Genomic DNA, 48,236 nt, shown 5'->3' with positions numbered 1-48,236 from the left:
GCCGGTCTTTGCTGGTCATCGGACATGATGGTTGAGATCCACAATCTTTGTGCGCAAAACCGCCAGACCTGCCCGACCCATCCAAAGGCCATCAATGGTTATGGATCGGATCCGGAGCCAGACAACGATATCCTTCCGCCGTTGCGCTACTTCCACGATCAATAGCTGAAAGCTGCCACCAATCAGCTTATCGGAAATACCCGCCGGGTGTGCGCCCCGTTGCCTTGCGGAACATGGCAATGAAGGCAGACGGCGTTTCATATCCAAGATCAAGGGCGACTTCGGTTACCGGTCGATCATGCGCCAGCTTCTCCAGCGCATACAGCAATCTTAGTTTTTGCCGCCAATCGCGAAATGGCATGCCTGTGTCACGTTGAAACAGGCGTGCCAATGTCCGGCTTGATGCGCCACAAATCTGTGCCCAGTCATCAAGGGTACGATTATCTGCCGGGTCGCTTTGCAGATGTTCGCAAATCTTGGCAAGGCGACTGTCTTTGGGGGCAGGCAGATGCAGGGTGTCGTGATCAGGAGCTTTGAGCTGATCCAGCAACACCCGGATCAAACGTCCTTCTTCGCCATCTTCGTCATATTCAATCGGGATTTCGGTCGCAGCGCGGATCAGTTCGCGCAAAAGCGGACTGACTTCCAGAACCATGCAACGTCCCGGCAAATTCACCTTAACATCACGGCCTATATAAAGATGGCGCGCACGGGTAAAGCCGGTACAGGTCACTGCGTGCTGAGTATGGGGTGGCACCCATACCGCACGCTGTGGCGGGACAACCCACATGCCAGCTTCGGTCACAACGGTCATGGTGCCTTCAAGCGCATAAAGCAGCTGGTTCCAGTCATGACTGTGTGCCGCCACGTGATAGCCTGCGGGCATGTCACTAACCCGGACATAGACCGCACGCGGCAGTTCCTTGGGCCGTGGCTTGTTGTTGTGATGGATCGGGCGCGCATCAAACGTGTTCAAGATATGGGGCATGGGTGGGGCTAATCCGAAACTGTCCTGATTGCGATATATGTTGGCAGATTAACGTAAGACAGACGGTCATTACAGGTTTAACTTGGTCTCATTCCAAACCAAACCACGTTTTGACAATGGATCCGCCACCAATGCGGCCCTGTCTGGGGAGACAAAATGTCCAAGGAAATCATACCAGAAGCCAGTAATCACGCCGCCCCACTTGGCGATGTGGCTGATGGATCTGCCAACGGTGCCGGGCCCGGCCCGGTTTATAAGGGATGGCGCAATCCCGAAGTCCTTTTGATCGTTATGGCCGCAGCCATGCCGCTGTCCTTTTCGACCTGGATGGCGCTTCTAAACAACTTCTCGGTCGAGATGGCCGACTTTACCGGCCGCGAGATCGGGATATTGCAGTCGCTTCGTGAAGTTCCGGGTTTCCTGGCCTTCACAGCGATTTTCGTACTTCTGGTTCTGCGTGAGCAGACCTTTGCCTTGCTGTCACTTTTGGTGCTGGGAATCGGTGTCGCGATATCGGGCTATTTCCCGACCGTGATCGGGCTTTATTGCACGACGGTCCTGATGTCGATCGGCTTCCATTATTTTGAAACCATGCAACAGGCGCTGTCCTTGCAATGGGTGAAAAAGGAACGCACCGCCCTTGTGATGGGCAAGCAGCTTTCGGCCAAGTCGGTTTCGTCACTTGTGATGTTTGGCATCGTTTGGGTGATGCTTGAAGTGTTCAGCGTTGAGTACCGCTATGTCTATCTGTTTGGTGGTGCCTTGACGGTTCTGGCGGCCCTGTTTGTTTGGGGGGCTTTCCCGAAATTTGCCGATGCCCATCCGCAAACCAAAAAGCTGATCTTGCGCAAACGCTATTGGCTTTATTACGCGCTGACCTTCATGAGCGGTGCGCGCCGTCAGATTTTCACAGTCTTCGCCGGCTTCCTGATGGTGGAGAAGTTCGGTTATGACGCGGCAACCATCACGCTTCTTTATCTTCTGAACCACGCGATCAATATGGTGCTGGCACCCAAGATCGGCAAACTGATTGGCAAATGGGGTGAACGCCGTGCGCTGACCTTTGAATATATCGGTCTGTTTATCGTGTTCGTGTCTTACGCCTTTGTCGAAAACCATATTCTGGCCGGTGGTCTTTATGTGGTCGACCATCTGTTCTTTGCCATGGCGATTGCGATCAAAACCTATTTCCAGAAGATCGCCGATCCGGCGGATATCTCCTCGACCGCGGGGGTCAGCTTTACCATCAACCATATTGCGGCTGTCTTTATACCGGCGGCATTTGGATTGCTGTGGCTGGTATCGCCAAGTGCAGTCTTCCTTGCAGGGGCGGCGATGGCGTTCGTGTCACTGGTTCTTGCGCTTAATGTTCCGACCGATCCGGAACCGGGCAACGAGGTCGTACGCGGGTATAAATCACCGGCCCTGAACCCGGCCTGAGCCACCAAAAACCTGACGGAATAGTTCAAGTCTGGAAACGCCTGCAGGGGACTGCGGGCGTTTCTGTTTGTATTTGCCTTATCTTTTTCGCAAAATCTTCAAAACCTGACCATGTGAACAGGATTAAAGTCCTCAGGTTTAATGCGTATACAGGGAAAAGACTCATGGCATTTATTCATAACAAGGGCGCAAGGCTACTTGGGCTGTCATTGACGCTGGCACTTGCCAGCGGTACGGCACTGGCTGACAGCACGGTATCGCTGCGCATCCTCGAGACAACCGATATCCACACCCACCTGGTCAGTTACGACTATTACCGCGATGGCGAGTCTGACACTGTTGGCCTTGCAAAGGTCGCGACCCTTCTGAAAACCGCGCGCGGCGAAGCCAAAAACGTTGTCTTTGTCGATAACGGTGACCTGATCCAGGGCAATCCGCTTGGCGATTACATGGCCAAGGAGCGCGGTCTTAAGGACGGCGAAACCCACCCGGTCTTCAAGGCGATGAACCTTCTTGGCTATGACGCGGCCAATATCGGGAACCATGAGTTTAACTATGGTCTGGAATTCCTTGGCAAGACGCTTGCCGGTGCGAATTTCCCCTATGTCAGTGCCAACGTTTTTATCGATGATGGTGATGGCAACGCTGAAAACGACAAACCGTATTTCGAACCCTATGTCATTCTTGATCGCGAATTTGTCGACACCGATGGTAAATCGCACAAGGCAAAGGTTGGCGTGATCGGGTTCGTTCCCCCGCAGATCATGCAGTGGGACAAGGCCAACCTTGAAGGAAAGGTGATCTCAAAAGACATCGTCGAGATGGCCGAGAAATACGTCCCGGAAATGCGTGAAAAGGGTGCCGATATTGTTATCGCCGTTCCGCATTCGGGTATTTCGACCATGGCGCGCAACGGCATGGAAGAAAACGCGACCTATTACCTGTCCAAGGTTGATGGCATTGACGCGATCCTGTTTGGTCATGCGCATACCGTCTTCCCGTCCGAAGCCTTTTCCGAGCTTGAAGGTGTTGATCTGGCCAAGGGTACCATCAATGGCGTTGCAGCTGTCATGCCGGGCTTCTGGGGCAGTCATCTGGGTGTGATTGACCTGACGCTAAATGTCTCCGATGCCGGTGAATGGAGTGTTGTTGACAGCCTGTCCGAAGCGCGTGCGATTTATCAGCGCGAAGGTCGCACTGTGACCCCGCTGGTCGAAGCCGATCCGGAAATCATCGCAGCGGTTAAGGAAGAACATGAAGGCACCATCGCCTATATGCGCGAAGGTGTCGGTACGACATCTGCGCCAATCAACAGCTTCTTTGCGTTGGTGGCAGATGATCCGTCGATCCAGATCGTGACCAATTCGCAGAAATGGTATCTTGAGAAGATCCTGAACGGATCTGAATATGATGGCATTCCGATCCTCTCGGCTGGTGCACCGTTCAAGGCCGGTGGTCGCGGTGGCCCGGACTATTTCACCGACATCCCGGAAGGCAAGATCGCGCTTAAGAACGTTGCCGATCTTTATATCTATCCGAACACGGTACGTGCGGTGTTGCTCAATGGTGATCAGGTGCGTGAATGGCTTGAAATGTCAGCAGGCCAGTTCAATCAGATTGACCCGAACAGCAACGAAGAACAGGTTCTGATCAATCCGGAATTCCCGACCTATAACTATGACGTGATTGATGGTGTGACCTATCAGATCGATGTCACCAAACCGGCCCGCTATAACAAGGCTGGTGAAGTGGTCAATGCTGATAGCCACCGTATCGTCAATCTGTCGTTCGAGGGCAAACCGGTTTCAGCCGATCAGCAGTTCGTGGTCGCGACCAATAACTATCGCGCCAGTGGCGGTGGCAATTTCCCGGGTCTAGATGGTTCGACCATCATTGTCGAGGCACCTGATGAAAACCGCACGGTTCTGGCGAACTATATCCTGACGGAAAAGGAAATTGATCCGAAGGCCGATGGCAACTGGACCTTTGCCCCGATTGGCGAAGCATCCAAGGTGACCTTTGTGACCAGCCCGAAGGCATCGTCTGCGGCCAATGCGCCAGACAATATCAGCTTTGTCGGTGAAGATCAGGACGGCTTTGCGCAATATGTACTGCAAAGCAAATAAGCCATCCGGGCTTTGACCCATCAAACGAAAAAGCCGCCCGGTAAAAGGGGCGGCTTTTTTAATGTCATCATCTGATCAAGGCCAGTGGCCAAGGGGATGATGGTTATTTCTTTGCTGCGGCCTGCGGACCTTTGCCACCCTGCTGTGCGGGCGGATTGTCTTCACGCGGGTTCTTGCCGTTCAGGTAAGCCTGCGCGCAATGCTCATCACAGTACGGCTTGCTCGGAACGATTTTCTTGCCACAGAAGTGGAAGTCATCATCGCCCGGATCGCCAAACGGCCAACGGCACATGCCCGGACCAAGATCAAAGATCGTGATGCCTTTGGTCTGCTGCTTGGGTGCCGGCGCTTTTTCTGCTCAGCTTCCTCTGCACGACGCTGAATCGGCGAGGGACGCTTGGGCAGGCCGAGGCGGTGTGCCTTGCCAACGACGGCATTTTTGCCAACGCCCAGTTCTTCACCGATGCGTGCCGTGGTCCAGCCCTGATTCCAGAGCGAGGTCAGCAATTCAATCTTTTCCGGCGTCCAGCTCATTTCGAGTATATTCCGTGTTCCGTTGTCTGCCGGACGGATTTTCCGTCGACAGTTGCTTATTGTCCGATGTCAAACAGGGATACAGAGGTATCCGCTAATATCACGTAACGCAAGGGTCTTGGAGATTCGCACCCTGACCGGCTTGCGGGAACAGCGCAATTTGCATGTTGAAGCGGCAATGTAAAGAGGGGATCGCATTTTGGTCTGGTTTTTCATCTCGGTGGCAGTTTTCTTGGGCGGTCACATTGTTCCGGGCTTGTTACGTGGCCCGATTGTCGCGCGGGTTGGATACCGATCCTATGTCATTGGCTTCTCGGTCCTTTCCACAGTGCTGTTTGGCTGGGTGATCCATGAAGTACTGGTTGCGGAGTCGTTTTGGCTTTGGGACTACCATCCATGGCAGGCAAAGCTTCTTGTGATTGTCATGTTGCCAGCATGTATTTTGTGGGCCTGTGCCATTCTTCAACCCTGTCCGGTGTCAATTGGCCGAAGAACCGGCTTCGATCCGGCCAATCCGGGGATCAATCGATTTTGCCGACATCCGTTGCTTTTGGGCATGTTGCTGTGGGGAACTGGCCATGTGATCGCCAACGGGGACGCGGTTGCGGTGATGTTCTTTGGTGGTAGTGCGCTTTTCGCCCTGATCGGGTTCTGGCGGATGGAGAAAATCCGTCTGCGTGATATTCCCGAAACCGAGCAAGCGGCGATTTTGGCCGGGACTCGACGGTTTGCGCCAGCTGCCTTGTTGAAGGGCGCCATTGGCATCCGCGATCTTGTCGTCGGGGTGATCATATATGTCGTGATCTTGGGCGGGCATGGCCATGTGATTGGCGTCAATCCGCTTGAAATGGCGGGTTGGTAGATCCGTTTAATCGCTAAACTTGCCAGTGCAGGTTTTGGCAGGGATACTGTCGGGGTTGGTGTATCGCAACGATATGCATGCCCGATCCACTGTGTTGGACAGTGGCGAGCGAAATCAAGCGAGGTATCATGACTTCACCCCAACTCGCGACCAATCTGGCGAGATTTGCCGAAATGGAAGGCCGCCATCCGCGCCTTTTGCTGGCGACAGCATCAAGCGAAGAAGACGCCCATCATAAACATGTCGCGACCCTGTTTGCCGATGGGGGCTTTGACGTTGATGTCGCTCCCAAGCATTCAGACGCGCAATCGATTGCCCGTCAGGTGGTTGATTGTGATGCGGATATGCTGGTTTTGATCCGAACGTCTTTGACGTCGACAGACCGTGTGAGTGTCGCCGATCTTATTTCCGCCCTTGATGCAATGGATGCGGAATATGTGAAGTTCGGCATTGTTGGTAATGCCGATGACCCGGCACGCAGCAATGTCGATTTCGTCTGCGATCTTGAGCATCTCGAAACAGCGGATTGCGAAGCGCTGATTGCCTATATTCTGGCAGTTGAAGAAAGCAGGGTCGCACAACATATTTAAATCATTGCTAAATCGCGTGCGCCCCAAGGGCAATGATTTAGAAACCCTTTAAGTGCATATTAGTTGTTCCCGATCACGGGGCATTTAATCTAGGGACGAGTAGATGGGATTGCTCAAGGAAACATTGATGCGCGTCTTTGTCGGCAAGAAGGGCCGGGATGCCATTCGTGCCTATAGCGATGCTCAATCCTTGCAAACCCGTGATCGTGCAACTGCCGAACAAACCGCTGCCCAGGCCCGTCAGGCCCGCCGCATCGAAGACCGTGCTCTTGCCCATCAGGACGAAGGCATGTCGCTTGAAGAAGCCCGTGCATTGGCTTTGGCGGAAACCCTGACCGAACAGGCTGACGCACCGCATACTGAAATCATGAAGGCGCTGAATGCTGCCGATGCAAAGCTTGGCAAAAAGAAAAGCAAAGTCGCCACGCCCGAAGATGAACGTCGCCAGGAACTGATCAATGAGGCGGTCAAGGCATTGCGTAACAAGCAAAGCGATCTGGATAAACTTGATCCTGATCTGCGCGCCAAGCTGACGGTGATGGCGGTTGGTGCCTTGATGGGCGGGCCAAATACCCCGCGCCAGTAACCAACGTCTGGGACTGCAATCGCGCTTATGAAGCACCGATCCAATTTGGGCCGGTGCTTTTGTTTTATGGGTTCAACTGCCGATGAAGGCCCGCGACCAGTTCACAATAGCTGGGCTCGTTATCAGCTGTCAGGTGACCATGACGGATCAGGAAGTCGATCACGACAAGCGCGCAGTTGAATTTAAAGGTAAATCCGCTGCGGACGATTTCGGCGACCTCGGCAATCGGCATCAGTTCAAATCGTTCGACTTCGCCATCTGCACAGGTTGGTAAGAACTCAGCAGGCAGTTCGAGATCGAAATTGACCATCACGTCGGGTTTCAGCCCTTCGTCGGTTTCATACAGATATGAAATGGCACCGATTGGCGTGAGGTTTTGCGCGATGTCTTCTGGGATGCCTGCTTCTTCGCCGCATTCCTTGATCATGTTTTCGCGAAAACCAAGTCCGGTCGGTTGGCCACCTGCCACCATGTTATCAAGCATGCCGGGATAGGTCGGTTTGTTCTTTGATCGATGGGCAATCCAAATGTGAATGCCATCTGCCTTGCGCACAAACCCGTTCATATGCACGCCCCAGGATCGGCAACCGAAATAGGGCATGGCAAATCGATCAAGCTGACAAAGCGGTTCATCGGCCAGACGGTTGCGGATATCAAATTTCTCGCCGTGCAATTGGCGGATGACACCCTGATCACGCAAAGCCGTGGTTGCGGCAATCAGGGTGTCATTACGTTGCTCGGACGTCTTGATATGCGCGCCAAATCCATATTCGCCATTTTCGTCACGCACAAAATCCGAACCCAGCCCGATCAGGGCCGTTGCGAATTCCGATCGAAGGGCACCGACAGGCACGTCGTCGATGCGAAACCGGGCATAGCGAGAAAGGTTGGCGTTATTGCAGGCGTGGATATGGTCGAGATAGGCCAATTCAAACTCCGTTTGGACAAAGGTGCGTCGGCTTTGACCGATCACACCGATTTCCCAACAGCCTACGCACTAAGTGCCGAGTTTGAATAGCCTTTTTCCGAGGTCAGAACCGTATTTACATGAACGACCTGACGCAGGCAGCGGGCGATATGTTCGGCCACCTTGGTCTCAAGCTGTTGAACCTGAATGTCGATTTGTAATTCTTCAAAGCCGTGATTGCCGTCTGCCACCGTAGAATGCCAGCTGGCCGGGACAAGGTTGCGCTTGGCAAAAAGCTCAAGCACGCGGGGCATCACATCGGGCTCTGCCGCGGCGTGAACGGAAAAACAATATACGGATTTGGTCGGCTGCGCGTCATGTTGGGACGCAGCAAATGCATGATTGGTCATGACAATGCTCACAGAAATTCAGTGCATCAAATAGGCGAACAGGTACGTCCCGGTGTCCTTAGACAACCGGGCAAATAATTCGCGTAATGATGACCGAAAGAATGCTGTAATGCGTCATGTGTCAGATGAATGAAAAGGCTGTCTCAGAACCGTGTGGTTTGAAAGGGGAATACAGATGTAAGCGAAAGAAGGACTGGATCAGAGAACCAGTAGCGATGCAACCAGGGCCACAATGGTACCGGCAAACAGGATTTCCATCGAACGGGCAATCTGCTGTTCACGAGCAACGGCGATAGCAACGGCTTTGCGCTTATTCATCATGTTTTACTCCGTCTTCTGACAGGTAGTGGCAAAGTGCCCAACCGGGCACCTGTCAAATATATGCAGGCAAAAGGGCGCGATACAAGGCTTCTGATTCAAAAAACGTCAAAAAACTTTCAACCTCGTGGAAAAGGTCGCTTTTTTCTTACCCGTTTCGTCACAAATCAGGATCGGGCTACGTATTCGCCCGGATCACGGATGCACTTTGGGCCAAGACAGCCTTAAACAGTTTCAAATCCACTGTCCCAATTCGCTGGTTTGCGCGGGGTTTCCTGCGGTTTTGTCGCCATGGTCGTCGGGTTGACGATATGGCCATAGTCACTGATCGGGCGCGGATGACCGTATTTGTACCCCTGCACCGACCGGCAATCATGATCGTTTAAGAACGTTGCCTGCTCATCGGTTTCAACGCCTTCGGCAATGACATCAAGTGCGAGGTCGCGGCTCAGATTGATCACCGCGCGGACAATCGCGCTTGCCTGTTCATTACCGATCAGTTTGGCAACAAAGGACTGGTCAATCTTGATGCGATCGACCGGGAAGTTTTGAAGCGTTGCCAGCGATGAATAGCCGGTCCCAAAATCATCCATGGCAATCCGAACACCAAGTTTCTTGATGTCTGACAAGATTTTCATGGATCGTGCCGGATTGTGAATAAGGGCGGTTTCGGTCACTTCCAGCTCAAGCCGGTTCGGATCAAGCCCGGTTTCAGCAAGGATCTCTGCCACGGTTTCTGGCAGTTCATGTTTTTGCAGCTGCACAGCCGACAGGTTCACACCAATGCCCAGCGGATTTTTCCATTTGGCAGCCTCAAAACAGGCGGTGCGCAGAACCCATTCACCAAGTGGCACGATCAGGCCGGTTTCCTCTGCAATCGGGATGAAACGGCCGGGCGGGATGCTGCCCATTTCCGGATCGGTCCAGCGCAGAAGTGCTTCAAAGGAGCGGACTTCGCGATCATCGGTCTGGCATTGCGGCTGGTAATAAAGTTCAAGCTGGCCGTTATCCATCGCATTACGCAGGTTCGAAGACAGCTGGCGTTTAAACCGGTATTCCTCGTCCATTTCTGACGAATAAAACACCATATCATTGCCGCCCGATTGCTTGACGCGATACATGGCAAGATCAGCGTGGAACAGAATGCTTTCGGCGTCACTGCCATCTTCCGGATAATGGGCAATGCCAATACTGGCCGACAGCTTCGCGCGGTTTTCATGATTGATGAAAATCGGGATCGCAACACTATCAAGGATCTGCTGGGCTACTTCCTGCGAACGGGCAATGGCCTGTTTCAAATCGGCCCGGTTTTGATGATGCAGCAGGACAACAAACTCATCGCCGCCAACGCGCGCAATCGTGACTTCGTCTGATGTCAGCTGCCCCAGACGTTCACCAAGTTCACGCAGCGCATGGTCACCGGCGATGTGCCCAAAGCTGTCATTTAGTTCCTTGAAGTGATCGAAATCGATGCACATCACGGTGACCGGAATGCCGGTCTCATCTGATTCTTCTAGGGCCTCGCCCAGACGATCATTAAAAGTCGTGCGGTTCAAAAGCTGGGTAAGGGAATCATGTTCGGCCAGGAAGCGGATATGTTTTTCCGCCGCATAACGTTCACGAAGGTCACGCAAACCATAAATGATCGTGTCGTCGGAAAACTCGTCTGCGGGAATTTCGCGACGAATGACTTCGACGGGAAGCTCGCCCGCGTCTTTGAGGGTAAGTGCCGTCTCAACATAACTGATTTCGCCCGCCTGAAATGCTGGCGGGGTATCGGGCAGCCATTCGGTCAGGAAATCCTGATTGATTAGGTCAGCATGTTCAACGCCAGCAAGCTTCAGGAAGCTTTCATTGGCATCAACGATCCGGCCATTTTCGGTCAATACCAACGCCTCAATCGCGGAATCGCCCAGAATACGCATACGGTTGCTGACATGATCGCGCATCTGGCGATCAACCATGGCGGTGACAAAGCCAATGGCGATCAAAAGGGCGGCGACAACAGCCACACCGACAGCCAAGTATTCTTGCGAAATCAGCTGTGCCGGCACCGGTACAGTCGGATCAGGTGTGATGATCAAGGCACCCATCGCACTGAAATGCATGGTGGCAACGGCAATGGTCAGGGCGACTTTGCCCTTAAGCTTGTCACGTTCGGTGCGAGCAGACCCAGCCAGTCCAAGCGATATCATCCCGAACACTGCGCCCATCAGGATGGCACTGATCACAATGCTCATATCCCAGCTGATGATGCCCGGGACACTCATGGCCGACATGCCAGTGAAATGCATCGCTGAAATGCCAAGCCCGACTATCAGGCCGCCAACCAGACGCGATAGCAAAAGGTTGGGGCCGGCGACCGATGCAATGGCAAAGCCAACCGTGGTAGCCGCAATCGCAATCAAAAGGGAAACAGCGGTCAGGGCTGGCTCATAGCCAACTGGAAGGATCGGGTCATAGGCCAGCATGGCGATGAAATGCGTCGCCCAAATACCACCACCTGTGACAACACCGGTCAGGAACAACCAGGATATGCGTTGGCGCAGTCGGCCGATGCAGGCACGCGCGTATAAATTGAATGCAGTATGAATGCCGCCCAATCCAATCAGGAGGGCAACGATCACCAGCAACAGGTCGTGCTGGTTGGCTAGGCAGTCATAAATTCTGTACATTCTCGTGCCGATTATTTGATTTTTTACAATAGTTACAGTGACTATTGTAATTTTCTAATGTGATTTTAGTTTGTAGATGTCGCTATTGGCAAATCAATTTCAGTTGCAGTGCCAAGACAATTGCGGTCGTCGCAACCCATGGTGAAACGTCTGAAATGGTTATGCAGTTTTACCGCGTCGAACATCCCCAACCGGTTCAGTACGATTTGCGATCGCGCCCGGATCAATCAGGCAAACGGAATTGCTCATGTCTTCTGGCAGGTCGACGAGAAACTGCATGGCGGCAATTGGTGACGGCCGACCAAATTCATACCCCTGTAGTTCATCGCATTTTTCGGCACTCAAAAATTCAATCTGTTGCAGGGTTTCAACCCCCTCGGCGATGACATCAATATCAAGATCGCGGCTTAGCCGAACCAGTGCGCGGACGATCGATGTCGCTTGATCCTGTTTGCCGATGTTGGACGTAAAGCTTTGATCGATCTTCAGCCGGTCAACCGGGAAGGTGCGCAGATTTGAAAGCGATGAATAACCGGTGCCGAAATCATCAAGGGCGATTTTTACACCCAGCTGCTTGATCGCCTGGAGGACATAAAGCGACTGCGTCGGGTTGGTCATCATTGCGGTTTCGGTAATTTCAAGTTCCAGCCTGTCGGCCGGCAACCCGCCATCGCGCAGCGCATCGGAAATCGTTTCAACGATGTTGGACTGTTGCAGCTGCACGGTTGAAATATTCACCGCAATCCGAAGCGGGTTGCGCCAGCTTGCAGCCTGTGCACAGGCGGTGCGCAATATCCATTCACCCAGTTCAACGATTTGGCCGGTTTCCTCGGCAATCGGGATAAAGCGTGATGGCGGGACAAAGCCAAACTTTGACGATTGCCAGCGCACCAAGGCCTCAAAACCCACCACCGTGCCATCAACGGTTTTGCATTGCGGCTGGTAATAAAGTTCGAATTCGCGGTTGCGGATCGCGTCACTCATAGCGCGGATGATCTGACGATGTTCGACATAATCGGCATGAAGATCGGCTGCAAAGAACACGACATCATTGCCGCCATATTGCTTGGCGCGCTGCTGGGCCAGTTCGGCATTACTCAGCAATTCTTCATGGTCCGTCGCATCGGTCGGATACATGGCAATGCCCATGCTGATCGATGGCTGAATGACTTGCTTGTCCTTAAGCAGGATCGGCTGGGTCAGAACGGCATGCAGTTGGCTTGCAAGATGCTCTGACAGGGTGCGGTGATCTTCGCGCGGCTCAAATTGAATGGCGCAGGAAAACTGATTGGATGTCAGACGTCCTGCCGTGATGCGACCGGTTTCAAAGTCCCGCAGCCTTTCGCCCAGAATGCGCAACATATGATCGCCATTCGGATGGCCAAAGGATTGGTTCAAGTCGCGGAACCGGTCAATATCAACTGAGATGATGGTCAGGCGCGTTGACATGAACTTCGCCTTGGTCAGGATCACCTGTATCTGGTTCAGGTAGGTTACCCGGTTCAACACACCAGTCAGCGGATCATGTTCGGCCAGATACTGAATATGGGCTTCGGCATTGTTGCGTTCACGCAAATCACGGATCGCATAGACGGTGGTGAGTTCGTCATCAGTTGTATTGTGCCTTTGACGGCGAATGATCTCGACCGGGATGGTTTCGTGATCATTCAGGTTAAGGATGGTTTCGGCATAGGCGGATTCACGCTTTTCAAATGCGCGGTCATGATCAGGCAGCCAGGTTGTCAGGAAGTCATGGCCAATCACGTCGTCAAAACTTTTGCCGACCAAATCAAGGAAGCTGCCATTTGTGTTGATGATCTTGCCGCCCCGCGTGATCACAAGACCTTCGATGGCCGTATCGCTGATCATGCGCAGTTCATTTTCTGACTCTGCGCGCAGCTGCTTTTCAATCACCCCGGTGATTAATCCGGCCCCCAAAACCAGAAGGGTGACCGAGGTGACCGCAATCGCAAGTGACTTCTGCGAGATCAGCGCACTTGGCACCTCAATTCGCGGATCAGGATCAATTATGACCGAGCCCATAGCGGTAAAGTGAAGGGCGACGATGGCGGCTGCCAAAGTCAGTCCCCCAAGGATTTTCTGTTTGCGCGTTCGACAATCGCCTGCGGCAACCAATGCCACCATCGCAAGTCCGACACCAAGGATAATGGATGCAATCGCAAGGTCTGGCATCCAGCTGACAGTGCCCGCAACCCTGAGGCCAGCCATGCCCGTGTAATGCATCGCGGAAATACCAAGTCCCAGAAATCCGCCGCCCACCGCACGGAAGGCAACAACATGGCTGCGTGAAAGGCCAGCAATGGCAAAGCCAACACCGGATGCGCAAATCGCAACGAACAGGGACAGTACCGTATAGCCTGGCTCATATGCTTCGGGCCCGCCATAATCATAGGCCAGCATGGCAACGAAATGGGTTGCCCAAATGCCAATGCCGGTTGCAAGGCCGCTCAGAAACAGCCAATTGATGCGTTTGGTCAGGCCACCATGAAGGGATCGCTCATACAGCCGAATGGCCGTGAGCAAGGCAAACCCGCAAAGAAAGATCGCCAACGCGACCAGCCAAGGGTCGTGATATGTGGTCAGGCAATAGATCACGCGATCCATTAGACGCTCCGATTGCCTTAACGACACATATGGCGCCACTCCCGAAAGTGCACCAAAAGGTCATGTTTGCATCTGCGCGGGTTGTCACATCCCGCGCGGTCAGATCTGACTGTTGTTCCCCCAGCCAGTCTGATTAGATATGGGAACGTGATCTCGAGATGTCACCTGATGGTCAAATCGGTCTCGCCGATCTTGCGCGGTGCTTCGCCCGGACGGGTAAAAGTGATCTCGCCGTGATAGATGCCAGCCGGCCACCGATCACCGGGGCGATCCATATTGATGAAGAACCATTTTGCCCGCGGGCCTGCATCGTTGGGCAGATCGATGGCGAAATCGCGATGGCCACCTTTGCCGCTTGGTGTCTGAAGGCTCATGCGGATTACATCGCCGTCATTCGCGCCAATCAGATAGGCCCAGAAATAAAGCCCCGGGCTGGTGTTGGGCAGTTCCATGTCCTTGCCATAGCCGCGTTTAAGGTCCGAAGCATTGGGACGTGCCATGGAAAATCCATGCCCATAAAGCGTGATTTCCTTGTAGTTCAACTGCGCACGCGCGTTCTGTGACCAAAGGGCTGCGTTATCCACGCTGCAATCGCCCTGATTGCTGGATCCCATGGCCGTACCGCTAAACGGATCGACCAGTTGTCCATCCTTGCGCAGGTTGAAATGCAGATGCGGGAAAGTTGCCTGCCCCGACATGCCAATGCGGGCAATCACCTGACCACGGCTGACCCGGTCGCCGTTTTTCACCGCAACCCAGCCACGGCGCAGATGGCAATACTGGCTCTGCCAACCATCATCATGATCGATCAGAATGCCGTTGCCGCATTCAATGCCTTCCAGGCTGTCTTTGGAAATGCGGCCTGAATCGATGTCTTCAACCCCTTCGCGCAACGCGACAACCGTGCCATCAGCAATCGATCGAACACTGACACCCTCAAGCATGGTTGCTTCATCCGGGATGGAAAAATCCGTGCCGCGATGGCCGTCATACGTTGTCGTGCCACAGGCAAAATCGCGGATCTGCGGGCCCGGATCATGATCGACATAATGCACGATATCGCAGGTATTGTTGGCGCAATCGATCGGCAGATCAAAGGGCGGGCCATCGGCATGGGCCATACCGCCAAAGGACAGGGTTGCGAACACGGAAAGGGCAAGTGTCCGAAAGCGTCCTGATGGGTGCGGCATGTTTCCTCCGATATCCAATTCACTGCGGTCAATGGGCGTGCGATTTGCGGTTTCACCTCTTATCTAACATAAAGGTGATATACCCGCGAGCCGCAAGATATTGTTTGTACATGTGATTATCCGCTATCAGTTCAAGGTGACTTGAACCGCATTGCCCAACCCGTCAGGCAGGATGAAATGGATCAGAACGGATTGCTTCGATTGATGATCTTTGCCGCCATCTTGGCGGTGATGGCGCTTTGGGAAGCGGTGGCACCCTATCGGCCCAAGGAAGTTGTGCGTCGTCCGATGCGCTGGCTGACCAATTTCGGGTTGCTTCTGGCCAGTGCGGCCTTGGCGCGCTTCACCGTTGGCGCGGTCATGATCGCAACTGCGATCTGGGCCACGGAACAGGGATGGGGGCTTAGCAACCTAGTTGGTTTGCCGCCGATCCTGGCGGGATTGATCACGATTGTGGTGCTGGACTGCGCGATCTATTGGCAGCACCGTCTGGCGCATATGATCCCGATCCTGTGGCGGTTCCATCGGGTGCATCACTGTGATGTTGAATTTGATGTCACGACGGCGGTTCGCTTCCACCCGATCGAGATCGTTGCATCCGCCCTTTATAAATCCTTCTTCGTCCTTTTGATTGGGGCCGATCCGTGGGCGGTGGTGATTTATGAAAGCATGCTAAGCGGCTTTGCGCTTTTCAATCACGGCAATGTTCATCTGCCAAAGGGGCTGGATCGCGCATTGCGCAAACTGATCGTCACGCCCGACATGCACCGGGTGCATCATTCAAGCGTGATGGCGGAAACCAACAGCAACTATGGAAACATCCTGTCGATCTGGGATCGGCTGTTTGTCAGCTATGTCGATCAGACCAAAACCAATGATCATGACATGCAGATCGGTCTTGAAGAGTTTCGCGATAAAAGCAGCCAAAGCCTTTTGGGGGTTCTTTGGTTGCCATTCCGACAACCTTGACCAAGCCCGATCAGACTGGAACAACCCCGCGGACAGCAAGTGCTGATGCCACAAGTGATCGTCTGCCATTTGGCTTGCCACCCAAATAGGCCCGCATGGTGGCTTGTTGTACTTCGTGGGCAAGATCGGCCGGAAGGTTGCCAAAGAAGTGGCGGATCAGGCTGTGCGCGCCCATCAGGGACTGCCAGTAATCATCGAAATCAATGAAGTCCATGCGAACGGCAATGGTGGAAGTGTCGACTTCTTCCAATCCGGCTTCTGATAGCAGATCAAACAGGTCATCTTCATTCTGGTATGGAATGTCAAAGACCTTGGCACGAAGGTCTTCCCCCTCCTGACCTGCGACAATCGCAGCCACATCCAAAAACAGCCGGATAAATGGCAAACCGCCAACGCGGTCCCAAACCGATGCGGCAATACGGCCATTACCACGCGTGACACGCACCATTTCACTAACCGCACCAGCCGGGCCTTCAAGGTCATTTAAAAGCAGCTGTGAAAAGGCGCTGTCAAAGCTGTCGTCTGTAAAGGGAAGGGCGGTGGCGTCCCCGGTTTCAAACCGCACATTGGGCGCAGAGCTTCGCAAAGCATCGGTCAGATAATCAGGCATCAGATCAATGCCCACGATATCGGCGTTCGGATAACGGGTTGCTGCGGCAAGTGTGAGGCTTCCTGTCCCGCAACCAACATCAATCAGCGCCCCGCAAGACTGAGCTGCGACAAAATCAAGGAAACTGCGCGATAAACGGCGGCTCCACCGGCCCATAGCGATTTCATAGGTGTCGGCAATTGTCGCGTTCATCTTGTCTGTTCCCTCAAGCAGTAGCCGGTTTGTCGGCCTTTTTGTCTTTGAATTGGTCAGCTTGATCATTTTGATCAATCCGACAAGTCTTTGATATGTCGCCAATTTCGTTAATTGCAAGACAGGTTGTTGCACCTATTCGACGAAATAAGGATTGCTCATTTCCAAATTTGCGCAATAAAATTACAAATGCTGCGATGCAAAATTAACCATAAGCGCGAAAACGCGTTGGTCCAAATGGATCAAGACAGGCAAGGAAGCCAGAGGAAATGACAGAGAATAACGGACTGCAAGGGCTGTATCTCGAAGATCTCGAGATCGGCATGCTGCAAGCTACGGCAAAACCGTGACCGAAACCGATATCGTCATGTTTGCCGGGCTATCGGGCGATACCAACCCGGTTCACCTTAATCAGGAATATGCCGAAACCACCATGTTCGAGGGCCGCATTGCCCATGGCATGCTGTCGGCCGGTTTCATTTCAACCGTTCTGGGCACGCGCCTGCCGGGCCCGGGTACGATTTATCTGTCTCAAAACCTGCAATTCAAAGCACCGGTGCGCATTGGCGATACCGTAACAGCCAAGGTTGTCGTGCGCGAAATCATTGCCGCGAAAAAACGCGCCATTTTGGAAACCAACTGCTATGTCGGCGATCGTTGTGTGATTTCCGGTGAAGCAACCGTAATGGTTCCAAGCCGCGGCTAAGTTCTGTTGTGGGCGGGGCAAGGTGTATAAAGGTTACCTTGTCCGGTCATGCGCAGAATTGGCGGTGCGACACTTAATTTACTGGCAATCACTGCGCCGGTCAGAATGTCGGTTCGCACAGCAGGCATCAGCCATGCGTGGGCCAAGCGTGCTTTTTTGTCGGAAAAGTCTTTACGCTGCACGGTTGCGCCCTTTATAGCTGCCTGCTGGATTTGCCGATAGAAGGTCGGCGAAGTGGTAAAGCAGCAAAGAGAGACCGGCGCGAATGCGCGTTTTTCGATCTTTTGAAAACCTGACCGATGATGCGCGCGGCGCCGTAGTGGCGATCGGCAATTTTGACGGTCTGCATCTGGGGCATCAGACGCTTCTGGATCAGGCCCGTGAAATTGCGCGCGATCTTGGTGCACCGCTTGCGATACTGACCTTTGAACCGCATCCGCGCATGCTGTTTCGTGCTGATGATCCGCCGTTCCGTCTGTCATCTGCCGAAGACCGTCAAACTGCTGCTGGCAGCATTGATATCGACCTTTTTTATGAGGCCGAGTTTAATCGCGACTTTGCTGCCATGACCGCCGAAGAATTCATCAAACGGGTTCTGGTTGACGGCCTTGGTGCCAAGCATGTCGTTGTTGGCTGGGATTTCTGCTTTGGCAAGGGGCGTGCGGGCGATGTTGATCTGCTGCGTGCGATTGGTGAAAAATCCGGTTTTGGTGTCACTGCCGTCAGTGCCGTGACCCATGATAATGGCGTGATTTATTCATCGACCGCAATCCGTCAGGCATTGCGCGATGGCCGCCCGCAGGATGCATCGCATTTGCTGGGGCGTCCTTGGGAAATTGCCGGGGTCGTTGCCCATGGTGATGCCCGTGGACGGACGATCGGTTTTCCGACGGCCAATGTTGCCTTGGGCGATCATTTGCGTCCCAAATTTGGCGTTTATGCCATCGAACTTGGATTGATTTCGAAGGATGATGGCGAAACCGTCGAACGTTGGGTGCATGGAGTCGCCAATATTGGTGTGCGGCCAAGCTTTGGTGGCGATGATGACGCCGGGCTTGAAGCACACCTGTTTGACTTCGATCAGGACATCTATGATCGCCGCGTTCGTGTGCGTCTGCACGGCTTTATCCGCGGGGAACAGAAGTTCGACGGGCTTGATGCGCTAAAGGCGCAGATTGCCGCCGATGTCATTGCTGCCAAAGAGATTCTCGGCAAGATTTGAATTTGTCGACGAACCCGCTATGATCCGCGCGCTTTTTCGCGAGTTCACCGGGGGTTCGCCCTTTTAATTTGTTCAAGACCACAGGACCGTCACGATGAGTGTCGAATATAAAAAGACCGTTATCCTGCCCAAGACCGATTTCCCGATGCGGGCGGGTTTGCCAAAGATGGAGCCCACCCTGCTTGAGCAGTGGAAGAAAGAGGATCTCTACGGCAAAATTCGCGGTATTTCGGCTGATCGTGAAATGTTTGTCCTGCATGATGGCCCTCCCTATGCGAACGGCCACCTGCATATTGGTCATGCGCTGAACAAGATCCTTAAAGACGTGATCACCCGTTCCCAGCAAATGATGGGCAAGAACGCTGTTTACGTTCCGGGTTGGGATTGCCACGGCCTTCCGATTGAATGGAAGATCGAAGAGCAATACCGTGCGAAGGGCAAGAACAAGGACGATGTTCCGATTGCCGAGTTCCGCAAGGAATGCCGCGAGTTTGCTCAGAAGTGGCTTGATGTTCAGCGCGAAGAGTTTAAACGCCTTGGCGTGATGGGTGACTGGGACAACCCCTATGTCACTATGGATTACAAGGCAGAAGCCTCTATCGCCCGTGAACTTGGCAAATTCCTGATGAACGGTTCGCTCTATATGGGCTCCAAACCGGTCATGTGGTCGGTGGTTGAGAAAACCGCCCTTGCCGAGGCGGAAGTCGAATATCACGACCATACATCCAAAACGATCCATGTGCGTTTCCCGGTCACCGAGACCAAGGTTGATGCGCTTAAAGACGCAACCATCGTGATCTGGACCACTACCCCTTGGACCATCCCGGGCAACCGTGCGATTTCCTATGGGGCGGAGATCGAATATTCCGTCATCGAAGTCACTGAAACGGCTGAAGAAGCCTGGGCGACCGTTGGCGAGAAAATGGCTGTTTGTACCGATCTTGTTGAAGATCTCTGCAAGAACGGTCGTATCACCGGTCATAAAGTTGTTGGTACCTTCAAGGGGGCTGAACTTGAAGGCACGCTTGCGGCTCACCCGTTCCGTGGTCAGGGTTATGACTTTGACGTGCCGCTTCTCGCTGCTGATTACGTCACGACCGATACCGGTACCGGCTTTGTCCATACCGCACCGACCCATGGTCCGGACGATTACCAGACCGGTTTGAAATACGGTCTTGAAGTTCCGGAAATGATCGATGGTGACGGTGCCTATTATCCGACCGTTCCGATGTTCTCGGGCAAGCGCGTTTATGATGAAAACGGCAAGGAAGGTGATGCGAACGAAGCGGTCATTGCCAAGCTGATCGAAACCGGCACCCTCCTGTCGCGCGGTCGTCTGAAGCACTCCTATCCGTGCTCCTGGCGTTCCAAAGCGCCGATCATTTACCGCACCACGCCGCAGTGGTTCATCTCCATGCAGGACAACGACCTGCGTGAAAAGGCGCTTAAGGCGATTGATGAAACCCGCTTTGTGCCGGAAGGTGGTCGCAACCGTCTGCATTCCATGATCGCCAACCGTCCGGACTGGTGCGTATCGCGTCAGCGCGCATGGGGTGTTCCGATCACGGTCTTTATCGATAAAAACACCCGTCAGCCGCTGCGCGATCAGGGCGTTCTGGACCGCGTGTACGAAGCCTTCTGCGCAGAAGGTGCCGATGCATGGTTTACCCGCGATCCGCAGGAATTCCTTGGCGACAAATACGATGCTAATGACTTCGAACAGGTCACCGACGTTCTTGACGTCTGGTTTGATTCTGGTTCGACCCACGCATTCGTGCTTGAAGAGCGCCAGGACCTGAAATGGCCGGCTGACCTGTACCTTGAAGGATCGGATCAGCATCGCGGATGGTTCCACAGCTCGCTGCTTGAATCTTGTGGTACGCGCGGTCGTGCACCGTATGAAGCGGTTCTGACCCACGGCTTCGTGCTTGATGGTGATGGCCGCAAGATGTCCAAATCGCTTGGCAACGTCATTGCGCCGAACGATGTGATCGACAAGCTTGGTGCCGATATCCTGCGTCTTTGGGTGGTGAGCTCGGATTATCATGATGATCTGCGCATCAGCCATGAAATCATCCAACGTCACTCGGACATCTATCGTCGCCTGCGGAACACGCTGCGCTTCCTGTTGGGTAACCTTGATGGCCTCAACGAAGCTGAAAAAGTTGCTGATAACGAGCTTCCGGAACTGGAACGCTGGGTCCTGCATCGTCTGAGTAACCTCGATGATCTGGTGCGCAAGACGACTGCGGAATATGACTTCCACACCATGTTCATCGAACTGCACAACTTCTGTGCGCTCGACATGTCGGCCTTCTATCTTGATATCCGCAAGGACGCGCTTTATTGCGACGCGCCAAGCAGCCTGCGCCGTCGTGCGGCACGTACCGTTATGGATCGCGTGTTTGATTGCCTGGTTCGCTGGTTGGCGCCGGTTCTTTGCTTTACCGCAGATGAAGCATGGCGTGCACGTTATGGTGCGGACAGCTCGGTTCATTACGAAACCTTCAACACGGTTTCGGATGGCTGGAAGGACGAAGCACTGGCTGCGAAATGGGCCAAGATCCGCAAGCTCCGTCGTGTTGTCACTGGTGCGCTTGAACTTGAACGTGCCGAGAAACGCATTGGCGCAAGCCTTGATGCGGCACCTAAGGTTTATGCGGCGGCTGAATATGTCGAAGCGCTTAACGGCCTTAATCTTGCCGAAATCGCCATTACATCTGACATCGAACTGATCACGGGTGATGCACCAGAAGGTGCCTATACCCTTGATGATGTTTCGGGCGTTGGCGTTGTTTCTGCACTGGCAGAAGGTGATAAATGTGAACGTTGCTGGCAGACCCTTCCAGAGGTCGGCAGCCACGCAGAACATAAAACCGTCTGTAACCGTTGTGCAGATGCCGTTGACGAAATGGGAATTGCGGCTGCCGAATAAGGCAGCTTGCGACTGGTAGGGGCCCGTTACTTGCGGGCCCGTTACCGGCAAGCCAGAAAGAGTGTTGATGAAACATCGTGCCTTTGTGCTGGGTCTGATCGTTATTGCGGTCGTGTTTGGCGTGGACCAATGGACCAAAGCACTTGCCATTGATGGCTTGTCCAATCCGTTTCGCGTGATTGAAGTCACGCCTTTCATGAACTTTGTTCTGGCCTGGAACCCGGGTGTGTCGTTTGGCCTGTTTCAGGGACAGGCACCTTGGGTGATGATTGCGGTGACGGCTGCAATCACAATCGGCTTTGGTGTCTGGATGTGGCGCACGCGCGATGCGATGCTGCGTCTGGCATTGGCCTTTATCGTTGGCGGGGCCATCGGTAACCTTGTTGATCGTTTGCGCCACGGCGCTGTGACCGACTTCATTGATCTTCATGTTGCCGGTTATCACTGGCCGGTATTCAATGTGGCGGACAGCGCAATTACAGTTGGTGCTGCGCTACTGTTGATCGATTCCCTTTTTGGCGGTAAAAAATCAGCACGATAATGTTTGATGGGTATTACCTGATACCTGTCCTGATGTGTGTAAGAGGCGGAAATGGCCCGGAAACTGACAACCAATCTGTTTAAAATTGCGCTTTTGGGTGGACTTGCCCTTGGTGTTTCCGGTTGCGAATCAACGCGTGAAACCTTTGGGCTGAACAAACAGTCCCCGGACGAGTTCGCTGTTGTCTCGCGTGCACCGCTCAGCCTGCCGCCTGATTTTACTCTTCGTGTTCCAGAACCCGGTGCGGCCCGTCCGCAGACCGGTTCGACCACTGATCAGGCACGCCGCATTCTGGTTGGCGATGATCCGAATGCTGTAAAACGCGACATCACCGAAGGATCGCGTAGCCGCGGTCAGGTTGCTCTGCTGTCGGCATCGGGGGCGCAATATGCCGATCCGGAAATCCGCAACACGGTGGATCGTGAGACATCGATCTTTATTTCCGAAAGCGAAGGCGTGATTGACGATCTTCTGTTCTGGCAGGACAAGCCGGAATTCGGTTCCGTCGTTGATCCGACCGCAGAAGCAAAACGTATCCGTGACCAGCAGGCCCTTGGCGATAGTGCGGCTGGCGGGGAAGCAACGCCGGTGATCGAACGCAAGCAAAAAGGCTGGCTGGAAGATATCTTCTAAGCCGATATTTGCTGCGCGATAAGACGCACGAAAATTTGATGAATTTCAACAAGGGCGCGGACATTCCGCGCCCTTGTTCTGTCATATTCGGTTCTTAAGAAATTCCTGTTCGATATCTGTCACCTTGCGCATCAAGACCGATATCGCAGCAAGTTCTTTGCACCACCATGCCTGACCTGGAATGGGACGCCACAATGAGAATTCCGAAACTATCGACATCAATGATCCGCGATCATGCGCTGGCCATCTGGCTTGCGGCCGTGACCGTGACGTTGAGCCCCGCTTTGGCAACTGCTGCTGTCTTCAGCCCGCAAACGGCCACCCTTGATAACGGTATGCAGGTCGTGCTGGTGGAAAATCACCGCGCACCGGTCGTGACCCACATGGTCTGGTACAAGGTCGGATCAGCCGACGAGCCACAAGGTGTGTCGGGTATCGCCCATTTTCTTGAACATCTGATGTTTAAGGGCACCAACGATATCGCCCCGGGTGACTTTTCCAAGATCGTTGCGCGCAATGGCGGCAATGACAATGCCTTCACGACTTGGGATACCACGGGTTACTTCCAGAACATTGCCCGTGATCGTCTTGATCTGGTGATGAAGATGGAAGCCGATCGCATGACCAATCTTCAGCTGAGCGACGATGTCGTCCTGCCCGAACGTGATGTGATTATTGAAGAACGCCGTTCGCGGATCGATAACAATCCCGGTGCGCTTCTGGGCGAACAAATCCGTGCATCTCTATACATGGCTCATCCCTATGGCCGCTCGATCATTGGTTGGCTGAACGAGATGGAGCAGCTTTCAACCGAAGACGCCCTTGAATTCTATCGCCATTGGTATGCGCCCAATAACGCGATCCTGGTTGTCGCGGGTGACATTACCATGGACGAGCTGATGCCATTGGCCGAGAAATATTATGGTGTCATCCCGCGCGGCAAGGAAATGACGCGCAACCGGGTAAAGGAGCCGACCCAACATGCTCCGCGCAAAGTCACCATGCATGATCCGCGCGTCGGCCAAGCTTCCATGACGCGCTATTACCTTGCACCATCTTATAACAGCGACAATGCGGCCGATGCCGCCCCGCTCCAGGTGCTTAGCGAAATCATTGGATCGGGCACCACCAGCCGTTTCTTCAAGTCGCTTGTGGTGGATCAGTCCATCGCATCGAGTGTCGGGACGTTCTACGACCCGGTTGCGGTCGATTTGGCGAGTTTTGGGGTTTACGGCGTACCGCGCGATGATGTGGAGCTTGCTGATCTCGAAGCAGCGATTGATGCCCAGATCGAAGACGTGATTGCCAATGGCGTGACCGAGGATGAACTTGCCCTTGCCAAGCAACGGCTTCTCGATAGTGCGGTCTTTGCACGCGCATCGCTTTCGGCTGGTGCGCGTGTTTTGGGTAAATCATTGGCTGTGGGGCTAAGTGTCGATCAAGTCGAAAGCTGGCCGGATCGTATTTCGGCTGTGACGGTTGATCAGGTCAATGACGCTGCCAAGCGCGTCTTTGATGACAAGAAGTCCGTGACCGGCTGGTTGATGCCACCCAAGGACGGACCGGTGACGGGCCGTGGCGCTGCCATCCCACTAGATACCGGCGGGGGAGTACATTGATATGAACCATCTCATGAAAACGGTTGCCGGGATTGCGTTTGCGTCTGTCACGATGCTTGGTTTGGCAAACCCGGCCAAGGCGGTTGAAGTTCAGGAAGTCGTTTCTGATGGCGGCATTCGCGCCTGGCTGATCGAAGATCACCTCAACCCGCTGATCACGATGGATATGACCTTTGTCGGTGCAGGGGCTTCGACCGATCCGGCGGACAAGCTTGGTCTTGCCAATATGGTGTCTGGCCTGATTGACGAAGGGGCTGGCGAGATGGATAGCCAGACCTTCCGCGGTGAAATGGAAAACCGGTCGATCAGCCTGTCCTTTGATGCCGGGCGCGATGATTTTTCCGGTGCGTTGACCATGTTGACGCGTGAAACCGATACCGGCATTGATCTGTTGCGTTTGGCGCTTTCAGAACCGCGTTTTGATAATGAGGCGGTGGAACGTATCCGGTCGCAAATCATTGCCGGGCTAAAGCGTGCAGAAAATGATCCGGGCGATATCGCCAGCAGAACTTTCTTTACGTCAATCTTTGGCGACCATCCCTATGCCCGACCGGTGTCAGGTACCTTTGAAACCGTTGGCAGTTTGAACGCCACTGATTTTCGTGGCTTTGTTAACCGCGCTTTTGCCAAAGACAATCTTATTATCGGTGTGGCGGGCGACATCACGGCCAAGGAACTTGGTCCGCTCCTTGACGAGGCCTTTGGTCATTTGCCGGACAAAAGTGATCTTCCAACCATCCCGGCTGCCAAGCCGAGTTTTGGCAAAGTCGACATTGTCGAACAGGACATGCCACAAAGTCAGGCGATCTGGGGGCAGAAGGGCATTGATCGTCATGATCCCGATTTCTATGCCGCCTATGTGATGAACTACATTCTGGGCGGTGGCGGGTTCTCGTCACGTCTGACCGAAGAAGTCCGTGAGAAGCGCGGCCTTGCTTATGGCGTTTATAGCTATCTTGCCAATCTGGATCATGCCGATCTGATGATGGGTGGGGTCGCGACACGCAATGACGCAATTGGTCAAAGCTTGTCTCTGGTCTCGGATGAATGGACCAAGATGAAAGAACGCGGTGTCAGTCAGGAAGAACTCGATAACGCCAAATCTTATCTGACCGGTGCCTTCCCGCTGCGCTTTACCAGCCTTGGCAATCTTTCAGGCATGTTGGTGGGGATGCAGAAAGAAGACCTTGGCACGGATTTCCTTGATCGCCGCAACAGCCTTGTTGAAGCCGTCACGCTTGAAGACGTCAATCGGGTCGCGGGCGAACTGATGGATCCTGACAATGTCACGCTAACAGTCGTCGGTAAGCCCGAAGGCGAATTGGCGTTCTAGAAATCAAGTGTCGACTAAAAAGTTGCAAAGCGCGGTGAAAGGGATTTCGCCGCGCTTTGTGCTTTGATAGGTTCAACCCAACCAAGATCAACAATCGAATATCGCGAGCTTTGCCTTCATGACCCTGCGCGTCCTGCCACAGAACCTGATCAACCAGATTGCCGCCGGTGAGGTGGTGGAGCGCCCTGCTGCGGCGCTGAAGGAGCTGGTGGAAAACGCGCTGGATGCGGGGGCAAACAAGGTTGATGTCAATCTGCGCGATGGCGGCAGAACGCTTTTGTCGATCACTGATGACGGCAAGGGCATGACACCCGAAGAACTGACCCTCGCGGTTGAACGTCATGCAACGTCCAAGCTGCCTGATGATGATCTGTTCAATATCGGCTTTATGGGGTTTCGCGGCGAGGCACTGCCATCCATCGGCTCGGTTTCACGCATGCGCCTGACCAGCCGTGTGCGCGGTTCGGACAATGCCTGGACCCTGTCGATCGAGGGCGGTGCAAAGGGGGAGCCTGAACCGGCCGCCCATCCGTTTGGCACGCGCGTTGAGGTGCGGGATCTTTTCTATGCGACGCCCGCCCGTCTGAAATTCCTGAAATCCGCCCGGACCGAGCAGATGTATGCGCGCGAGATCATGGACCGTTTGGCCATGGCACGCCCGGATGTCGGCTTTACCCTGACCGGTGATGGCAACAAGACCATCCTGAATTACCCGGCCTGCGAAGGCGATTTCTTTGATGCGCGGCTTAAACGCCTTGGTGCGGTTATGGGGCGCGAGTTTCAGGAAAATGCGCTTCAGATCGAAGCTGAGCGCGAAGGTATTCGTCTGACCGGTTATGCCGGTGTGCCGACATTGAACCGTGGCAATGCGCAGATGCAGTTCATGTTTGTCAATGGTCGTCCGGTAAAGGACCGGCTGTTGCAAGGGGCGGTGCGCGGGGCTTATCAGGATTTCCTTGCGCGTGATCGTCACCCGTTACTCGCCCTGTTCTTTGAGCTTTCCCCGCGCGATGTTGACGTCAACGTCCATCCGGGCAAGACCGAGGTCCGTTTCCGCGATCCCGGAATGGTACGAGGATTGATTGTCGGTGCGCTGAAACACGCGCTGGCCGGGGCTGGTCATCGCGCATCAACGACTGTTGCCGACATGGCGCTGGGCGCTGTGCGCCGCGAAGGTGAGGGACCCTCACTTCCTTATGGCGGGTCTTCGAGAGCTGGTGGCGGCAGCGGATTTAACATCGGACAATATCAACCAAGCATCCCAAACCATGCAGCGGTGGAGCGGAACTACGCGGCCCAGGCCCCCAACAGCCAGTATGGTGGCTTGTTCGACCGCGGGCGCGAGTTTGGTGGTACTCCGGCATCTGGTGCGGGCGAGGGCGGGTTTGCCGCAGCGGCCGCAGCAGCACTTTCTGGCGGCTATGATGCGGCGGCACCGTCGGCCCGGATTGATAACATCGCCGATGAAGGCAAGTTTGTTGATCATCCGCTGGGGGCTGCGCGCGGGCAGGTCCATGCCAATTACATCATTGCACAGACCCGCGATGGTTTGGTGATTGTTGATCAGCATGCCGCACATGAACGCATTGTCTATGAACGGATGAAAGCCGATCTGGCCGAAAGCGGGGTTAAGCGCCAAGGCTTGCTTTTGCCCGAAGTGGTCGAGCTTGATGAAGCTTCTGCTGATCGTATCGCCGAACGTGCCGAAGAATTCGAAGAACTTGGTCTTGTGATCGAGCCGTTTGGGCCGGGCGCAATTGTGGTGCGCGAAGTGCCTGCCATGCTGGGCAAAGTTGATGTTGGCGCGCTGGTGCGTGACATGGCCGATGAGATTGCCGAACTGGGGCAGGGCATGGCCCTTAAGGACCGGTTGATGTATGTCTGCGCGACCATGGCATGTCATGGATCGGTGCGGTCCGGTCGGAAATTGAATGCCGATGAGATGAATGCGCTTTTGCGTCAGATGGAAGCCACACCGCATTCAGGCCAATGCAACCATGGTCGCCCGACCTATGTTGAGCTGAAGCTTCATGACATCGAAAAGATGTTTGGCAGAAGGTAGATCAGATATGAGTGACATCAGGATTGAAATTGCGACACTTTCGGATGCACCTGCTGTCACGACGCTATTTGAACGATCCTATTCACGATTGTTGGTCGGGGAATATGACGCCAAGACACTTGATCGTGCGATGGCGTTTCTCGCCCATGCCAATCCTGATCTTTTGGGTTCCGGGACCTATTATCTGGCCAGGACCGCAGATGGGGCTTTGGCCGGTTCTGGTGGTTGGACCATGAACCGGCCGGGAACAAAGGATGACATATCACCCGGCGTTGCCCATGTCCGGCATTTCGCCGTTGATCCGGATCATACGCGCAAAGGTATTGCGCGCGCACTTTTTGATCGCTGCGTTGCCGATGCGAAACAGATCAACGGGGTTCACCAATTTGAATGCTATTCGACCCTGTCGGCCCAGCGGTTTTACGAGAAACTTGGTTTTGAAGTGATCGGGGAATTTGCTGCCCCGTTTGCGCCGGATTTCAGTTTCCCCAGCCTGCATATGCGCTGCGATCTGACGAGGAACTAGATCGCTGCCCTAGTCACGCAGTTTCAGACCACGGGGCAGTCGGGTATTGGCATTGACGCGTGCGCGCTGGATTTGCTCGGCAAACAGGCCCCGTGCACCACTTAAGTCCGCATCACGGAAATCAGCGCCAGACAGGTTGGTGCCGCTAAGATCACAATTAATCAGCTGCAATCCCCGGAAGCTCGTATTCGACAGATCCGAACCGAGGAACACGGTATTGCGCAGCAGTGCATTCTGGAAGCGCGCACCAGAAAGGCGGCTTGCGGCCAGATTGGCGTTATCAAGATTGCTTTCAACAAAGTCGGCCGCAATCAGATTACAACGGCGCAGCACAGCGTTTTTGCAATTGGCTCGCTGGAAACAGGCAAATGGCAATCCACAGCGGCTAAGGTCAATGCCTTCAAGCTCGGCTTCGCGAAGGTCTGCATGTTCAATCGACATGACCAAACCTTCCTTGCCACCGGTATCGACCCACAGCTTGTGACTGATCAGCGCTTCTTGCAGATCAATCTCGACAAGCTCTTCGTCTTCCGCCACCGGTTCGTCATCAGGTTCAGCTTCGGTCGGCGGGGCTTCATCAGTGGGCATTGCCAGGGCTGCTGGTTGGGGCGCAAGAACGTCACGTGTTGAATTGGCGGCCTTGATGTTAAGCGCACCTTCCTTGTGATCGCGCACCGATGAACCACCAACAAGCTCATCTGAATCAAACTTTTGCCCGGCACCATTCAGCGTCGCGCGCACATCGGCAATTTCAAGGTTGCCGGCAACGCCTGTGGCGGCGGGTTTTGATGCCTGGGGTGCGGCGGGCGCGGTGCTGCCAGCGGGGCGCTTCATGCCGTTGTTTTTTAAAACGACACCGGCGGCGGCCCGGATCTGGTCGCTTTTGCGGCGACCCTGTTCGCTAGCGTCATCCTTGGTCTCGTCTTCGGCGTTATCAGCTTCATCGTCATCAGGCTTGATGCCCAGCTTGGCCAGATCCTGAATACGGGCCGGACCAAAATAATTGTCCTCGAACACAAAGCGGCGCGGCTTTTTGAAAACGGTTTCGATGATCTTACACAGACGTTGCGGATCAACCGGCTGACGGAAAATGCCTTCGATCCCGGCATCAACTGCATCACGCATGCCACGGCGGTCAAGCTTTGGAGCACCCAGCAACACAGGGACGTTGCGGCCATGGGGATTGGTGGTAGTTGCTGCTTCACGGATCGCACGGATGGTCGATATGCCGCGCATCCCGTCAAGATAAAGCCCGATCAGAACCAGATCAGGTTTGAGTTCCTGAACCAGCTCGACAGTGCGTTCGCGGTCATCACATTGAATGAATTTACCAATACCAAGGGGTTTAATGGCAGAGCTTGCAGCGCGGATGTTCCGTTCGCTGTAATCGGCATAGAGGATCGTTTTGTCTTTGTTGTCATCAATCGCCATGATGCGCGACTTCCCCTTCATTCGCCGTCTATCTTCGCCCGAAGCCCCGGGCGCGCGGCCAATCAGGGATCGGTTGGAATGCTAAATGTGCGTCGTCTGTCTTGAGACTCGCCACTATTTTGGCTGCTTGCGCCCGCTTCGTCAGCAGGTAATGCATCCTCATGCGGATTTACCGGTGCACTGTCGTCCAGATTTTCTGTGCTGGAACTGCTACTGCCTTCCGATCGGTTGCTTTCGACCATTTGAATGGTGATCTCGACACGCCGGTTTTCAGCTCGGCCTTCTGGTGTGTCGTTGCTGGCAATCGGGCGGCTTTCGCCATAACCCTGAATGACCATTCGGCGGGGATCGGTGCCGTTCTGATCAATCATGAAATGCAAAACCGACGTCGCGCGTGCAGCCGACAAGTCCCAGTTTGATATATAGGGTGAGGAGGACGAAACCGGAATGTTATCGGTGTGGCCTGCGACCAAAACCTCGCCCTCGGTCTGGTTGATCACCGGGACAACCCGGTTCAGTACGGCGGCAAATTCCTCGGTCATGCCAGATGAACCAGATGGGAAGGCCAATTCGTTGGGGAAGCGCATGACAACGTCACCATCAATACGCTCCAGACCCACCTGATCGTCAAGGTTCATTTTCTCTAGAACAGTGCTGAGCGTTTCTTCTAGCGCCTCGGCTTTTTCTTCTTTGCTGTCACCTTGTTCGGTCTCGACCTTTGGGGTTTCAACCGGTGGAATTTCTGCTACCACGCGCGGGGTATCTGGTGTCGGCGCCTTAAGGGACTTGCCGATGATCGATCCGTCAAGTTCGATCACGCCTGATAGCTGATCTTCCTTGGCAAAGCCGAAGGCCGCCTTGACCGAGCCCGCAATCTGTTTGTAGCGGATGACATCCATTTCTGCGAATGTCAGCAGCAACACGAACAGAACAAGCAGCAACGACATCAGATCGGCGAAGGTCGCCATCCAAGCCGGTGCACCTGCTGCGGGTTTCTTTGCCATGGGATCAGCCCATTACCATAAAAGCAAAAGCCATGATGATTACGCAGCGCCTTCTTCTGGGTCGGCAGGAATACCACCCGGAAGGTATGGACCTAGGATTTCCTTCATCACCATCGGGCTTTGGCTGGCCTGAATTTGAACAACGGATTCAATGATCAGCTGTTTGGTGTTTTTCAGCCGTTCGACCTTAAGGGCCAGTTTATCGGCAACCGGCAGGGCAATAAGGTTGGCCAGCACGGCACCGTAGAACGTGGTCAACATGGCGATCGCCATTGCCGGACCAATTGCATCGGGATCCGAAAGGTTGGCCAGCATCTGCACCAGACCAACGAGTGTTCCGATCATGCCAAAGGCAGGGGCAGTATCGCCGATACCACGGAACATCAATTCGCCCATCTCGTCATTCTGGATGGATTTTTCCACCTCGCTTGAGATGGAGCTTCGGATCACTTCGCCGCTATGTCCATCGACACACATTCGGATGCCGCGTGCCATGATCTCGTTTTCGACTTCAACATTCTCAAGACCCAGAAGGCCGTTCTTGCGCACAAGACCTGCAAGCTCAAGCGCCTTTTCGTAAATCGAAAGCGGGTCTTCCTTGGGGTTTTTAAAAGCGATGCCAACCCCGATCTTGAGCGATTTCAAAACATCGCGCATCGGGAATTTGATCAGTGTTGCTGCGGCCGTTCCGCCGAACACCACCATGATGGAGGGCACATCAACAAAGGAATCAAGGCTGCCACCCATCAAGATGGCGCCAAAAATAACGCCCATCCCGGCGACAATTCCAATTAGTGTAGCAATATCCATGACGGTTTTTTGTATCCGGCCTTAATACGTAATCATCTGTGCGTGTTCGAGCGATCGGTAGCAAACAACACGCGGCGGGTGACAATTTATCGGTTGCCTGACAGCATCTGGTCCCCAAAAACTGTCATCGCGATCAGTAACGAGTGAAAATACGACGCGTACTACACTCCTGAAAATTGGGTTTGCACAACCTGTTTTCCATAAGGTGGATACAACTTCCTGCAGATCACCCCAAAGGGGGGCTACATCAAGACGTACCAAATTGCAAAACTGGGGCATTGGCGTAGGTGACGCTATACCTTTGGCATTACATGTTTGTTGCCAGACTTTTACGCGTTGCTCAACCCCGTCGTAAGAATAATATCAAACTGTTCTGACAGTTGAAGGGTCTCATATGTGCGAAATGCCACTAATCCGAAAGATCAGTGGCAAGCGCGTGTAAGTCGTCTGGAATGTCAGGGAGGGTAATTTGCGGCCGCTTAGCCCAATTCGAAGGACGAAATCCCGAATGTCATATCAAGATTAAGATCAGGGTTCGTGCCCTTATACATGCGTGCGGTCTCAAATTCCGCGACCATCCCTTGCGCTTTGGCCAGATCCACCGCCTTCTGGTTGGGTTCCGGCGTATCAAGGAACACTTTGGCGGTTTGATCATCGCGGCTTTGCAGAAGGGCTGCAAACAGGGTTTGTGCGTCTTCGGCGTTTTCGGCAAATAGCGGGCCGACTTTGTGACCTTCTTTGCACGGGCGGATAACGCCATAACCGCGCACACCCATCGGACCTTTCAGAGCCAGGGCGGTATGGGGTTCACTGCCGATCCAGCCGCGCAGGAATTCGATCCGGCTTTCGGCAAACAGTTTGTTGGTCTGCTCATAGGCATCAACAATTGCGATATCATCAACAGCCAGTTCAAACAGATCAGCCGGGGCAGGGGTATCTGCGATCACCACACCGCCAAAGCGGATGTTGCGATGGACAAACTCAAAGCCCGATTTACGATAGTTGTCCTGCTGATCCACAACGCCATCAAGGCCGATGGTCTTAAGAACGCTGTCATTCAGGACTGTCTGCCAAAGCTTGTAGCCAAGGCCTGATCCACGACGATCTTCGCGGCAGATGTAAAATCCGACAAAGCCAAAGTCCGAACTGTATTGAACAGCAGAAATCACCGCAGCCATGCCCTGTTTGTCAAACGCGGCCCAGAAGCCTTCCGGATCGGTGTTGAAAAACGCATCGGCATCCGCCAGTCCCGGGTTCCATCCCTCCTTGGCGGCCCATTCAACGGCAAGCGGGAATTTAGAAGCTTTGAGGCGGCGGATTTTATCAGTCATGGCTCTTTTCAAACTTTTGCTGTCTGGTCATATGTCTGCCGGACACAACGCGGTGCCGGGATAATTTCCCCACATCTAGCACGGCAGGCAGGATTTAATGATAAATTTTATTGAGAATGCATCTCAGTTTTATTATCAATAGGGGCTATTACAAATGCCCCACGCAGTTCGAGGATTTCATGTCCACTTCCATCCTGACGGCCAAGACGCGTATTGCCCTTCCGCAAAGTGCTGCTCTGATCAAGCAGACTGCTGATTATTACCGAAGCCACGATTGTGATGTGCAGGATGATTTGGGCCTGACCCGTATTTCGGTTTCGATCGGTCATATCCATCTTAGCAGCAGTGCCGATGGGTTGGATGTTGAAGTGGGTGCCACGACCGAGGTCGGCGTGGTTCAGATGAAGGCTGCGATCATCTCGCTTTTGCAGGGGGCAGCACCCGAGGCCGATTTTGATTGTCGCTGGAAGGGGGCAGGCAAAAGCAATGGCAAGCTTCCCAATTTCCGCGAGCTTCGCGTTGGTCAGATTACCGATCTGTCGCCGCATATGCGCCGCGTTCGCCTTCATGGGATCGATCTGGATGCTTATGACAGTGACAGCGTACATATCCGTTTGCTGATCCCGCCGCGTGGTCAGGCGCAACCGAAATGGCCGACATTGGCCGAAAACGGCATGCCGGTCTGGCCAAGTGGCGAGGACATGATTGAACAGCGCGTCTATACGATCCGCAACATGGATGCGAAGGCCGGTTGGATTGATGTCGATTTCGTTATGCATGGTGACAACGGCCCGGGTTCGTCCTTTGCCCTGCATGCCAGCGAAGGCGATCTGGTGGCGATGACAGGTCCGCTTGGCAATGCGCTGCCCGATGCAGACTGGATGTTGTTTGCCGGTGATGAAACGGCCCTGCCGGCCATCGGCCGCTATCTGGCTGAGATGCCAGCGCATGTTGCGGGGCACGCAATCATCGAAGTCGGCAATGCGGATGACATGATTGAGGTCGCAACCAAAAGCCAGATCAAGGTGACCTGGCTTTTCCGTGACGACGCATCAGAAGTTCAGCACAGCCTGATTCAGGACGCAGTGCGTGCCATTGAAATCCCCAAGGGCGAAAAATCGGTCTCTTGCTGGGCCGGGGTGGAGCAGGATGACTATAAGCCGCTGCATAGCTATTGGCGTAAGGAAGTCGGTCTTTCGCGTGATGAATGCACGCCCATGACCTTCTGGCGCAAAACCAGCTAACACAAGATCAGTTGAGTTTGCGTGTCGCGACCGATCCATGCAGGCGCGGCGCGAAATGGGCGATTGCGTCATCCAGTGCGACAAAAATTGTACCGATATCCGCACTGGCATTGACCAGTTCACCGCGTTCGACTTCTTCGCGGAGTTCAGTGACGGCGCGCACCAGATCCCGATCACTTGGGTTAACGCCTGTTGCAATCGCCTTGGCGCGTTTGCCGATCATTTGACGAGCTTTGAGGAATGCTGCGATTTCCTGATCCGCAGAACGTGAGATCGCGGTGTTGGGGTTTTCAAGTGCCTGTTTGATCGTAAGGCCAATCATGTGTGATTTATCGGCAATCAGGGCCGATGTGATCATGCGAAATGCGATGATGTCACTGCGCAACGCATCACGATTGTCATCAGTTGCCAACGCTTCAAAGGCAAACAGATCAGCTTCAATTTCGTCACTGTGATTTTGGATGTCATTCCCGCCAAAGTGATCGGGCTTGCAATGGCGGGCTTCATGATGGATCAGCCAGCGATAGGTCAGAGCAGAACTGCTGGCATAGCTAAGTGACTTGCGAAACCAGCCACGCAGCAATTGGGCAAAAATCTCGTTCCCGGTTTCGGGTGTGATGTTGGCCGGAACAAAAATATGGCAGGTCGCGAGTGCTGTCCCGTTTTGCCGCCCCGTTATGGTAAAGGGCGAACGTGGAAGTTTGGCAAAGGTCTGATCAGGGTTCTTGATGTTGGCAAGGCCAAGTGTTTCATCAATCCGCGCAAGGAAATCCGCGCGGCCGTCAAAAACAAACAGATCAATATCGCCATATCCCTGCAGCTCTGTGGCAAGGCTTCCGGTCGTGCCTGATATGTCTGATTGCTGTGCGTGGCTGTTGTTGCCGCCAAGGACGGGCAAGGCCAGCAAGGCCAGCGACGCAAGCAACAAAGGCAGATATCGTTGAGCTTTGATCATCGGCTGAGTATGGCGTGAAAAGCCGCCAGTGGCGATGTCAAAGATGGCCGAGTTATTCGGGATCAGCCGGTCTTTGCCTTGCGCATGGCGCGGCGAATGCGGGCTGATTGACGCTGGGCCCCTTCAAGATCAATGCTGCCAAAGTTCGTGGTGTTTGACATTGCGGGTCTCCCTTATGCCTCGGCGCGCTGGCCGGTGCGTTTGCGTTGCGGCCCAAACAGGCAGGTCAAAATCAGGATCACGCCAGAAATTGTCGCAATCATGCCCGCTGCACTCACCGCATAGGGCGATCCGAACCAACCCGGTCCATAACCGGCAAATACATATCCCAGGATCGCCGAGATGGTGGCAAAGACAACGGACCAGCCGACCTGTCTACCCAGCTGATTGGTCATCAAACGCGCACTGGCGGGTGGGCAGACAAACATGGCAATGACAATGATCGAGCCTACTGCATCAAAGGCGGCAACGGCGGCAACGGCAGTGGCGACAACAAGCGCAAAGCTCAGCGCCTTGGTCTTGATGCCAACGGCCTCGGCAAAGCCGATGTCAAAGGTCGAGATTTTCAGTTCCTTCCAGAACAGGAGGATGAACAGGCCAATGCCAACCAGAACAAGTGCGAGACGCGGCAATTGCGGCGGCAGGGTGGAAAGTGCTACCGGATCAAGCAGCGATCCCCAGCCTTCGGCGTCAAACCAGATCAGGCTTTCCAGATTGCCAAGCAAGGCATGCTGCACATCGATATGAACCGAACTGGTATCGGTGATTTCTAGGAACAAAACACCCGCAGCAAACAGGGTTGTAAAGACCAACCCCATCGCAGCACCCGGTTCAACCCGACCCAGCCGTTTGACGATTTCAATCATCACGACCGCAACGATTGCGGCAACGCCAGCACCCAACATCATCGGAACAGCGGTGATGGTTCCCGTCACAAGGAACGCGCCGACGATACCGGGCAGGACAACATGGCTGATGGCATCACCAATCAGGGCCTGACGGCGCAGCAAAAGGAAGTTACCCGGAAGCGCACAGGCAATGGCGGCAAGAATGCCAATGACAATTGGTGTCAGGCTCAATTGGACAAACTCGGCACCAAGTGCCGTGATCAGATCATCGATCATGCCTTGGCTCCTTGCTTGCTGGAAATCATATTGTCGATCTCGGCGATCTGGTCAGGCGTCATCATCTGTTCAATCGGGGTCAGACCGTCATACCGTTCGATGGCGGAATCATCAGGCAACATCCGCCGCGCCATGGCCCAGCGTGCTTCATCACGCGCCGCTTTGGCCGCAGCAATGTGCCCCCGAGCGGTCGCAACGCCATCGCGGCGGATCATGCCGGATCGACGCAAAATGCGCAGCGTCAGGCCATCATAAATCGGTTCCCGACGGGCAAGGGATAGCAATCCCTGGCGACGATGCACGCGGCGTTGGAAGCGCTGATGACGAAGGGCCGATGCCAAACCGCCACGAAGCGGTGAGAAGAGGGCCGAAATCAGGAAGAAGCCGAAAGCCACCAATACAATGATAGGCCCGGTTGGCAGCGATGCCTCGGCCGCCGATAAGACAGCGCCGATATATCCCGAAAATCCGCCAACACCGGCGGCAATGCCGATCATCGGGCCGACCTGATTTGTCCAGAAACGTGCAGTGACGGGCGGAATGATCAAAAGGGCGACGATCAGAATAAGGCCGACGATCTTAAGCCCGATCACGGTGACAATCAGGGCAAGGCCCATCATCGCCAGATCAATATTGCGGACATTAACGCCCGTGGTCGCGGCATATTCCGGATCAAACGCCACCAATGTCATCGGACGGCGCAGCAGGAACACAAAGGCCGCAGCCAGCGCGCCGGCAATTGCAATCGTGGTGGCTTCAGAAATCAGCATGCCAGCCGTTGAGCCCAGCAAGAAATTCTCAAGCCCCGCCTGACGGCCCGATGACATGGTTTGGATTATGGTCAGAAGAACGATGCCAAAGCCAAAGAATACTGAGAGGACGGCACCAATCGCAGCATCTTCGGTCAGGCGGGTCTTGCGCGTGATCCATTCAACCATCAAAAGTCCGATGGCCGATGAAATGGCCGACCCGATGATCAGGCCGGGCAACCAGCGCCCGTCGCTGCCAAAGGCGACCATGATCATAAAGGCAAGGCCGACACCGGGAAGAGTTGCGTGACTGATGGCGTCAGACACAAGTGCGCGCTTGCGCAGGAAGATAAACGCGCCGGCACTGCCCGCAGAAAGGCCAAGCAAACCTGCGCCAATGGCGACAAGGGCGCTGTTATATCCGGCCTGAAGAAACAGGGCGTCGATGAAGTAATCGATAAAGCTCATGACGGGTGATTGCCTTTGCCGGTCGCGCTATGCCAGATGCAGTTCGTCGATATGGGTGGCTGCAAGACGCCCGCCATAGGTTTCCTGAAGATTCTCGGCGGTAAAGGTCGTTTCCACCGGACCCTCGGCAATGCGGCGCACATTGATCAGAAGCACACGATCAAAATATTCCGGCACGGTCGACAGGTCATGGTGAACGCAGACAACTGTGCGGCCTTCGGATTTGAGCTCTTTAAGGACCGAGACAATCGCGCGTTCGGTTGCGGCATCAACACCGGCAAAGGGCTCATCAAGCATATAGAACTCGGCATTTTGCGCGAGTGCACGGGCAAGGAATACGCGCTGCTGCTGACCACCGGAAAGCTGGCCGATCTGGCGATCGGCGAAATCGGCCATGCCGACGCGTTCCAAGCAATCCATTGCCTGTTCGCGGTGGCGCGCACGCCACAAACGAAACAGCCCGACCGATCCATAAAGACCCATCAGGACCACATCGATCACACGTGCCGGGAAGTCCCAATCAACACTGGCGCGCTGCGGCACATAGGCAACGCGATCGCGTGCTTCGTCAAACAGCTTGCCGAAAATGCGTACTTCACCCGACAGGCGCGGGACAACACCAAGTGCACCTTTAAGGAAGGTGGATTTACCGGCACCATTGGGGCCGATGATGGCTGTCATGGAGCCGGCCGGGATGGAGGCATCAACAGAAAACACAGCCGGTTTGTTGCCATAGGACACCGTCAGGCCCCGTACGGTCAGCGGTGCGTCCTTGGCGGCGACATCCACGATCTTGCCGGATTCAGCGATCAGTTTGGCGTTACTCATGGGGCTTTCCTGTTTTCTGGTGCGTCAGGTGGTTGGGCGGCTTTATTGGATCAATCAGGAGCCAGCGGCAAGCTTACCCTGCAGGCCGCCTTCGGGTGCATCACCACCAAGGGCGCGCGTGATCAGCGTGACGTTATGATCGATCATACCAATATATGTGCCTTCATAGGTGCCCGGTTCGCCCATGGCATCGGAATAAAGCGTACCACCGATCGAGACTTTCTGTCCGCGGGCTTGTGCTCCTTCGATCAGGGCGCGCACATTGCGTTCCGGGACGGAGCTTTCGACAAACACGGCCGAGATTTTGCGATCAACGATGATATTGACCAGTTCCTCGACACGGCGAAGGCCTGCTTCGGATTCTGTTGAGATACCCTGAATGCCGAGAACTTCGAAATCATAACCGCGGCCAAAATAGCTAAAGGCGTCATGGGCGGTCAGAAGAACGCGGCTGCTTTCCGGGACAGTGACCAGAACGGTTTTCATATAGTCGGTCAGTTTTGCGATCTCGGCAATGTGGGCATCGGCATTGGCGCGGTAGGTGGCTTCACCTTTTGGGTCAGTTTTGATCAGCGCGTCGCGCACCGCAAAGACGACACTTTCCCACAATTGCGGGTCCATCCAGACATGCGGATCAAAGCGGCCATCATAATCAGCATGGCTTAAAAGGGCGGATGCATCGACGGCTTCGCCAACGGCAACCACATTGCGACGCTTGGTCAGATCCAGGAAGAATTCTTCAAGCTGCGCTTCAAGATACAGACCATGCCACAAAACTAGGTCAGCACGCGCCATTGCAGCAATGTCGCTTCGTGTCTGACGATACGCATGGGGATCAACGCCCGGGCCCATCAGAGCTTTGACCTCGGCCCGATCGCTTGCAACCTGACGCGCCGCATCGGCAATCATGGATGTGGTCGCAACAACATTAAGCGGCTTTGCAGTGGCCTGTGCTGTGCCAAAAACAAGGCCGGTGGCAAGAAGAAGGGCTGCGATTGCAAATGCGCGGATCTGGGCAAACAGGGTCATTTGGTGTTCCGAAAGCAAATTGGAATTACTCTGGTGAATACCCACTATTTATGTGCGGACTTTTAAAGTTAGTCAAGGCTAAATTGCTATTTTCAAACTTAGTTGTTATGAAGGTTTTTGCGATAGAGATTGGAGAGATCAATGGGCGAAGATTCCGCGCTTAATCCGCGTCATAACAAGGCAGAAGTTTTCGCACGCCTGCGCGATGCACACGCCCGTGAGGTCACAGAAGATTACGTTGAAATGATTGGTGATCTGATCGCCGAAGAGGGCGAGGCGCGTTCTGTAGCGCTCGCAGAACGGTTCGGCGTGACAGCCGCAACGGTGAATAACACCATCAAGCGCCTGGAGCGCGACGGCTTCGTCACATCACGCCCATATCGCTCAATCTTCCTGACAGAAAAAGGCGAGGCGCTCGCCAAAAAATGTCGCGAACGCCACCAGATCGTCTATAACTTCCTCGTCTCCATCGGGGTGGATCCCGAAGTTGCCGAGTTTGATGCCGAGGGCATCGAGCATCATGTTAGTGAGGAGACTTTGAAGGTGTTTGAGGCTGCTGCACGCACGTGATCAAAGGCCTGTCGTGGGCGGCTATGCTGCGCCTCATTAGGTGCGCTAACGTCGTTATGACTGTCTTGGGGAAAATGGCGGAGAGGGTGGGATTCGAACCCACGGTACTATTGCTAGTACAACGGTTTTCGAGACCGCCCCGTTCGACCACTCCGGCACCTCTCCGCATGTGTGGTCTTGGCGTTCGAGGCGGTGTTTACCGGTCCTTGGGCGATATTGCAAGAGGGAAATCGCAAATTTGGCGACTCTTTTGCGCTTTGATCTTTGGTTCGCTGTTGCGCGTGTCACCGGCGGGTTGAGGTGATTTGTTGCCCATTGTCGTTTGGGTGGTGTGTGCCGACGTGGGGCATGCAATTTGCGCAGGGCACTTACCCGGACGGATCTTCGTGCTATTTCGCTGAAACTTGCGGGTTTGCGTCGCTTTGCGGTTAACTCAATTGTTGACTCTGGCGGTCAAACGGGGTAATTCACCCGTTCTTCGCAGCGGTTCGGTATCTGTTAGCAGCGGCACCGAGCTGCGCGTTTGTGTTTCCAGAATGTTTTTCAGGAACTTTTAGATGTACGCAATCATCAAAACTGGCGGCAAACAGTATAAAGTTGCTGCCAACGACGTTATCAAAGTCGAAAAGATCGCTGCCCAGGCTGGTGAAACCGTGAAACTTGAAGAAGTTCTCATGGTTGCTGGCGACGGTGCGCCGAAAGTTGGTGCTCCGTTGGTCAAAGGTGCTTCTGTAACTGCAGAAGTTCTCGAGCAGGCCAAGGGCGACAAGGTGATCGTTTTCAAGAAAAAGCGCCGGCACAACTACCGTCGTAAAAATGGTCATCGCCAGAACCTGACTGTTCTGCGCATCAAGGACATCAACGCCTGATTTATCAGGTCATGATGCAGTTTTAGGAGAGTTTCATGGCTCATAAGAAAGCTGGTGGTAGTTCGCGCAACGGTCGTGACTCCGAAGGTCGCCGTCTCGGCGTTAAAAAATTCGGTGGTCAGGCAGTTGTCGCAGGCAACATTCTCGTTCGTCAGCGTGGCACGAAGTTCCATGCCGGTGACAATGTTGGCCTCGCCAAAGACCACACCCTGTTTGCGACTGTGAACGGTTCCGTTCAGTTCAAGTCGGGCTTCAAGGGTCGTACCTACGTAACCGTCGTTCCGGCAGAGGCGTAAGCCTCCCGTCGGGTGCGGTTGTACGTACCGAATTTTGCAAGGGAGGAATGAGCAATCATTCCTCCCTTGTTGTATGTGATATAGAATTTCCTATCCCGTCGATGCGCATGGATGTGCGCGCCGGGATCGACTTATAAATAAGGGCACTGCCCAAAGGACCGGTTATGAAGTTTCTCGATGAAGCCAAGATTTATGTGCGCAGTGGCCGCGGCGGTGCCGGTTCGGTCAGCTTCCGGCGCGAAAAGTTTGTCGAGTATGGCGGACCGGACGGTGGTGATGGTGGCCGTGGTGGTGACATCATTCTTGAAGCGGTCGAAAACCTCAATACCCTGATCGATTTCCGCTATCAGCAGCATTTCAAGGCCGAAGTCGGCATGCACGGCATGGGCCGTCAGCGCACCGGTCGTTCTGGCAAATCAATCACGATCAAGGTCCCGGTCGGAACGCAAGTACTGGCCGAAGATCGCGAAACCCTGATCGTCGATATGATCGAGCCGGGCCAAACCTATATGCTGTGCCGGGGCGGCGATGGCGGCCGTGGTAACACGCATTTCAAATCCTCCACCAATCAGGCCCCGCGCCGTGCCGAAGAAGGCTGGCCGGCAGAAGAAATGTGGGTGTGGCTGCGCCTGAAGCTGATCGCGGATGCCGGTCTTGTTGGTTTGCCGAATGCGGGCAAATCAACCTTCCTTGCCGCGTCCTCGCACGCGCGCCCGAAAATTGCTGATTATCCCTTCACCACCCTGCATCCGCAGCTTGGTGTTGTGAATATCGATGATCATGAATTTGTTCTGGCCGATATTCCCGGCCTGATCGAAGGCGCTTCCGAGGGCAAGGGCATCGGCACCCGTTTCCTTGGTCATATCGAACGTTGCGAAGTTCTGGTGCACCTGATCGATTGTGCCGAGGAAGATCCTGTCGCGACCTATAAAACCGTGCGCGAAGAGCTTGAAAACTACGCCGACGTTCTGATCGACAAGCCTGAAATCGTTGTCCTGTCCAAATCCGATCAGCTTCTGCCGGAAATGGTCGAAGAACAGCGTGAGATCCTTGAAAAAGGCATCGGCAAGAAGGTCCATGTTGTGTCGGGTGTAACCCAGCAGGGCATCAAGGACATCCATCGTATGGTGCGCGCGCATATCGAAGGCGAACGCGAACGCCGGGCGATGGAAGGCCGCGAGGACGAGGGCTTCCAACCGTGAGCCTGACCGACGCAAAACGCCTGATCATCAAAGTTGGTTCTGCCCTGCTGGTCGATGAAAATACCGGCAAGTTGCGTCGCGCCTGGCTTGAGGCATTGGCAGATGACATCGCCCTTTTGCGCGAACGCGGGGTCGAGGTGATTGTTGTTTCCAGTGGTGCGATCGCCCTTGGGCGTCGTTTGCTGGGCCTTGATCACCGTACCATCAGTCTGGCCGATAAACAGGCCGCTGCGGCCACCGGGCAAATCAGCCTGTCACAGGTCTGGCAAGAAGCCCTGGGGCGTAATGGCCTGACCATGGCACAGGTCCTTGTCACGCTTGAGGACATGGAAGGCCGTCGTCGCTACCTGAATGCACGCGGTACGCTCAATGCGCTTCTTGCACGCGGGGCCATCCCGTTGATCAATGAGAACGATACGGTCGCGACCGAAGAAATCCGCTTTGGCGATAATGATCGTCTGGGCGCCAAGGTCGCGCATATGATCTCGGCCGACACGCTTGTGCTGCTATCTGACATCGATGGTCTTTATACCGCCGACCCGCGCAAGAACCCGGATGCAACCCTGATCCCCGAAGTCCGCGAACTCACCCCGGAAATCTTTGACATGGCGGGTGTCGCGCCGACCATGTATAGCTCCGGCGGGATGGTGACCAAACTTCAGGCCGCTGAAATCGCCATGAAGGCCGGCTGCCGCATGATCATTGCGCGCGGCACGATCTATCACCCGCTCAAGGCGCAGATCGATGGTGCACCCAATACGGTCTTCCTGCCAAATGAAAGCCCGCTTGCCGCACGCCGTCACTGGATTGCGACCTCGCTCAAGGCTTCGGGTGCCATCATTGTCGATGCCGGTGCGGCAAAGGCGATGCGTGCGGGCAAGAACTTGCTGGCCGCTGGGATCACAGCAGTCGATGGCCGGTTCAAGCACGGCGATGCTGTCCGTGTCCTTGACGGCGAAGGCAATCAGATCGCACGCGGTATCACGTCATATGGTGCGGAAGAAACCCGCCTTTTGATAGGCCATGCATCCGGCGACATCGAAGCAACCCTTGGCTTTACCCGTGGCAATGCCGTCATCCATTCCGATGATCTGGTGATGGTCGAGGGATAAGCACTCGTTTGCTGTGACGTATTTAAGGGGATGCTTTGGCGTCCCCTTTTTTATTGCGCGTCACAGGCACAAAAAAAGGCTGCCCAAAGGCAGCCTTTTTTTAAGCGGCGCGTAAGTTCTGAAATCAGACTTAGGCAGCTTGATCCGCAAGAGCGCGAGCCATCTGGCTCAGGGCTTCCTGGTGTTTTTCGTGCTTGATGCTTGCGAAGTTACGCGCGAGTTCAAGGCACATACGCTGACGTGCGTTAAGTTCGGTTTCCTGGTTGCCGTCGAGGCCTTCGTAGAAGTAGCTCACCGGAACGCCCAGGACCTGGGAGATTTCATACAGACGACCAGCAGAGATGCGGTTGATGCCGCGCTCATACTTGTGGGCCTGCTGGTAGGTGACGCCGATCAGGTCAGCCATCTGCTGCTGGGAAAGGCCCAGCATGATGCGACGTTCGCGAATACGCTGACCAACATAACGGTCAGTGTCAGTAGCGCGGTTTGCGCGCTTCGGTTCTTCGTTTGCAGCAATCTCAGTCATTTTATAATCCGTTATCAACCGCCAGTTATAGATCCCCACTTCGGGAAGCTGTTGGGCTTGTTTAAGTTTGCCCAATGAACACCGTATCGCAGCACGAAATTCGGGCTGCGTTTTGATGAACTGTATCTGAACATTGGTCAGATAATCGTTACAGCAATCCGCCAGAAGCTAGCTATATAGGTCAATCGCGCTGTCTTTGTCTAGTGCAGAAGGCGAAAAAAAGACGTTGGTTTCTACGCTGTACGGTTTGGAGTGTCGTGCATAGCTGGCATGCATTTCCTGAATGACCGGCGGTTGCAAAAGGTTTTCCTGAGGTAAGATCTGTCCCAAAAGCTGCGTCCAGAATGCTGCACTGCCCACAAGATCATGGGGTTGCAGCCACACGCCACCATTCTGCGCAATTTCCCGTACGGGTGAAATCTGCGCAAGTTGATCTATCCCGATCCCGGCAGGACCATCTGTTCCGGTACTCGCAGACTGAGTCCTGCGGGCCGGGAGCATGGGTATCGGAGTGATCGCGGTCATGTTTTTTCAGTCTTTTGGGTTAAATCTGCCTGTCTGTTTCGAGACTCCGTGGTTTTGTGGTGTTCACCCGGCAAAAATTGCCGCATCACGGCACTGCCGGGCGGGTGAAATTGGTTAACAAAAAGTTTATGCAGGATTGGTGCCGCAGGGGGACGTGACCCGAGTCACATCTTTGTCATGCCCGGATGGGGCGGTGATGAACTCTGTTGGTACCTGTTGCCGAAGCCAAAAGAAAAAGGCGAAGCCCATCAGAGCTTCGCCTTTTTGATTTCGTGCCTTGGTCGGCCGGTTGGTCGGAGAGGTTATTTGTCCGACTTGCCACCGGCCAGGCTGTTGAGCTGTGCCTGCATGGCTTCAAGCTGGCTTTTAAGCTCGTTAAGCGATGCATCAGACTGCGGTGCAGACGGTGCGGTCGGCTTTGCGCCACCGGCACCCGGCTTTTCGCCATTCTCGCCCTCCTGCATGAAGGGGGAGAACATTTTCATGGTCTGCTCAAACAGTGCGATATTCTGTTTGTTCATCTCTTCGAACTGGCCGAACGGGAACATGCCCTGCATGGTTCCCTGCATATATTCGCGCATCTGTTCCTGATTGTGGCCAAAGGCGCGCATTGCCTGTTCAAGGTAGCTTGGCACCAGGCCCTGAAGGCTGTCGCCATAAAAACCGATCAACTGACGCAGGAAGCTGATGGGCAGAAGGTTCTGGCCCTTGTTTTCTTCCTCGACGATGATCTGGGTCAGAACCGGACGGGTGATGTCCTCACCGGATTTTGCGTCATAAACGACGAAGTCGGTGTTCTCTTTGACCATCTGTGAAAGGTGATCAAGCGTTACATAGGAGCTGGTCGCCGTATTATAGAGGCGGCGGTTCGCATATTTCTTGATAACGATGCGATCCTGATCATCTGATTTCTTGGTGGTCATGACGTTTTTCCTGCTTCCCTGTTTCCCGGACGTTTGTCTGGCGAATGTTTTCGCGGTGTTCTTCCCACGCTTTGCGCATGCACAATTTACCATGTTGCGCAGCATTTTCGATTTTGCATTCGCACAGAAGACTAAGAGAGTGCCGCGATTTTGCCAATGTGTCCAGTGTTCAACGCGAAGTGCGGTGCGAAAAACAACCCTGGGGTCAGGTTGTTGCTTCGCAGCACGGGAATTCGTTTTCCGATCCGGCGCAACATTCTATAGTGTTTGATAATAAACAGGCTTCGCATCAGGGAATGAAAAGCGCTCCTCATGGCCAAAAGCACGGACGACCCCACTAAGCCAGATAATGACACATCATCATCGCCCATAAGTGACGATGAACATCTCGAACAGCTTGCCGCACGGTTCTTGGAACTTTGGCGTGAACAGGTCGCCGCCACGGCGGATGGTGCGCATGCCGCCAGTGCGATCGGGCGCCTTTACGCATCGCTTGGTGCCGATACCACCCGCATGGGCGAGGGGTTTGAGGCATGGGGTAATCTGATCGGTCAGATGGCGATGGGGCAAAACCCGGCGGCCAATGCGGCCAATCCGATGGCCGGGGCAATGTCGGCGTCCAATCCGCTGATGGCGATGATGGAGCAGATGACCAAGGCCGCCAAGGATCTGCCAACCCAACCGTTCGCAACGCCCCCCTTTGGCGGGCAAATGCCGTTCCCGCCCAATATGGCGGCGATGGCGGGTCTGACGGGAATGGGGATGCCCGGTGCAAAGCCGGCTACGACGGCACCAGATAGTCATGATGGATCGGATCAAACCGAAGCATCGCAAAGTGCATCTGAACCATCCGAAGACGCGGTAAAACCGACGACAGCGAAAAAGACGACTGCTGCAAAAAATGCTGCAAAGGGGCAGGGGAAGAATGATCAGTCCAAACAGTCAGAAGCCACTTCCGCCAAAACGCGAAAGTCAAAAGCGGGCGGGGCCAAGACCGCTTCCGATGCACATGGCAGTCGAGATGACGAGCTGGCTCAGCTCGCGCGCCGCATTGCCGATCTTTCTGAAACAATTGCTGCCCTGGAATCCGGAGCTGAAGGAACAGGCGGAAAGCCTCCTAAAGGAGATTGAAGCTTTCCACCCTGATGACGTTGCCCAGGCGCTTGATCGTGTGGCGTTTGAACGTCATGCGGGTTTCCATGATGGTGTGCGGGCCTATCAGAACCATCCCCATCGCCGACCGCGTGACGATGCGCGCAAGGATATCCCGATCATCTGGGAAGAAGGATCGACCAAGGTTTATGACTTTGGCGCGATTGCGCCTGACAAGGATCACCATCCGGGCGGGATTGTTTTGCTTGTGCCGTCACTGGTAAATCGCGGCTATATCCTTGACCTCAACGAGAAGCGAAGCTTCGCGCGCTATTTGGCGAAATGCGGTTATCGGCCGCTTTTGGTCGAATGGGGCTATCCCGGCCCGGACGAGGCCAATTTCGGATTGGACGATTACATTGCCGGTCGGCTTGTGACGGTCCTTCAGGACGTGGCGGACATGAATGGCGGCCCGGTTCCGGTGGTTGGCTATTGCATGGGCGGTGTCTTGGCACTTGCGGCAACGCTGCTTGATCCAGCACAGGTTTCCAAACTGGTTTTGTTGGCAACACCTTGGGACTTCATGGCGGCCGGTCCGACCCAGTCACGGATTGCTGCGGCTTTTGCGCCGTCACTGCCACATATGTTGGCGATCCATGACACGTTGCCAGTAGATGTTTTGCAAAGCCTGTTTGCCAGCCTTGATCCTTTCATGATTGGCGAGAAATTCCGTCGGTTCCAAAGCATGGCAACCAACTCAGCGAAGGCCCATGATTTTGTCGCTCTTGAAGATTGGCTGAATGATGGTGTGCCGCTGCCCCGCCGTGTGGCGGTTGATTGCCTGATCGGTTGGTATGTTGAAAACAAACCGGCCAAGGGCGAATGGCAAATTGACGGGATTGATATCACGCCAAGTGATTTGTCCTGCCCTGTACTGGCCGTCATTCCCGAAAACGACCGGATCGTTCCGCCCGAAAGTGCGCAGGCGCTGTTTGACGCCTGCCCGGAAGAGCTTCGTTCCGAACATCATCCATCTGCCGGGCATATCGGCATGATGGTTGGATCACGGGCAGAAAAATCAACCTGGGTGCCAGTTGTGGAGTGGCTGGGGAAATAAGATCAGCTAGGGTCAGGACCTGTTAATTTGATTTGAATGGCAGAGCTTATATTTGTGAAATCCAAGAAAAATCCCGCCGCGCGGGTTGGCATCCCGGGCAAGGGGTTTGACGCGGGAGTTCGCAAATATAAGCTCTGTCCTTCGGATCGCTCAGATTTGCACGGGCTACTTTGTCGCAAAACCTTGAAAGATAAGTATCTTCCTGCGGCTTCGCTTCGCGTATCCGCACAAATCTGAGCGACCATTCGAACCAAATTAATAGGTCCTGACCCTAGGTGTTTCGGTCACCAGTTGATCGGGTTTGCGATCCCAGCGAAGTGTCAGTCTGGCGAGAAGGGCGATGATGATCAGTGTCAGGATTACACGCCCAACCAGTACAACCCAGATATCCGCGCCAAGGGCCAGCATGATTGCGGTATCTTCGATCAATGA

43 protein-coding genes, 1 tRNA gene and 2 pseudogenes (1 of these 46 cut by a window edge) are annotated in these 48,236 nt (G+C 54.3%); 23 read left to right on the top strand and 23 right to left on the bottom strand.

What is annotated here, in order from left to right; translation table 11 throughout:
- Nucleotides 1–187: 187 nt before the first annotated feature.
- Nucleotides 188–988, bottom strand: a complete 801-nt coding sequence (locus tag ACMZ66_RS18655) for an AraC family transcriptional regulator (RefSeq protein ID WP_416939512.1) — start codon at nt 986–988, stop codon at nt 188–190.
- Nucleotides 989–1,144: 156 nt separating this feature from the next.
- On the opposite strand from ACMZ66_RS18655, the gene ACMZ66_RS18650 reads away from it, so the two are divergent.
- Both ACMZ66_RS18650 and ACMZ66_RS18645 read left to right on the top strand, forming a co-directional pair.
- Nucleotides 1,145–2,428: an MFS transporter gene (locus ACMZ66_RS18650; protein ID WP_416939511.1), complete on the top strand. Its 1,284-nt coding sequence runs from the start codon at nt 1,145–1,147 to the stop codon at nt 2,426–2,428.
- A 164-nt stretch (nt 2,429–2,592) separates the two neighbouring features.
- A complete protein-coding gene (locus tag ACMZ66_RS18645; RefSeq protein ID WP_416939509.1) occupies nt 2,593–4,554 on the top strand; it encodes a bifunctional 2',3'-cyclic-nucleotide 2'-phosphodiesterase/3'-nucleotidase in 1,962 nt (653 codons plus the stop codon).
- 103 nt (nt 4,555–4,657) lie between these two features.
- Here the strand turns inward: ACMZ66_RS18645 and ACMZ66_RS18640 are convergent.
- Nucleotides 4,658–5,088: pseudogene (locus ACMZ66_RS18640) on the bottom strand (GcrA family cell cycle regulator).
- A gap of 199 nt (nt 5,089–5,287) precedes the next feature.
- Between ACMZ66_RS18640 and ACMZ66_RS18635 the strand changes: the two are divergent.
- From ACMZ66_RS18635 to ACMZ66_RS18625, 3 genes are all read left to right on the top strand, one after another.
- Nucleotides 5,288–5,950, top strand: coding sequence for an NnrU family protein (locus ACMZ66_RS18635; RefSeq protein ID WP_416939507.1), 663 nt, complete (start codon nt 5,288–5,290; stop codon nt 5,948–5,950).
- Between the two features lie 128 nt (nt 5,951–6,078).
- Nucleotides 6,079–6,540 (top strand): methylmalonyl-CoA mutase, encoded by a 462-nt coding sequence (locus tag ACMZ66_RS18630; RefSeq protein WP_416939505.1) that lies wholly within the window; start codon nt 6,079–6,081, stop codon nt 6,538–6,540.
- Nucleotides 6,541–6,643: 103 nt separating this feature from the next.
- A complete protein-coding gene (locus ACMZ66_RS18625; RefSeq protein ID WP_416939504.1) occupies nt 6,644–7,126 on the top strand; it encodes a hypothetical protein in 483 nt (160 codons plus the stop codon).
- A gap of 64 nt (nt 7,127–7,190) precedes the next feature.
- On the opposite strand, the gene ACMZ66_RS18620 is transcribed toward ACMZ66_RS18625, so the two are convergent.
- From ACMZ66_RS18620 to ACMZ66_RS18595, 6 genes are all read right to left on the bottom strand, one after another.
- Nucleotides 7,191–8,099: a DUF4743 domain-containing protein gene (locus ACMZ66_RS18620; RefSeq protein WP_416939502.1), complete on the bottom strand. Its 909-nt coding sequence runs from the start codon at nt 8,097–8,099 to the stop codon at nt 7,191–7,193.
- Between the two features lie 17 nt (nt 8,100–8,116).
- Nucleotides 8,117–8,443, bottom strand: a complete 327-nt coding sequence (locus tag ACMZ66_RS18615) for a hypothetical protein (RefSeq protein ID WP_416939500.1) — start codon at nt 8,441–8,443, stop codon at nt 8,117–8,119.
- A 198-nt stretch (nt 8,444–8,641) separates the two neighbouring features.
- The gene (locus tag ACMZ66_RS18610) at nt 8,642–8,764 is read right to left on the bottom strand and encodes a hypothetical protein (RefSeq protein ID WP_416939498.1); all 123 of its coding nucleotides are present in this window, start codon (nt 8,762–8,764) and stop codon (nt 8,642–8,644) included.
- 221 nt (nt 8,765–8,985) lie between these two features.
- Nucleotides 8,986–11,436 (bottom strand): EAL domain-containing protein, encoded by a 2,451-nt coding sequence (locus ACMZ66_RS18605; RefSeq protein ID WP_416939496.1) that lies wholly within the window; start codon nt 11,434–11,436, stop codon nt 8,986–8,988.
- A gap of 159 nt (nt 11,437–11,595) precedes the next feature.
- Nucleotides 11,596–14,061, bottom strand: a complete 2,466-nt coding sequence (locus ACMZ66_RS18600) for an EAL domain-containing protein (RefSeq protein WP_416939494.1) — start codon at nt 14,059–14,061, stop codon at nt 11,596–11,598.
- Between the two features lie 161 nt (nt 14,062–14,222).
- Complete coding sequence (locus ACMZ66_RS18595) at nt 14,223–15,251, bottom strand: M23 family metallopeptidase (protein ID WP_416939492.1); 1,029 nt, start codon at nt 15,249–15,251, stop codon at nt 14,223–14,225.
- Between the two features lie 177 nt (nt 15,252–15,428).
- Between ACMZ66_RS18595 and ACMZ66_RS18590 the strand changes: the two genes are divergently transcribed.
- Nucleotides 15,429–16,220 (top strand): sterol desaturase family protein, encoded by a 792-nt coding sequence (locus ACMZ66_RS18590; protein ID WP_416939490.1) that lies wholly within the window; start codon nt 15,429–15,431, stop codon nt 16,218–16,220.
- Between the two features lie 10 nt (nt 16,221–16,230).
- Here the strand turns inward: ACMZ66_RS18590 and ACMZ66_RS18585 are convergent, their stop codons facing one another.
- Nucleotides 16,231–17,022 carry a class I SAM-dependent methyltransferase gene (locus ACMZ66_RS18585; RefSeq protein WP_416939488.1) on the bottom strand — a complete coding sequence of 264 codons (792 nt, stop codon included), beginning with the start codon at nt 17,020–17,022 and terminating at the stop codon, nt 16,231–16,233.
- A 269-nt stretch (nt 17,023–17,291) separates the two neighbouring features.
- On the opposite strand from ACMZ66_RS18585, the pseudogene ACMZ66_RS18580 reads away from it, so the two are divergent.
- From ACMZ66_RS18580 to ACMZ66_RS18540, 9 genes and pseudogenes are all read left to right on the top strand, one after another.
- Nucleotides 17,292–17,728, top strand: a pseudogene (locus ACMZ66_RS18580) (MaoC family dehydratase).
- A 265-nt stretch (nt 17,729–17,993) separates the two neighbouring features.
- Nucleotides 17,994–18,950, top strand: coding sequence for a bifunctional riboflavin kinase/FAD synthetase (locus ACMZ66_RS18575; protein ID WP_416939486.1), 957 nt, complete (start codon nt 17,994–17,996; stop codon nt 18,948–18,950).
- Nucleotides 18,951–19,044: 94 nt separating this feature from the next.
- Nucleotides 19,045–21,885, top strand: a complete 2,841-nt coding sequence (gene ileS / locus ACMZ66_RS18570) for an isoleucine--tRNA ligase (RefSeq protein WP_416939484.1) — start codon at nt 19,045–19,047, stop codon at nt 21,883–21,885.
- Between the two features lie 67 nt (nt 21,886–21,952).
- Nucleotides 21,953–22,426 (top strand): signal peptidase II, encoded by a 474-nt coding sequence (gene lspA / locus ACMZ66_RS18565; RefSeq protein ID WP_416939482.1) that lies wholly within the window; start codon nt 21,953–21,955, stop codon nt 22,424–22,426.
- Nucleotides 22,427–22,477: 51 nt separating this feature from the next.
- Nucleotides 22,478–23,059 carry a DUF3035 domain-containing protein gene (locus tag ACMZ66_RS18560; protein WP_416939480.1) on the top strand — a complete coding sequence of 194 codons (582 nt, stop codon included), beginning with the start codon at nt 22,478–22,480 and terminating at the stop codon, nt 23,057–23,059.
- 194 nt (nt 23,060–23,253) lie between these two features.
- Nucleotides 23,254–24,678 (top strand): M16 family metallopeptidase, encoded by a 1,425-nt coding sequence (locus tag ACMZ66_RS18555; protein WP_416939478.1) that lies wholly within the window; start codon nt 23,254–23,256, stop codon nt 24,676–24,678.
- Nucleotide 24,679: 1 nt separating this feature from the next.
- On the top strand, nt 24,680–26,011 hold the full coding sequence (locus ACMZ66_RS18550) for a M16 family metallopeptidase (protein ID WP_416939476.1): 1,332 nt from the start codon (nt 24,680–24,682) through the stop codon (nt 26,009–26,011).
- 118 nt (nt 26,012–26,129) lie between these two features.
- Nucleotides 26,130–28,073: a DNA mismatch repair endonuclease MutL gene (gene mutL / locus ACMZ66_RS18545; protein WP_416939474.1), complete on the top strand. Its 1,944-nt coding sequence runs from the start codon at nt 26,130–26,132 to the stop codon at nt 28,071–28,073.
- A 7-nt stretch (nt 28,074–28,080) separates the two neighbouring features.
- Nucleotides 28,081–28,599, top strand: a complete 519-nt coding sequence (locus tag ACMZ66_RS18540) for a GNAT family N-acetyltransferase (protein ID WP_416939472.1) — start codon at nt 28,081–28,083, stop codon at nt 28,597–28,599.
- A 9-nt stretch (nt 28,600–28,608) separates the two neighbouring features.
- Here ACMZ66_RS18540 and ACMZ66_RS18535 read toward each other — a convergent pair whose 3' ends face one another.
- The 4 genes from ACMZ66_RS18535 to ACMZ66_RS18520 form a co-directional block, all read right to left on the bottom strand.
- The gene (locus tag ACMZ66_RS18535) at nt 28,609–30,051 is read right to left on the bottom strand and encodes a pentapeptide repeat-containing protein (protein ID WP_416939471.1); all 1,443 of its coding nucleotides are present in this window, start codon (nt 30,049–30,051) and stop codon (nt 28,609–28,611) included.
- A 41-nt stretch (nt 30,052–30,092) separates the two neighbouring features.
- Entirely contained in the window at nt 30,093–31,034 is a 942-nt protein-coding gene (locus tag ACMZ66_RS18530) for an OmpA family protein (RefSeq protein ID WP_416939469.1), read from the bottom strand.
- 39 nt (nt 31,035–31,073) lie between these two features.
- A complete protein-coding gene (locus ACMZ66_RS18525) occupies nt 31,074–31,844 on the bottom strand; it encodes a motility protein A (RefSeq protein ID WP_416939467.1) in 771 nt (256 codons plus the stop codon).
- 479 nt (nt 31,845–32,323) lie between these two features.
- Complete coding sequence (locus ACMZ66_RS18520; protein WP_416939465.1) at nt 32,324–33,175, bottom strand: GNAT family N-acetyltransferase; 852 nt, start codon at nt 33,173–33,175, stop codon at nt 32,324–32,326.
- Between the two features lie 179 nt (nt 33,176–33,354).
- Between ACMZ66_RS18520 and ACMZ66_RS18515 the strand changes: the two genes are divergently transcribed.
- Nucleotides 33,355–34,419: an SIP domain-containing protein gene (locus ACMZ66_RS18515; RefSeq protein WP_416939463.1), complete on the top strand. Its 1,065-nt coding sequence runs from the start codon at nt 33,355–33,357 to the stop codon at nt 34,417–34,419.
- 7 nt (nt 34,420–34,426) lie between these two features.
- Here the strand turns inward: ACMZ66_RS18515 and ACMZ66_RS18510 are convergent, their stop codons facing one another.
- From ACMZ66_RS18510 to ACMZ66_RS18490, 5 genes are all read right to left on the bottom strand, one after another.
- Nucleotides 34,427–35,374, bottom strand: a complete 948-nt coding sequence (locus ACMZ66_RS18510; RefSeq protein ID WP_416939461.1) for a hypothetical protein — start codon at nt 35,372–35,374, stop codon at nt 34,427–34,429.
- Between the two features lie 173 nt (nt 35,375–35,547).
- Nucleotides 35,548–36,498 (bottom strand): metal ABC transporter permease, encoded by a 951-nt coding sequence (locus tag ACMZ66_RS18505; RefSeq protein ID WP_416939459.1) that lies wholly within the window; start codon nt 36,496–36,498, stop codon nt 35,548–35,550.
- Nucleotides 36,495–37,715: a metal ABC transporter permease gene (locus tag ACMZ66_RS18500; protein ID WP_416939457.1), complete on the bottom strand. Its 1,221-nt coding sequence runs from the start codon at nt 37,713–37,715 to the stop codon at nt 36,495–36,497. Before ACMZ66_RS18500 ends, ACMZ66_RS18505 begins: the two co-directional genes overlap by 4 nt.
- Nucleotides 37,716–37,742: 27 nt before the next feature.
- Nucleotides 37,743–38,543, bottom strand: coding sequence for a metal ABC transporter ATP-binding protein (locus ACMZ66_RS18495; RefSeq protein WP_416939455.1), 801 nt, complete (start codon nt 38,541–38,543; stop codon nt 37,743–37,745).
- A 54-nt stretch (nt 38,544–38,597) separates the two neighbouring features.
- Nucleotides 38,598–39,572, bottom strand: coding sequence for a metal ABC transporter solute-binding protein, Zn/Mn family (locus ACMZ66_RS18490; RefSeq protein WP_416939453.1), 975 nt, complete (start codon nt 39,570–39,572; stop codon nt 38,598–38,600).
- A gap of 141 nt (nt 39,573–39,713) precedes the next feature.
- On the opposite strand from ACMZ66_RS18490, the gene mntR reads away from it, so the two are divergent.
- Nucleotides 39,714–40,142, top strand: a complete 429-nt coding sequence (gene mntR, locus ACMZ66_RS18485) for a manganese-binding transcriptional regulator MntR (RefSeq protein WP_416939451.1) — start codon at nt 39,714–39,716, stop codon at nt 40,140–40,142.
- A gap of 75 nt (nt 40,143–40,217) precedes the next feature.
- Here mntR and ACMZ66_RS18480 read toward each other — a convergent pair.
- Nucleotides 40,218–40,307, bottom strand: a tRNA-Ser gene (locus tag ACMZ66_RS18480).
- A 392-nt stretch (nt 40,308–40,699) separates the two neighbouring features.
- Between ACMZ66_RS18480 and rplU the strand changes: the two genes are divergently transcribed.
- The 4 genes from rplU to proB all read left to right on the top strand — a co-directional run bounded on the left by rplU (nt 40,700) and on the right by proB (nt 43,621).
- The gene (gene rplU, locus ACMZ66_RS18475; RefSeq protein WP_230230972.1) at nt 40,700–41,011 is read left to right on the top strand and encodes a 50S ribosomal protein L21; all 312 of its coding nucleotides are present in this window, start codon (nt 40,700–40,702) and stop codon (nt 41,009–41,011) included.
- A 35-nt stretch (nt 41,012–41,046) separates the two neighbouring features.
- Entirely contained in the window at nt 41,047–41,307 is a 261-nt protein-coding gene (gene rpmA, locus ACMZ66_RS18470; protein WP_008889409.1) for a 50S ribosomal protein L27, read from the top strand.
- A gap of 164 nt (nt 41,308–41,471) precedes the next feature.
- The gene (gene obgE, locus ACMZ66_RS18465) at nt 41,472–42,509 is read left to right on the top strand and encodes a GTPase ObgE (protein ID WP_416939448.1); all 1,038 of its coding nucleotides are present in this window, start codon (nt 41,472–41,474) and stop codon (nt 42,507–42,509) included.
- Entirely contained in the window at nt 42,506–43,621 is a 1,116-nt protein-coding gene (gene proB / locus ACMZ66_RS18460; RefSeq protein WP_416939446.1) for a glutamate 5-kinase, read from the top strand. The genes obgE and proB overlap by 4 nt, the downstream gene beginning before the upstream one ends.
- A 130-nt stretch (nt 43,622–43,751) precedes the next feature.
- On the opposite strand, the gene ACMZ66_RS18455 is transcribed toward proB, so the two are convergent.
- From ACMZ66_RS18455 to phaR, 3 genes are all read right to left on the bottom strand, one after another.
- Entirely contained in the window at nt 43,752–44,147 is a 396-nt protein-coding gene (locus ACMZ66_RS18455; RefSeq protein ID WP_101245549.1) for a helix-turn-helix domain-containing protein, read from the bottom strand.
- A gap of 168 nt (nt 44,148–44,315) precedes the next feature.
- A complete protein-coding gene (locus ACMZ66_RS18450; RefSeq protein ID WP_416939444.1) occupies nt 44,316–44,672 on the bottom strand; it encodes a hypothetical protein in 357 nt (118 codons plus the stop codon).
- Nucleotides 44,673–44,974: 302 nt separating this feature from the next.
- Nucleotides 44,975–45,595: a polyhydroxyalkanoate synthesis repressor PhaR gene (gene phaR, locus ACMZ66_RS18445; RefSeq protein ID WP_416939443.1), complete on the bottom strand. Its 621-nt coding sequence runs from the start codon at nt 45,593–45,595 to the stop codon at nt 44,975–44,977.
- Nucleotides 45,596–45,907: 312 nt separating this feature from the next.
- Between phaR and ACMZ66_RS18440 the strand changes: the two genes are divergently transcribed.
- Both ACMZ66_RS18440 and ACMZ66_RS18435 read left to right on the top strand, forming a co-directional pair.
- Entirely contained in the window at nt 45,908–46,726 is an 819-nt protein-coding gene (locus ACMZ66_RS18440; protein ID WP_416939441.1) for a hypothetical protein, read from the top strand.
- Nucleotides 46,617–47,804, top strand: a complete 1,188-nt coding sequence (locus ACMZ66_RS18435) for an alpha/beta fold hydrolase (RefSeq protein WP_416939439.1) — start codon at nt 46,617–46,619, stop codon at nt 47,802–47,804. Before ACMZ66_RS18440 ends, ACMZ66_RS18435 begins: the two co-directional genes overlap by 110 nt.
- Nucleotides 47,805–48,059: 255 nt before the next feature.
- On the opposite strand, the gene ACMZ66_RS18430 is transcribed toward ACMZ66_RS18435, so the two are convergent.
- On the bottom strand, nt 48,060–48,236 hold the end of the coding sequence (locus ACMZ66_RS18430) for a nucleoside recognition domain-containing protein (protein WP_416939437.1). It continues 807 nt past the right edge of the window; the window shows 177 of its 984 coding nt (coding positions 808–984); the start codon falls outside the window, past its right edge; the stop codon is at nt 48,060–48,062.

The sequence above is a fragment of the Thalassospira sp. genome, from assembly GCF_048059015.1.
In the GTDB taxonomy this organism is placed as follows: Bacteria; Pseudomonadota; Alphaproteobacteria; order Rhodospirillales; family Thalassospiraceae; genus Thalassospira.
This window is presented reverse-complemented; position numbering and strand designations above follow the sequence as displayed.

Bases quoted from the DNA above. Each gene is read 5' to 3' on its own strand.
- ACMZ66_RS18600 (WP_416939494.1), bottom strand. From the start codon at position 14,061: ATGGATCGCGTGATCTATTGCCTGACCACATATCACGACCCTTGGCTG.
- mntR (WP_416939451.1), top strand. From the start codon at position 39,714: ATGGGCGAAGATTCCGCGCTTAATCCGCGTCATAACAAGGCAGAAGTT.
- ACMZ66_RS18505 (WP_416939459.1), bottom strand. From the start codon at position 36,498: ATGATCGATGATCTGATCACGGCACTTGGTGCCGAGTTTGTCCAATTG.
- ileS (WP_416939484.1), top strand. From the start codon at position 19,045: ATGAGTGTCGAATATAAAAAGACCGTTATCCTGCCCAAGACCGATTTC.
- ACMZ66_RS18525 (WP_416939467.1), bottom strand. From the start codon at position 31,844: ATGGATATTGCTACACTAATTGGAATTGTCGCCGGGATGGGCGTTATT.
- ACMZ66_RS18555 (WP_416939478.1), top strand. From the start codon at position 23,254: ATGAGAATTCCGAAACTATCGACATCAATGATCCGCGATCATGCGCTG.
- ACMZ66_RS18535 (WP_416939471.1), bottom strand. From the start codon at position 30,051: ATGAAGGGGAAGTCGCGCATCATGGCGATTGATGACAACAAAGACAAA.
- ACMZ66_RS18615 (WP_416939500.1), bottom strand. From the start codon at position 8,443: ATGACCAATCATGCATTTGCTGCGTCCCAACATGACGCGCAGCCGACC.
- ACMZ66_RS18500 (WP_416939457.1), bottom strand. From the start codon at position 37,715: ATGAGCTTTATCGATTACTTCATCGACGCCCTGTTTCTTCAGGCCGGA.
- ACMZ66_RS18440 (WP_416939441.1), top strand. From the start codon at position 45,908: ATGGCCAAAAGCACGGACGACCCCACTAAGCCAGATAATGACACATCA.
- ACMZ66_RS18650 (WP_416939511.1), top strand. From the start codon at position 1,145: ATGTCCAAGGAAATCATACCAGAAGCCAGTAATCACGCCGCCCCACTT.
- ACMZ66_RS18605 (WP_416939496.1), bottom strand. From the start codon at position 11,436: ATGTACAGAATTTATGACTGCCTAGCCAACCAGCACGACCTGTTGCTG.
- ACMZ66_RS18595 (WP_416939492.1), bottom strand. From the start codon at position 15,251: ATGCCGCACCCATCAGGACGCTTTCGGACACTTGCCCTTTCCGTGTTC.
- ACMZ66_RS18655 (WP_416939512.1), bottom strand. From the start codon at position 988: ATGCCCCATATCTTGAACACGTTTGATGCGCGCCCGATCCATCACAAC.
- ACMZ66_RS18630 (WP_416939505.1), top strand. From the start codon at position 6,079: ATGACTTCACCCCAACTCGCGACCAATCTGGCGAGATTTGCCGAAATG.
- ACMZ66_RS18490 (WP_416939453.1), bottom strand. From the start codon at position 39,572: ATGACCCTGTTTGCCCAGATCCGCGCATTTGCAATCGCAGCCCTTCTT.
- ACMZ66_RS18530 (WP_416939469.1), bottom strand. From the start codon at position 31,034: ATGGCAAAGAAACCCGCAGCAGGTGCACCGGCTTGGATGGCGACCTTC.
- ACMZ66_RS18520 (WP_416939465.1), bottom strand. From the start codon at position 33,175: ATGACTGATAAAATCCGCCGCCTCAAAGCTTCTAAATTCCCGCTTGCC.
- ACMZ66_RS18550 (WP_416939476.1), top strand. From the start codon at position 24,680: ATGAACCATCTCATGAAAACGGTTGCCGGGATTGCGTTTGCGTCTGTC.
- ACMZ66_RS18435 (WP_416939439.1), top strand. From the start codon at position 46,617: ATGACGAGCTGGCTCAGCTCGCGCGCCGCATTGCCGATCTTTCTGAAA.
- ACMZ66_RS18575 (WP_416939486.1), top strand. From the start codon at position 17,994: ATGCGCGTTTTTCGATCTTTTGAAAACCTGACCGATGATGCGCGCGGC.
- ACMZ66_RS18450 (WP_416939444.1), bottom strand. From the start codon at position 44,672: ATGACCGCGATCACTCCGATACCCATGCTCCCGGCCCGCAGGACTCAG.
- rplU (WP_230230972.1), top strand. From the start codon at position 40,700: ATGTACGCAATCATCAAAACTGGCGGCAAACAGTATAAAGTTGCTGCC.
- ACMZ66_RS18560 (WP_416939480.1), top strand. From the start codon at position 22,478: ATGGCCCGGAAACTGACAACCAATCTGTTTAAAATTGCGCTTTTGGGT.
- obgE (WP_416939448.1), top strand. From the start codon at position 41,472: ATGAAGTTTCTCGATGAAGCCAAGATTTATGTGCGCAGTGGCCGCGGC.
- ACMZ66_RS18590 (WP_416939490.1), top strand. From the start codon at position 15,429: ATGGATCAGAACGGATTGCTTCGATTGATGATCTTTGCCGCCATCTTG.
- rpmA (WP_008889409.1), top strand. From the start codon at position 41,047: ATGGCTCATAAGAAAGCTGGTGGTAGTTCGCGCAACGGTCGTGACTCC.
- ACMZ66_RS18625 (WP_416939504.1), top strand. From the start codon at position 6,644: ATGGGATTGCTCAAGGAAACATTGATGCGCGTCTTTGTCGGCAAGAAG.
- ACMZ66_RS18510 (WP_416939461.1), bottom strand. From the start codon at position 35,374: ATGATCAAAGCTCAACGATATCTGCCTTTGTTGCTTGCGTCGCTGGCC.
- ACMZ66_RS18495 (WP_416939455.1), bottom strand. From the start codon at position 38,543: ATGAGTAACGCCAAACTGATCGCTGAATCCGGCAAGATCGTGGATGTC.
- lspA (WP_416939482.1), top strand. From the start codon at position 21,953: ATGAAACATCGTGCCTTTGTGCTGGGTCTGATCGTTATTGCGGTCGTG.
- mutL (WP_416939474.1), top strand. From the start codon at position 26,130: ATGACCCTGCGCGTCCTGCCACAGAACCTGATCAACCAGATTGCCGCC.
- ACMZ66_RS18540 (WP_416939472.1), top strand. From the start codon at position 28,081: ATGAGTGACATCAGGATTGAAATTGCGACACTTTCGGATGCACCTGCT.
- ACMZ66_RS18455 (WP_101245549.1), bottom strand. From the start codon at position 44,147: ATGACTGAGATTGCTGCAAACGAAGAACCGAAGCGCGCAAACCGCGCT.
- ACMZ66_RS18610 (WP_416939498.1), bottom strand. From the start codon at position 8,764: ATGATGAATAAGCGCAAAGCCGTTGCTATCGCCGTTGCTCGTGAACAG.
- ACMZ66_RS18585 (WP_416939488.1), bottom strand. From the start codon at position 17,022: ATGAACGCGACAATTGCCGACACCTATGAAATCGCTATGGGCCGGTGG.
- ACMZ66_RS18645 (WP_416939509.1), top strand. From the start codon at position 2,593: ATGGCATTTATTCATAACAAGGGCGCAAGGCTACTTGGGCTGTCATTG.
- ACMZ66_RS18515 (WP_416939463.1), top strand. From the start codon at position 33,355: ATGTCCACTTCCATCCTGACGGCCAAGACGCGTATTGCCCTTCCGCAA.
- phaR (WP_416939443.1), bottom strand. From the start codon at position 45,595: ATGACCACCAAGAAATCAGATGATCAGGATCGCATCGTTATCAAGAAA.